37 protein-coding genes (1 of these 37 only partly in view) are annotated in these 45,389 nt (G+C 57.5%); 20 read left to right on the top strand and 17 right to left on the bottom strand.

What is annotated here, in order from left to right; genetic code table 11:
• The first annotated feature begins 171 nt into the window (after positions 1 to 171).
• Positions 172 to 1,275, top strand: coding sequence for a VPLPA-CTERM-specific exosortase XrtD (gene xrtD, locus AB9K37_RS12325; protein ID WP_369839102.1), 1,104 nt, complete (start codon positions 172 to 174; stop codon positions 1,273 to 1,275).
• 3 nt (positions 1,276 to 1,278) lie between these two features.
• Here the strand turns inward: xrtD and AB9K37_RS12320 are convergent, their stop codons facing one another.
• Together AB9K37_RS12320 and AB9K37_RS12315 are read right to left on the bottom strand one after the other, a co-directional pair.
• Positions 1,279 to 2,445: a nucleotide sugar dehydrogenase gene (locus tag AB9K37_RS12320; RefSeq protein ID WP_369839099.1), complete on the bottom strand. Its 1,167-nt coding sequence runs from the start codon at positions 2,443 to 2,445 to the stop codon at positions 1,279 to 1,281.
• A gap of 192 nt (positions 2,446 to 2,637) precedes the next feature.
• Positions 2,638 to 2,952, bottom strand: coding sequence for a hypothetical protein (locus AB9K37_RS12315; protein WP_369839096.1), 315 nt, complete (start codon positions 2,950 to 2,952; stop codon positions 2,638 to 2,640).
• 296 nt (positions 2,953 to 3,248) lie between these two features.
• Between AB9K37_RS12315 and AB9K37_RS12310 the strand changes: the two genes are divergently transcribed.
• From AB9K37_RS12310 to AB9K37_RS12280, 7 genes are all read left to right on the top strand, one after another.
• Positions 3,249 to 4,106: an NAD(P)-dependent oxidoreductase gene (locus tag AB9K37_RS12310; RefSeq protein WP_369839093.1), complete on the top strand. Its 858-nt coding sequence runs from the start codon at positions 3,249 to 3,251 to the stop codon at positions 4,104 to 4,106.
• Positions 4,107 to 4,569: 463 nt separating this feature from the next.
• A complete protein-coding gene (locus AB9K37_RS12305) occupies positions 4,570 to 9,969 on the top strand; it encodes an alpha-2-macroglobulin family protein (protein ID WP_369839090.1) in 5,400 nt (1,799 codons plus the stop codon).
• The gene (gene pbpC, locus AB9K37_RS12300) at positions 9,966 to 12,014 is read left to right on the top strand and encodes a penicillin-binding protein 1C (protein ID WP_369839088.1); all 2,049 of its coding nucleotides are present in this window, start codon (positions 9,966 to 9,968) and stop codon (positions 12,012 to 12,014) included. The genes AB9K37_RS12305 and pbpC overlap by 4 nt, the downstream gene beginning before the upstream one ends.
• A gap of 148 nt (positions 12,015 to 12,162) precedes the next feature.
• The gene (locus AB9K37_RS12295) at positions 12,163 to 12,660 is read left to right on the top strand and encodes a DUF4405 domain-containing protein (protein ID WP_369839085.1); all 498 of its coding nucleotides are present in this window, start codon (positions 12,163 to 12,165) and stop codon (positions 12,658 to 12,660) included.
• 282 nt (positions 12,661 to 12,942) lie between these two features.
• A complete protein-coding gene (locus AB9K37_RS12290) occupies positions 12,943 to 13,914 on the top strand; it encodes a phosphoribosyltransferase family protein (RefSeq protein WP_369839082.1) in 972 nt (323 codons plus the stop codon).
• Between the two features lie 197 nt (positions 13,915 to 14,111).
• Positions 14,112 to 14,786, top strand: a complete 675-nt coding sequence (locus tag AB9K37_RS12285; RefSeq protein ID WP_369839080.1) for a phosphatidylserine decarboxylase — start codon at positions 14,112 to 14,114, stop codon at positions 14,784 to 14,786.
• Positions 14,787 to 14,790: 4 nt separating this feature from the next.
• Positions 14,791 to 15,549: a phosphatidylcholine/phosphatidylserine synthase gene (locus AB9K37_RS12280; protein ID WP_369839078.1), complete on the top strand. Its 759-nt coding sequence runs from the start codon at positions 14,791 to 14,793 to the stop codon at positions 15,547 to 15,549.
• 4 nt (positions 15,550 to 15,553) lie between these two features.
• On the opposite strand, the gene AB9K37_RS12275 is transcribed toward AB9K37_RS12280, so the two are convergent.
• From AB9K37_RS12275 to AB9K37_RS12265, 3 genes are all read right to left on the bottom strand, one after another.
• Positions 15,554 to 15,922, bottom strand: a complete 369-nt coding sequence (locus AB9K37_RS12275) for a hypothetical protein (protein WP_369839075.1) — start codon at positions 15,920 to 15,922, stop codon at positions 15,554 to 15,556.
• A gap of 92 nt (positions 15,923 to 16,014) precedes the next feature.
• Positions 16,015 to 17,166 carry an iron-containing alcohol dehydrogenase gene (locus tag AB9K37_RS12270; RefSeq protein ID WP_369839072.1) on the bottom strand — a complete coding sequence of 384 codons (1,152 nt, stop codon included), beginning with the start codon at positions 17,164 to 17,166 and terminating at the stop codon, positions 16,015 to 16,017.
• Between the two features lie 218 nt (positions 17,167 to 17,384).
• Positions 17,385 to 19,055, bottom strand: coding sequence for a methyl-accepting chemotaxis protein (locus AB9K37_RS12265; RefSeq protein WP_369839069.1), 1,671 nt, complete (start codon positions 19,053 to 19,055; stop codon positions 17,385 to 17,387).
• Positions 19,056 to 19,391: 336 nt separating this feature from the next.
• Between AB9K37_RS12265 and AB9K37_RS12260 the strand changes: the two genes are divergently transcribed.
• The 9 genes from AB9K37_RS12260 to dhaL all read left to right on the top strand — a co-directional run bounded on the left by AB9K37_RS12260 (position 19,392) and on the right by dhaL (position 30,781).
• Positions 19,392 to 20,213, top strand: a complete 822-nt coding sequence (locus AB9K37_RS12260) for a UDP-2,3-diacylglucosamine diphosphatase (protein WP_369839066.1) — start codon at positions 19,392 to 19,394, stop codon at positions 20,211 to 20,213.
• On the top strand, positions 20,210 to 21,334 hold the full coding sequence (locus AB9K37_RS12255) for a ceramide glucosyltransferase (protein WP_369839063.1): 1,125 nt from the start codon (positions 20,210 to 20,212) through the stop codon (positions 21,332 to 21,334). Before AB9K37_RS12260 ends, AB9K37_RS12255 begins: the two co-directional genes overlap by 4 nt.
• Positions 21,331 to 21,903, top strand: coding sequence for a DedA family protein (locus AB9K37_RS12250; protein WP_369839060.1), 573 nt, complete (start codon positions 21,331 to 21,333; stop codon positions 21,901 to 21,903). The genes AB9K37_RS12255 and AB9K37_RS12250 overlap by 4 nt, the downstream gene beginning before the upstream one ends.
• Entirely contained in the window at positions 21,900 to 22,592 is a 693-nt protein-coding gene (locus AB9K37_RS12245; RefSeq protein WP_369839058.1) for a glycosyltransferase family 2 protein, read from the top strand. Before AB9K37_RS12250 ends, AB9K37_RS12245 begins: the two co-directional genes overlap by 4 nt.
• Positions 22,593 to 22,645: 53 nt before the next feature.
• The gene (locus AB9K37_RS12240; RefSeq protein WP_369839055.1) at positions 22,646 to 23,638 is read left to right on the top strand and encodes a LysR family transcriptional regulator; all 993 of its coding nucleotides are present in this window, start codon (positions 22,646 to 22,648) and stop codon (positions 23,636 to 23,638) included.
• A gap of 108 nt (positions 23,639 to 23,746) precedes the next feature.
• The gene (locus tag AB9K37_RS12235; protein ID WP_369839052.1) at positions 23,747 to 25,915 is read left to right on the top strand and encodes an esterase-like activity of phytase family protein; all 2,169 of its coding nucleotides are present in this window, start codon (positions 23,747 to 23,749) and stop codon (positions 25,913 to 25,915) included.
• Between the two features lie 483 nt (positions 25,916 to 26,398).
• A complete protein-coding gene (locus tag AB9K37_RS12230) occupies positions 26,399 to 27,985 on the top strand; it encodes a Hint domain-containing protein (protein ID WP_369839049.1) in 1,587 nt (528 codons plus the stop codon).
• Positions 27,986 to 28,196: 211 nt separating this feature from the next.
• Complete coding sequence (locus tag AB9K37_RS12225) at positions 28,197 to 29,012, top strand: sugar phosphate isomerase/epimerase family protein (protein ID WP_369839047.1); 816 nt, start codon at positions 28,197 to 28,199, stop codon at positions 29,010 to 29,012.
• 14 nt (positions 29,013 to 29,026) lie between these two features.
• A complete protein-coding gene (gene dhaL, locus AB9K37_RS12220) occupies positions 29,027 to 30,781 on the top strand; it encodes a dihydroxyacetone kinase subunit DhaL (RefSeq protein WP_369839044.1) in 1,755 nt (584 codons plus the stop codon).
• On the opposite strand, the gene AB9K37_RS12215 is transcribed toward dhaL, so the two are convergent.
• Entirely contained in the window at positions 30,778 to 31,431 is a 654-nt protein-coding gene (locus tag AB9K37_RS12215) for a nucleoside/nucleotide kinase family protein (protein WP_369839041.1), read from the bottom strand. The genes dhaL and AB9K37_RS12215 overlap by 4 nt on opposite strands.
• A gap of 163 nt (positions 31,432 to 31,594) precedes the next feature.
• On the opposite strand from AB9K37_RS12215, the gene AB9K37_RS12210 reads away from it, so the two are divergent.
• Positions 31,595 to 32,551, top strand: coding sequence for a calcium-binding protein (locus AB9K37_RS12210; RefSeq protein ID WP_369839039.1), 957 nt, complete (start codon positions 31,595 to 31,597; stop codon positions 32,549 to 32,551).
• 176 nt (positions 32,552 to 32,727) lie between these two features.
• Entirely contained in the window at positions 32,728 to 33,762 is a 1,035-nt protein-coding gene (locus AB9K37_RS12205) for a calcium-binding protein (RefSeq protein ID WP_369839036.1), read from the top strand.
• A gap of 40 nt (positions 33,763 to 33,802) precedes the next feature.
• Here AB9K37_RS12205 and ggpS read toward each other — a convergent pair whose 3' ends face one another.
• Genes ggpS through AB9K37_RS12190 form a run of 3 tightly spaced genes read right to left on the bottom strand, consistent with a single transcriptional unit; the run spans position 33,803 to position 37,229 of the window.
• Positions 33,803 to 35,311 (bottom strand): glucosylglycerol-phosphate synthase, encoded by a 1,509-nt coding sequence (gene ggpS / locus AB9K37_RS12200; RefSeq protein ID WP_369839033.1) that lies wholly within the window; start codon positions 35,309 to 35,311, stop codon positions 33,803 to 33,805.
• Between the two features lie 38 nt (positions 35,312 to 35,349).
• Complete coding sequence (locus AB9K37_RS12195; protein ID WP_369839030.1) at positions 35,350 to 36,129, bottom strand: HAD family hydrolase; 780 nt, start codon at positions 36,127 to 36,129, stop codon at positions 35,350 to 35,352.
• On the bottom strand, positions 36,126 to 37,229 hold the full coding sequence (locus tag AB9K37_RS12190) for an NAD(P)H-dependent glycerol-3-phosphate dehydrogenase (RefSeq protein WP_369839028.1): 1,104 nt from the start codon (positions 37,227 to 37,229) through the stop codon (positions 36,126 to 36,128). The genes AB9K37_RS12195 and AB9K37_RS12190 overlap by 4 nt, the downstream gene beginning before the upstream one ends.
• A 439-nt stretch (positions 37,230 to 37,668) precedes the next feature.
• Between AB9K37_RS12190 and AB9K37_RS12185 the strand changes: the two genes are divergently transcribed.
• Positions 37,669 to 38,124, top strand: a complete 456-nt coding sequence (locus tag AB9K37_RS12185; protein ID WP_369839025.1) for a MarR family winged helix-turn-helix transcriptional regulator — start codon at positions 37,669 to 37,671, stop codon at positions 38,122 to 38,124.
• Positions 38,125 to 38,137: 13 nt separating this feature from the next.
• Here AB9K37_RS12185 and AB9K37_RS12180 read toward each other — a convergent pair whose 3' ends face one another.
• The 8 genes from AB9K37_RS12180 to AB9K37_RS12145 all read right to left on the bottom strand — a co-directional run.
• Complete coding sequence (locus AB9K37_RS12180; RefSeq protein WP_369839022.1) at positions 38,138 to 38,554, bottom strand: NUDIX hydrolase; 417 nt, start codon at positions 38,552 to 38,554, stop codon at positions 38,138 to 38,140.
• 179 nt (positions 38,555 to 38,733) lie between these two features.
• Positions 38,734 to 39,486, bottom strand: a complete 753-nt coding sequence (locus tag AB9K37_RS12175) for an SDR family NAD(P)-dependent oxidoreductase (RefSeq protein ID WP_369839019.1) — start codon at positions 39,484 to 39,486, stop codon at positions 38,734 to 38,736.
• A gap of 143 nt (positions 39,487 to 39,629) precedes the next feature.
• Positions 39,630 to 40,853 (bottom strand): NADH:ubiquinone reductase (Na(+)-transporting) subunit F, encoded by a 1,224-nt coding sequence (nqrF, locus tag AB9K37_RS12170; RefSeq protein ID WP_369839016.1) that lies wholly within the window; start codon positions 40,851 to 40,853, stop codon positions 39,630 to 39,632.
• A gap of 14 nt (positions 40,854 to 40,867) precedes the next feature.
• Positions 40,868 to 41,476, bottom strand: coding sequence for an NADH:ubiquinone reductase (Na(+)-transporting) subunit E (gene nqrE / locus AB9K37_RS12165; protein WP_369839013.1), 609 nt, complete (start codon positions 41,474 to 41,476; stop codon positions 40,868 to 40,870).
• Entirely contained in the window at positions 41,476 to 42,129 is a 654-nt protein-coding gene (locus AB9K37_RS12160; protein ID WP_369839010.1) for an NADH:ubiquinone reductase (Na(+)-transporting) subunit D, read from the bottom strand. The genes nqrE and AB9K37_RS12160 overlap by 1 nt, the downstream gene beginning before the upstream one ends.
• Positions 42,129 to 42,974, bottom strand: a complete 846-nt coding sequence (locus AB9K37_RS12155) for a Na(+)-translocating NADH-quinone reductase subunit C (RefSeq protein WP_369839007.1) — start codon at positions 42,972 to 42,974, stop codon at positions 42,129 to 42,131. Before AB9K37_RS12155 ends, AB9K37_RS12160 begins: the two co-directional genes overlap by 1 nt.
• Positions 42,967 to 44,166: an NADH:ubiquinone reductase (Na(+)-transporting) subunit B gene (locus AB9K37_RS12150; protein WP_369839004.1), complete on the bottom strand. Its 1,200-nt coding sequence runs from the start codon at positions 44,164 to 44,166 to the stop codon at positions 42,967 to 42,969. The genes AB9K37_RS12155 and AB9K37_RS12150 overlap by 8 nt, the downstream gene beginning before the upstream one ends.
• A 3-nt stretch (positions 44,167 to 44,169) precedes the next feature.
• Positions 44,170 to 45,389: the 3' portion of a Na(+)-translocating NADH-quinone reductase subunit A gene (locus AB9K37_RS12145; protein WP_369839109.1), read on the bottom strand. The gene runs 124 nt beyond the window's last position; the window shows 1,220 of its 1,344 coding nt (coding positions 125-1,344); its start codon lies off the right edge, out of view; it ends in the stop codon at positions 44,170 to 44,172.

The following is a 45,389-nucleotide window of genomic DNA, read 5'->3' as shown; positions in this document are numbered from 1 at the left end:
GCACCTTCAAATACAAGTCCACGGTGTATATCCCCAAGCCCTCCCGAAATCCGAAAGGGCAAAAGTGGACGACTTTTACGCCGCCCGCGACAACACTATGCCGTCGCTACCGTGGCCGAGTATTGCTCCGCCGTTCACATAACCACTTTTCTTCAGGGCATCAGTTCGGAGATGGGCGTCGCGATTGTCAGGGCATTCGGTGTGCCTGTTTACCTTGAAGGGAATATTATTGATCTCGGCGTATACAAGCTTCAAGTCGCCGAGGCGTGTTCAGGCCTGCGTTATCTTTTCCCGATCCTCAGCTTTTCTTATCTGTTCGCGATCCTTTACCGAGGGCCTCTCTGGCACAAAGCAATCTTGCTCTTGTCGGCGGCGCCCCTGACGGTCGCAATGAATGCCGTCCGGATCGGTGTCATCGGCGTGCTTGTGAACAGCTATGGCATCGAACAGGCCGAAGGGTTTTTGCATTTCTTCGAAGGTTGGGTGATCTTCTTAACATGTATCGGCATTCTTTTCGCGCTCGCTTGGGGCTTGCAGCGCACCGAACCCGTGCCGCGCAGTTTGCCCGATGCGCTCGACCTTGATGGCAGTGATTTATGGCCGATCCTGTCCGGCTTCCGTCAGGTCCACGGCCCCCGTGCACTGATGATCGCAACAATTCTGACGCTTGGCCTCGGTGCCGGCTGGATGATGATACCGGACGCAAAGAACCACGAGATCGCCAGAGACAGCTTCGTACTCTTCCCGCGGCAACTCGGACCTTGGCGTGGATCAATGTCGACCCTCGATCCCGAAATCGAAGAGGTTCTAGCTGCGGACGACTACTTGAACGCGACGTTTATAACACCCGAGTCGGGCCACTCTGCCAATATGTTCGTGGCCTACTACACCCGCCAGACAGAGGGCCAAGGGATTCACTCGCCCGAGGTCTGCCTGCCATCTTCAGGGTGGGAGATTTACGAAATCGCCCCCTATACACTTCGGACGACTGGCGCCTACGGCACATTCGACGTCAATCGAGCGATCATTCAGAACGGGACCGAACAGCAACTTGTTTACTACTGGTTTGAACAGCGCGGGAAACGGCTCACCAACGACTTCAAGGCCAAGCTCACCGTCTTGCAGGACGGGATCACCCAAGGGCGCACCGATGGTGCTTTGGTCCGCTACGTTACGCCGATCCAACCCAAAGAGACGCTGTCCGACGCCGACGCACGGCTGACGGATATTGTCGAACGAAGCCTGACCCGCTTGCCAAGCTTCGTCCCATTCTAACTCTCAGTCTGACCCGAACAGATCGCGGCTAAAGACCTTGTCGGCCACGTCGGCGATATCATCCGTGATACGGTTCGCGACGATCACGTCGGCCTCTGCCTTAAACGCATCGAGGTCGTTCACAACCCGCGAGCGGAAGAATTCGTCTTCTTCCAGAACGGGTTCATACACGATCACTTCGATCCCTTTTGCCTTCACCCGTTTCATGATGCCCTGGATAGAACTCTGGCGGAAATTGTCAGAGCCGGCCTTCATCACCAGACGGTAAATACCCACGATCTTGGGGCGCCGCGCGACGATCGCATCAGACAGAAAGTCTTTGCGCGTGCGGTTGGCATCGACGATAGCCCGGATGATGTTTTGGGGCACTTCCGAGTAATTTGCGAGCAACTGCTTGGTATCCTTGGGCAAACAGTAGCCGCCATAGCCAAAGCTCGGGTTGTTGTAATGGGCGCCGATTCGGGGGTCCAGACCCACGCCCTGGATGATCTGACGGCTATCGAGCCCCAAAGCCATGGCGTAGCTATCCAGTTCGTTGAAGTAAGCGACCCGCATGGCAAGGTAGGTGTTCGCGAAGAGTTTGATCGCCTCGGCTTCGGTCGAACCGGTAAACAGCACCGAGACATCTTTCTTGATCGCGCCTTCCAGCAGAGCCTCAGCGAACTTGTGCGCCCGCGGGCTGTCTTCGCCCACGACAATCCGGCTCGGGTGCAGGTTGTCATACAGCGCTTTGCCTTCGCGCAGAAACTCTGGGCTAAAGATCACCTGATCCGTATCCAGATCGTGGGCCAGACGTTCGGTGTACCCTACAGGGATCGTTGATTTGATGATCAAGGTTGCCTTTGGGTTCACCGCAGTCACCGCTTTGATCACAGTCTCGACGCTGCTCGTGTCGAAGTAATTGGTGATCGGATCATAGTTGGTCGGCGTTGCGACGATCACGTAATCCGCGTCAACTGCGGCCTCTGCCAGATCCGTCGTTGCGGTTAGATTCAGCTCTTTGTTGGCCAGATACTCTTCGAGTTCGGCATCAACAATCGGGCTCTGTCTGGCGTTGACGGCATCCACACGCTCCTGCGAGATGTCGACCGCCACCACAGGATTGTTCTGTGCCAAGAGCACCGCGTTCGATAGGCCAACATATCCAATGCCAGCGACCACAAATTTCATGTTACACGTCCTGTCTTACCATTCGGGCCAGCGTCCAAGAGACGCCTACCGTTGGGACAGGTTTATCAGCAACTCGACCTTTAGGAAAAGGCCGGTATTTCAGGGAACTGACTGAAAATACCGGAGAGCCTGCCGCGAACGGCAAACCCTCCGGCGAGCGGCTAATACGTAACAGGAGCGAAGCGCAACCGATTATTCGGAGTGCGTGCGTTCCTGCAATTCAAGAACAGGCTCGCCCTTGCGGCGTCCCGAAAATATCAAGGAGAAGATAAAGGCTGTCGCCGCCAGAATAACGGAAATGATCACGCCTGCGCCAAGTGACAGTCCAGCAGTCCAGAGCGCAAAAGCGCTCCCGTATCCAACAAAAATTCCAAAAAAAATACCACCTAACATGCTCAACCCAAGCAAAAACCCGTATCGGGAAGAAAACAACCAACCTAAGAACGCCTCAATGTTCCGGCGCGTTCGGGGCGAAAATGCGGCAGAAAGTGGGCAGACTTCAAGCATTATAGAAGAGCTTACAATTCAGAAAACTGGAAGCACGTCCGCAGGCGTAACCTAGTGATATTAGGGAACTATTCTATTCTCAAAATTATGGCAGAACCGCTTTAATTCAACAATTAAGTAGTTGTGACGTCAGTTCACTTTGCGAGTCCGGGCCACACAAACAAACGTCAGATTTTTTATTGAATAGAACTCTGAAAAGTTTGACAGTTTTCAAGCCACACTCATTTCTGGATCACCGAGCGCAGCAAGATGCACCCGACTCTTCCCACCCCCGCCCGGCACACGAGGCAATTCAATTGATCCTGGTTGTTGGTCAATCTGGCCAGGTCGCAACCGAGCTCGGGCGCTACCTGCCTGACGCGCTTTTCCTAGACAGTGCGGCCTGCGATCTGAGCAAGCCCACAGAGTGCATTGACGCCATCCTTCACGTGCGGCCAAGGGCGGTCATCAACGCAGCGGGTTATTCGGACCTCAACGGGGCAGAGGAAAATGAAGCTCTGTCCATACTCATGAACGCAGAGGCGCCAGCCGCGATGGCGCGAACTTGCGAGGAATTGAAAATTCCCTTCGTACATCTCTCGTCCGACCAGGTCTTTAGCGGCACAGGCGTTGCCCCGCACCTTCCTTCAGACCCCGCTCAACCGGTGAACACCCTTGGCCGGAGCAAGCTGCTCGGGGAACAGGGCATTCACGCGAGTGCCTGTGTTCATGCCATTGTGCGGACATCTTGGATCTTTGCCTCGCATGGGGACGACTTTCTAAAAGACATGCTGCAAATCGGAAAGACTCGCACCATGGTCAACGTGGTCTCGGATCAGATCGCCGGCCCTACCCCGGCGCGAGACCTCGCCTATGCGCTCATGGCGATGACCGAGGCGCTAATCGTCGACCCTACCAGAACGGGCACCTATCATTTCGCTGGCGCGCCGGATGTCTCTCGCTCTGGGTTTGCAAAGGAGATTTTTCGCCAAACCGGGCAAGATGTCATAGTAAACGAAATCCCTGCGTCGCAATTCCCGATGCGCGCACGCCTCCCGCTCAATTGTCGGTTGGATTGCCTGAACCTGCGGACTTTCACGCTGCAGCGCCCAGATTGGCGTGCTGGACTTACGACAGCTCTGCAAGAGTTAGATGCCCTGCCCTCTGAACAGTGAGCTGGCGCCACTTGGTCCACACCAAATCATCGATCAAAAATTGGCCAGCCTACCACAAGTCATTGTTGTCGCCAAAGTGGCAACGGATTTGTGAGACTCCATCAACCATAACTGCGATTCGATACTTAGGGCGACTTGTCGAGCCTCGCTCGACCAATGTGCTTGGCTTTGGGTTCCGCGTTCGCAAAAGCCGCGGGCAAGCCACAAGATTGCTCATCGTGACCCCAATTAAGTGAAATTTTGCAAATGCCAATCAACGCCCGAAATCTCAGCGCGCACATGCCGTGCCACGTCACTTATTAGGTGTACTAACGAACTAGTTTCTGAAGCGTGCAGAACTTGGACCATCTATTGGAACGTCAAGAAAATAAAGAGGATTGAGACCTTCGTGTCTTCATGACTTGCTCTACCAAAATCCTCTATGAGAGGCTTTGACAGAGGCTGACACAACAAAGGTAAAATAATGTTCAGGTGTTTCTTTCTATTGATTGCTTTACTTTTGCCCGTTGCAGCAATGGCCGAAACCCTACCCGAAAGACGCCTGAATGTTGCACGAAATGTCGATTTTTACGGTGGCGACCTACAGGCCGTTTTCGATACCGATTTCGACTCGTGTCAACGCGCCTGTTTGGCGAACCCTCAGTGCACTGCCCTGACGTTCAATACTCGATCCGGCGCGTGCTTTCCCAAGACCGGTGTCACCCAAGAAAGCGCTTATGACGGCGCCTTGTCCGCGCGCGTTGTTGTGACCCCGGCATCAACCTTGATTGCTGCCGAAAGCGCCCACGCCGATCTTGGTTTTCTGAACGACTCTATGTTCTCGAACGCTCTAGATTTGGCGCTGGATATCGGCGTCCGCTATGCGCCCGGCAACTTCACGGTCGAGGATTACACACGCTCCGCAGCTCAACGCGAACAAAACGGTGAGATCGCTGTTGCTATGTCGTTTATCGGTTCGGCTATCGCCCTCACTGATCGCGCCGGGCTCTGGACCGAGTATGCGCGCCTCGCTCTGATCGCTGCAGAGAAAGAGCGTAGCAGAGGCGCATCCCTGCGCACCGACGCACTGAGTGCATCGATCAACGGATACCTCTACGGCTCGGACGCAGGCACCCGCGCGAGCGCGCTCTATCAAATGGCGCTAGCCCTCGAAGGCATGTACGAGGGGCGCCGTATGATCCCCGCTCTGCGACTGGCGCAGAGTGCGCAGCCGCGGGACGAGGCAGCTGACCTGCTGGAGCACGCGATCAACCGCTATGGGTTTCGCATTACCGACAACACTGTGGAAAGCGACCTCGCTGAACCTCGGATTTGTGCTGAGTTTTCCGAAGAGCTGGTGGATGGCGGCGTCGACTATGCCAGTTTCGTCCGCAGCGCGACCCAAGGTCTTGCTGCAGATGCCAGTGGAAACAAGCTCTGCATCACCGGCGTCACCCATGGTTCGCGCTACAAGATCACCCTGCGCGAAGGCCTTCCTGCAGCAAGCGGCGAAACCCTGCAACGGGACGTCGATCTGACCATGTATGTGCGTGATCGCAGCCCGTCTTTGGCCTTTACCGGACGCGCTTATGTGCTGCCGCGCGGGTCAGACCCAGCAATCCCGATCACAACCGTGAACACGGAAAAAGTCGATCTGACCCTATACCATGTCAGCAACCGCAATCTTATGCCCGCCATTCTGGATCGCATCTTTGGGCGGCCCTTGAACGGCTATGAAGAGCAGCGCTTGTCTGATGGCATCGGCGCGCGCATCTGGGAAGGTACAGCCGAGGTGGGCATGGAGCTGAACCAGAGTGTGCTGACCCGCCTACCCATGGCCCGCGCCCTGTCAACCCAACCCACCGGTGTCTATGCGTTGCAGGCCAGCATTGACGGAGAGCCCGACGCCGCTGCGACCCAGTGGTTTGTCCTGTCCGATTTGGGCATGACCAGCATGAGCGGTGTGGATGGGCTGCATGTGTTTGCCCGTGGCCTGTCAGATGGCGCGCCGCGAGAGCGCGTCCGTATGACACTGATCTCCCGCTCCAACGCGGTTCTTGGGACAGCACAAACCGATGAACGCGGGTACGCACGTTTCGCCAGCGGCTTGATGCGCGGCAAAGACGGGGCCGAGCCAGCGCTGGTGATCGCCCGGCGCAACGCAGATATCGCTTTCTTGTCTCTGTTGGACCCTGAATTCGATCTATCTGATCGCGGTGTTGCGGGCCGTCCGCCTTCGGGGCCAGTGGATTTGTTTCTGGCCACAGATCGCGGGGCATACCGCGCCGGCGATCGTATCCACGCAACGGCCCTTGCGCGTGATGAAGACGCTAATGTGATCTGGAACCTCCCCCTGACCGCTGTATTGCGCCGCCCGGATGGGGTCGAATACAGCCGTACACTTTCTGGTGTGGGCGTCGCGGGCGGTCATGTTTTTGAACTGCCGATCAGCGACACCGCACCTCGGGGCACTTGGGAGTTGCAGGCCTATGGCGATCCCGAAGCGCCGATGCTCGCAAGCACGAAAATCCTCGTCGAAGATTTTCTGCCAGAAAGGTTCGACTTTGGCCTGAATCTTCCCCCCATCCTGCGGGGCGGCGAGATGACGAGCCTTGATATTGACGCGGCCTATCTGTTCGGCGCGCCTGCGTCAGGTCTGCCTATCAGTGGCATGATGCGTGTGTCAGCCCGCGAAGGCCTAGAAGAGTTCCCGGGATACCGGTTTGGACGGCATGATGAACCGCTGTCACCCGCGTTCTCGGCGCTGCCCACCGGCACGATGACCGACACCGAGGGCATGGCCTCTTTGCCCGTGACGATTCCTGCTGTGCCCACAGCCGATCGCCCACTCCAACTGACGGTGACAGCGCAGATGACCGAAGGGTCGGGGCGTCCCGTCGAGCGGCAGATCACCAGAAACCTTGCGCCCTCCACAGCTTTGATCGGGGTGAAACCCTTGTTTGAGGGCACTCTTTCAGAGAACACCGAGGCGGCCTTCGACCTGATCGCCCTAGACCCTAGCGGCCAACCCATGGATATGCCGGTCGCCTGGACGCTCAATCGGGTCGAGACAACGTATCAGTGGTACCAGCTCTACGGTGACTGGAACTGGGAACCAATCACAACCCGCACACGCATCTCTGCGGGCAAGGCGACACTAGGTCAGGAACCCGTCGAGATATCCAGTCAGGTTGAATGGGGCGAGTATGAACTCGTCGTTACGCGCGATGATGGTCAGCGGTACCTAGAGACCTCTGTATCCTTTGACGCCGGATGGTATGCCGCCGCCGACGCCGTTAGCACCCCCGATACGCTCGAACTTTCGCTCGACACACACATCTATTCAGCAGGAGACACGGCCAAGCTGCGCCTTGTCCCGCGATATGCAGGCACCGCGCTGATCACAGTCCTCGGCGAGGGCCTGATCGATATGAAGACCGTCAAGGTCAAAGAAGGCGAGAACATCATCTCTTTGCCCGTGACGGCCGGATGGGGCACCGGCGCCTATGTTTCGGCAAGTGTCGTGCGTCCAATGGACGTCGATAACACTCTCATGCCCTCTAGATCGCTCGGGATCGCTTTTGGCAGGGTTTTCCCTGCGGAACGGGATTTGGATGTTCAGCTGTCTTTGCCAGAAACGGCACGCCCGCGCGGCCCGCTAACCGTCGACATTTCCGTGGCCAACGTTATGAACAAACCTCTCTATGCGACAATCGCGGCGGTGGATGTCGGCATTTTAAACCTGACGGGCTATATGCCGCCTGACCCCGAAGCACACTTCTTTGGTCAGCGCAGGCTTGGCGTTGGGATTCGCGACATCTATGGCCGCCTGATCGATAGCCTGAACGGTCAGACAGGGACTGTCCGCAGTGGTGGGGACGCAGGCGGCGCCATGTCCATGCAAAGCCCGCCCCCGACCGAAGACCTCGTGACCTTCTTCTCCGGCCCCATCGAACTGGACGAAGAGGGCAAGGCGCAGGTGACCTTTGATGTGCCCGCCTTTGACGGCAAAATGCGGATCATGGCCGTCGCGTGGGGCTCTCAAGGCGTGGGAGGTGCCGCAGAAGAAGTCACGTTCCGCGATCCTGTTGTTCTAAGTGCCAGCCTTCCCCGCTTCCTTGCTCCCGGCGATCAGAGTCAACTTTTGCTCGACCTGACCCACATCGAAGGAGCCTCTGGCGAGATGTCTCTTGCGCTGAACGCAGGTGATGGCCTGACTTTGGGGGACTACCCAGACACCATTGTCGTTAACGCGCAGGATAGCGCCTCTCTGGCTATTCCCCTTACCGGCTCTGCAGTCGGCGATCCAGAAATCACGGTGGCACTCAGCACGCCCGATGGCACGCGCATCGAGCGCATACTTCGGATGCCCATAAGATCAAACGATCCAGAAGTAGCCACGACCCGCCGCTTCGATCTGGCGGGCGGTGACACCTTCACACTGAGCGAGGATGTGTTTGCCGAGATGCAGGACGGCACTGGCCGCGCGATCCTCTCGGCCGGTCCGCTGGCGACATTCGACGTGCCGGGACTGCTGGCGAGTCTGGATCGCTATCCCTATGGCTGCACCGAGCAAATCACCTCGGCGGCCATGCCGCTGCTGTACTTTGATCAGGTCGCTGACGCTTTGGGCCAAACACAGGGTCAGGATTTGGCCGCGCGGATCAAAGAGGCAACAACCGAAATCCTGACGCGTCAGTCCAGCAACGGCAGCTTTGGCCTTTGGTACGCGGATAGCGGGGATTTCTGGTTAGATGCCTATGTCACTGACTTCCTGACCCGTGCAGATCAAGCGGGCTATGACGTGCCCGATCGCGCCCTGCGCTCTGCTTTGGACAATCTGCGCAATCAGGTGAATTATGCCACGGATTTCGACGAAGGCGGTCAGGACATCGCGTATGCGCTGATGGTGCTGGCCCGCGCTGGCGCAGCAAACATGGGCGATCTACGGTATTACGCCGATGTCAAAGCCGAGGACTTTGCGACCCCTCTCGCCGCTGCGCAACTCGGAGCAGCGCTTGCGGCCTATGGTGACCAGACCCGCGCGGATCAAATGTTCTCCCAGTCTTCACGAATGATCGGGACCGCTGCGATCAGCACCGCTGTGCGCAGTGACTACGGTACGACCTTGCGCGACACGGCAGCTCTTCTGGCTCTGGCGACCGAAGCAGGCAGTGACGCCATCGACAAAGGCGCCCTGACTAACGCTGTCGTCCGAACAAGCCGGTCACGCTCGACCCAAGAAGCTGCGTGGACCTTGCTTGCGGCCCGCGCTCTGGTCGATGATCCGTCGACAAACGCGCTTGAAATCAACGGCGAGCCGTCGACAGCTCCTTTGGTCCAGATACTCGAGGATGAAACATCGGAACCAATCGAGATCAGAAACACTGGCAGCGATACAAACCTGACCCTCACGACGATGGGTGTTCCCTCTGTTCCCGCCGAGGCCGGAGGGTACGGTTACCAGATCGCGCGCCATATCTTTGATCTGGAGGGCAACGAGGTGAACACAGGCGAGTTCACTTCTGGGGCGCGCTACGCCGTGGTCCTCGAAATCACGCCTACCGAAAACCACGAGGCCCGCTTGATCGTGGACGACCCTTTGCCTGCTGGCCTGGAAATCGACAACCCCAGTCTGATCCGCTCTGGAGATGTGAGCAGCCTGTCCTGGATCGAGACGATAGACACGCGGATGACCCAGTTCCGCAGCGACCGCTTTGTCGCCGCAGTGGACTGGACCCGCCCCGAGCGCTTCCGGCTGGCCTACATCGTACGCGCAGTGACCGCAGGCACGTACCACGCGCCCGCCGCCAAGGTGCAAGACATGTACCGCCCACGTTACCAAGCGGTGTCTGAAACGGGCACGATCACCGTGCGGCCATGAGGTATGCGCTGTTTGTCATAGCGGCCACGCTCACCATTTTTGCGGGTGCGCGTGACCGCTTTGACGCATGGATCGAGGCAACGATCCTGCCCCCGCTGGTCCAAGAAACTTCGGTCGAAGTTCTGGATCGGACCGGCAAGCTCTTGCGGGCTTACACGGTCGAGGGCGGACGCTGGCGGCTTGATGCCAGCGTGGGAACTGTAGACCCAACCTATCTGGCCATGCTGGTCGCCTACGAAGACGGGCGTTTTTATCGGCACAATGGCGTCGATCTCGTGGCCCTGACACGCGCTGTGGCGCAGGCCGTTTGGTACGGTCGCGTCGTTTCTGGGGGATCAAGCCTGACCATGCAGGTTGCCCGCTTGATCGAGGATAGCGGCACCGGTCGTATTCAAGGCAAGCTGAGACAGATGCGGGTGGCTTGGGCGCTGGAACGCAAGCTCTCAAAACAGCAGATATTGGATCTTTATCTGACCCGCGCGCCGTTTGGCGGCAATATCGAAGGCGTCGCGGCCGCCACGCGCCTGTATTTCGGCAAGCCGCCCAAGCGGCTAACGCCTTCCGAATCCGCCTTGTTGGTCGCACTGCCGCAATCGCCAGAGACGCGCCGTCCAGACCGCTTTTACGAGTCCGCGTTCGACGCGCGAAATCGGGTCATCATGCGTATGGGACAAAAGGGTGTTCTACCGCCCGAAGCCCTCTCCGTTGCACGCACCGCCCCCCTCCCCCAACGTCGCGCCAAGATGCCAATGCTGGCCGCGCATCTGGCAGATCTTGCGATCGCAGATCAACCCGCCGCCCAAATTCATAGGACGACTTTGGATGGCGGCTTGCAGTCTAACCTACAGGAGCTGGCCAAAAACGCGATCCGGGGCCACCATGCGGGCCTTTCTGTCGCGATACTGGTCGCGGACCATCGCACGGGCGAAGTCTTGGCGAGCGTTGGCTCTGCTGGATATCGCGAAGGGCGCGGCGGGGCCGCCTATTTGGATATGACGCGCGCTGTGCGATCTCCCGGATCGACGCTAAAGCCCTTGATCTACGGATTGGCTTTTGATCAGGGGCTCGCACATCCCGAAACCATTTTCGACGACCGTCCTATGCGTTTCGGCGATTACGCACCGCAGAACTTCGACGGCAGTTTTCGTGGTCCACTCCCGCTGCGCGAGGCACTGCAACAGTCGCTCAACATTCCCGCGGTGGCTCTGACAGACGCGCTTGGGCCAGCCAAGCTAATGTCCGCCCTACGCAAAGCAGGCGCGACGCCGGTCCTGCCAAGTGGACGGGCTGGACTGGCTGTTGCCCTTGGCGGCGTTGGACTAACGCTCGAAGATCTGGTCACCCTCTACGGAGGTCTTGCGCGGCTGGGTCGCCCGGTGGCGCTGCATTGGCGGGCAGGTCCGCAAGAGCAGACAGAACACCGCTTGATGGCGCCACGCGCCGCGTGGCAGGTCGCCGATATTCTGGGGGATCTGACTCCGCCCGCTGGCGCTCCGAGCGGGACACTTGCCTATAAAACAGGCACAAGTTACGGCCACCGGGATGCATGGGCGATCGGCTTTGATGGCGCGCTGGTGGTCGGGGTGTGGATGGGGCGCCCTGATGGCACTCCTGTTCCTGGTGCCTTTGGCGGCGATCTCGCTGCACCGATCCTGTTTGCAGCCTATCAAAGAGCGACAAACAGACCCGTCCCATTGCCTCCGGCACCCGCCAATACGTTGCGCGTGGCAGGCAACAGCCTTCCTCCGAACTTGCAGACTTTTATTCCGCGAGACGGAAGTGTTTTGCCTGATCCGGACGCGCCAAAGCTCGTCTTCCCCCCGAGCGGCGCCAAGCTGACATCCATGCCTGAAGGGTTCTTTGCCAAGCTCCAGGACGGCACGCCGCCCTTTACATGGCTCGCGAATGGCGCACCAGTTCCTGCAAACCCCAGATCGCGGCAGATTATCCTACCACAGATGGGCGAAGGCTTCAGCAGGCTCACCGTCATTGATGCCAAGGGCCGAAGCGCGAGCACTGACTTCCAGATCACGCTGAGACCCTAAAGCTCTATTTTCAATGCATAAATTCTAAATTTTTTCTTTGCATGACCCGAAACCCTCGACGGATTTCAGGCCGAACCGCGTTTCATTTGACGTATGCCAACGCACAGCTCCGCCTGAGCCATTTCCCGTTCTGACAAGGAATTTTCGAATGCAATCTGTCCTTCTTCGCTACGCCACTCCCTTTATCACTGGCTTGTTTCTGGTCTCCTTGATTTCGGGGATCGCGCTATTCTTTCATATCGGTCCACGCGGCTTTCACGGTATGCACGAATGGCTGAGCATCGTGCTCATACTTCCCTTTGCCCTACATCTTTGGAAGAACTGGCGACCAATGTCCGCCTACTTCAAACGCGCCTCCTTTGCTATCGCCATGGTTGTATCATTTATCGCTGCCGCGGCCTTTCTCGTTCCCGCAGAAGGCGAGTCAGGACGGCCTCCGGTCTTTGGTTTTTCAACCCTGATTCTTGGTGGCAGCCTGTCGGAAGTTGCCGCAGTAATTGATATAGAACCCTCGGATCTCATCGCATCTCTGGAAGCTGCTGGTTTCACGGTTGGCTCGCCGGATGAAAGTTTAAGCACCATCGCTGCAAATTCCGGAAAACCGGACATGCAGATCATGGCAAGCCTTGTATCATTGAGTGAATAAAAGCCTCGCAAGCCAAGAAATCAGCTATTCGATAAGGGTTTACGCCAAATTCAGACAGGCGCGCCGCCCCCGTGACGGCGCGCATTCCCTGTAACACAAGTGTCCTGTTAGGCACATCCTGCAACTAAGTAAGGCAGTCTGAACAGCAGCCCTTATCGCAAGGATATCCTTTGCTGCACACGCAACGGGATCCTTAGTCCAAAATGGAATTGCATTCACCACAGACACCACCTACGGTTTAGTTGTTATTTTGGCGTGCTTCGATTGTATTGGGAGCAATTTATGCAATTTATTAATATTCAGGACATGTCGGCTGCGATTATAGCAAATCGCAAAAAGCTGCCGTCCAAAATTGACCTTATCGTTGGCATCCCTCGTTCTGGTATGTTGCCGGCGACAATGCTCGCAACACAGCTAAACCTTCCCCTGACAGATCTGGATGGCCTGATCTCGGGCAAGGTGTTCGGCTATGGCGCGACCAAAGACGCACCCGACGTGGACAAGGCGATGTCGGATGCACGAACAGTTCTGGTGATTGACGATACCGTGGGATCGGGCCGTGCCTTTAAAAAAGCGCGTGCCGCTCTTGAGGGCGTGCCCGGCAATATCGTGTTTTGCTCAGTTTATTCGCAAATTGCCAAGCATCCGGACGTGGATGTTGTTCTGGAGACGAACTCGCTCTCGCCAATTTGCCAGTGGAACATGATGCACCATGCCGTGCTGAAGAACGCTTGCGTGGATATTGACGGCGTCCTGTGCCGCAACCCCGAAGCCCACGAGGATGACAACGGCAAGGCCTACCGCAAATTCTTGCAGACGGCTGAAAAGCTGCATGCAACCTCTGGCGAGATTGGCTGGCTGGTGACCAGCCGCCGCGAAACCTATCGCGCCGAGACCGAGGCTTGGATGCGCGACAATGGCGTGCGCTACGGCAAGCTGATCATGACGCAGACCGACGAAGAACACGCCAATTCGCCCGCCTTCAAGGCACGCATCTACCAAGAAACAGGCGCGGACATTTTTATCGAAAGCGAAGCCGCCGACGCCGCCGAAATTCAGCGCATTTCAGAGCGGCCTGTCCTCTGCGTTGCCACGCAGAGCATGATCTACGATGGCACCGCGCCTTTGGCATTCCGCCACGCACAAAAGGCAACAGGTGCCTCTGCCACTTTGGCCAAGCTGAAGCTGCAAGCTCGCCGCCTTGCAGGTGACAAAGTGTACTACGCGGTCAAATCGCTCGCCGGTCGGGGATAAAGACTCAGCTCAGACAAATCCTAGGCGGCTCCTGTGATCGGAGCCGCCGATTAAGCCTTCGCTTTACGCTGTGATGAACCATCTCGGCGCTGAAGCAATTGCATGCAAATCGGATCTGCCTCATTCTGTGCAAGCGCACTAACATCCCGACGCGTTTTGCGTTAGGACGCCGCAAATCAGCTGCACCAGAGGCCCCGATGTCTGTTTCCATGCTTTCGACCTTTGTCAAACCGATGCACCCCGAAGGACGCAAGTTCGTCGCGATTGCCGCCGCGATCACTGTCGTCCTTTTTCTGATCTGCGAGCCGCTTGGCTGGATCGGCGTCGGCCTGACCGTCTGGGTCTACTACTTTTTCCGTGATCCGGAGCGCGTCACCCCCACCGAACCCGGCCTGATGATTTCACCGGCAGACGGGATCATCTCCTTGTTGGAGCCCGCCGTTCCCCCGGCAGAGCTTGGCTTGGGGGACCAGCCTATGACCCGCATCTCGGTCTTCATGTCGGTCTTCAACTGCCACGTGAACCGTTTGCCCGCAGAAGGCACTCTGGAAAAAGTGGCGTACCGTCCGGGCAAGTTCCTGAACGCCTCGCTCGACAAAGCGTCAGAGGATAACGAGCGTAACGGCCTGACTGTCGTTCTGGAGGACGGTCGCCGATATGGCGTCGTGCAGATCGCCGGCCTTGTCGCGCGCCGCATCCTGTGCTGGTCAAAAGAGGGCCAAAAGCTGGCGACGGGAGAACGTTTTGGCCTGATCCGTTTCGGTTCGCGTCTGGACATCTACTTGCCCGAAGGCGTCGAGCCAAAGGTGCAAATCGGTCAGACCATGATCGCGGGCGAGACCGTTCTCGCGGATCTGAACGCAAAGTCCTGACCCGATGACAGATCAAACGCCGCCCCCTCCGGTCCAGTCTGAGAAAGTCCCCTTTCTGCTCCTCGTGCCGAACATGGTCACGCTGGCGGGAATGTGCTTTGGCCTGACCTCGATCCGCTTTTCGATGGACGAAAATTACATGGGCGCGGTGGGCCTGATCCTGCTGGCATCTTTAATGGATGGCCTGGATGGATTGTTGGCGCGGCGTTTGAATGCCACCTCGAAAATGGGGGCCGAGCTCGACTCCCTGTCGGACTTCCTTTGCTTTGGCGTCGCCCCCGGGGTCCTCTTGTATCAGGCGATCCTGAACCAGCTAGGGACGTTCGGGTGGGTGTTTGTTCTGATTTTTGCAGCGGCCACTTGTCTGCGCCTGGCCCGTTTTAACGTCATGAAGGGTCAAGCGCTCGAGGACGAGAAATCCAGCAATCACTTCATTGGCGTCCCCGCTCCGGGTGGCGCATACTTGGCCCTGCTACCGCTGTTCCTTTGGCTGGGTGACGTGCTCGACATGCACGCTGTCCCCTTTGTGGTTGCGATCTGGCTGGCTTTTGTGGCGCTTCTCATGATCTCGACGCTCAAGACACTCGCGCCCAAGGGCCTGCGTGTGCCGCGTCCCTTGATCGTGATTTTCATGTTCGCAGTGGTCGTCGGAATCGGTGTGCTGTTCACACGGCCGTTCCTACTGCTGATCGTTCTGGACTCGCTGTACCTGTTATTGCTGGTGAAATGCGTCATAGACGCCCGTGGTCGGTTCTTTAGCTAGGGCTTCAGAAGAAGACGAACTTGCGGCTGCTTTTGCAGTCAGCAATCAGGGTCATCTCTTTTGACGCAGGAAATTCGGTTCCGAAAAATTCGACACCTTTGTAATTTGGGTCGAATTCCAACCGCACACGATTTCGCTCTGTCGTTTTGAGCACCGCGTGGCGACCGTAAAAGCGTGCGAAATCGCCAGTGTCCTGATCCCGGACCACGAACACGGAATCCCGAAACTCGCAGCGATTGTCCAAGGTGATCTCAGCAGCAATCTCGTGCCGATTGAAATGCAGGACATCCCCTATTTCGTAGCGAAAATTATAAGCGGTGAGAGAGAAAATCGCCGCACTGAACACACCAACCACAACCTTGCCAGCATCCATAGGTCCGTTCCGCTGTCTTGTGATGATGGCTGATTGTTCAATGATCTGTGCGCAAGGTCAATCGGGGGCCTTTCGGCCCCCGAGATCGGATCTTAGGCAGAGCGTTCCAGAATATCCATGTAGTCCCGCTGGGTCGCATTCCGCGGGTTGGTTGCATGGCAATGATCCTTGAGTGCTTCGTGAGAAACCTTTTCCATCATCTCGCGTGTCACACCCATTTCTTCAAGGCCGATGGGCAGCCCCAGGCGCCGGTTCAGGCGTTCGCAGGCCTCTGCGGGATCGCCGCCCATGCGTTTGGACAGCTCGTGCCACTTTTCGCCAATCGCAGGTCTGTTAAAGCGCAACACTTCGGGCATCAGCACTGCATTCAGCGTGCCGTGATGCAAGTTCAATTCCCGGATCGCCCCAAGCGGATGAGTCAACGCGTGAACGGCACCGAGACCCTTTTGAAAGGCCATAGCGCCCTCTAGAGCGCAGATCATCATGTCACGACGTGCTGTGCGGTCAGTACCATTGGCTGTCGCGGATTCAATCGCGCGCAAGCCACACTCCAGACCATGCAAGGCGATCGCCTCGGCCGGTGGGTTGAAGGCAGGCGCCATATAGGTCTCGAGACAATGGGAAATCGCGTCCATACCTGTTGCTGCCGTCAACCGAGAGGGCAAACCATAGGTCAATTCGGGATCACACAGAGCAATCGAAGGCAGGTTATAGGGGGACAAAATCCCCAACTTGCGCCCGTCAGCGGTGATGATCACGGCGCCGCGCCCGACTTCGGACCCCGTGCCGGATGTGGTCGGCACCGCAATCAGGGGGCGGATTTTGCCATGAATGCGCGTCACGCCGCCATTTACCGCCGCATATTGTCCCAAGGGCGGCGGGTGGCCCGTCAGAATGCGGACACCTTTGGCCAGATCCAACGAAGACCCCCCACCGATGCCGACGATCCCATCACACTCTTCTGTGCGGTACACATCCCACGCATCCATCACCGCCTCTTCGGTCGGGTTGGCTGGCGTTCCATCGTAAATCGCGTAGTCCTTGATGCCGTCGCAGGCGCGTGTGATCAAACCTGTCGCTGCAAGTCCTTGGTCTGTACAGATCAGCGGCTTGGTTATGCCAAGCTCGTGCAGCAAAGAGGGCAACTTCTGAATTGCACCCTCTCCGAATTCAATGCGCGTCAGATAAGAAATCACGCCAGAGACAGTGTCATGTCCTGCCCCGAGCGTTGTTTGAATATTCATAAATTCCTCCGGTCCCCAAACACCCCAGCCCGACCACGCTCCTCCTCGTGATCCAGCTGCGAACTGAACGCCACAGTGGGCACTTGGCCCAGAACAGTCAACGCAAGAGAGAGAGAGACCCCTGCATTTATTACCCTAAGCGAGAGATTTTTGTTCCACCGTGAAACAAACAGGCCAGTAGATCGGAGCGAAATTTAGACTGCGATTGAACCGCACTTTTAGCGTGCCGCCATCATCTGACGGATCTGAGCCATCATCTCGGGTGTTAGGTTCGACAGATCAGGCATTTGGGCGGTGGCGGACTTTGGAGCTTCGCGTAGGGTAAAATACTGCACCTTGTCCAGCATTGTGCGCGTCGCGCCCTGCATCTGCAAAGCTGCCGCGTTCAACTCGTCTGCCTGGTTCGTAATACGCCCACCCGCAACCGACAATTCAGACAGCGCCTGCGAGATCTGCTGTGTCCCGCGGGTTTGATCCAGACTGCCATCCTGCACGCGGCGCGCTTCGATCTCGATCTCCTGAATGTTCTCGGAAATCTCGGTAAAGGCCGCGCGGGTATCGGTCGCGAGTTCAACGCCAGAGTTCACTTTGGCCGTCGAATCCTCAATCAGTTCAGCGGTTTCTTTGGCTGCCTTGGCCGAACGTCCGGCGAGGTTGCGCACCTCTTGGGCCACAACAGCAAAGCCACGTCCATGGGTCCCAGCGCGTGCTGCTTCGACAGCGGCGTTCAGCGCCAGCAGGTTGGTCTGGAAGGCGATGTCGTCGATCACCTTGATAATCCGACTGATATCGTCAGAGGATTTGCGAATATCTTCCATAGCCGAGACCATCTCGGTCACGCGGCCCTCACCCGAGGTGATGATCGACAGCGTCGCGCCGACGGAGGTCGCTGCTTTTTTGGAAGCTTCTGCATTGCTGCGCACCATTGCATCTGTTTGCTCGACCGTCGCCGAGATTTCTTCCAGCGCGGTTCCCTGAGCCTGAGCGTTGTCATTCAAGGACCCAGCAGAGCGGGTGACCTGACCGATTGCATCAGAGACCTGTCCCACCTCTTCTTTCACCGCATAAAGCGTGGTGTTCAGCGCCGCAAAAGAGCGTTCGAAATTCTCGATGATCTTGCGATAGGCGCCGTCGTAGCTTGCCGGATCAACGGTGCGTGCCAAATCGCCATCTACTAGGGCATTGGATAGCGAATTGATTTCGGAAATCACCCGCGAGAAGGCGCCGCGCACACGCTCGATCGCATCAGAGATCAGGTGTCCCTCGCCCGGGAGGCTGGGGAAAGGATGATCGAATTCACCTGACGCAAACGCCTCGATCGTGGCAAGAATTGCCTCTTTGATCTGTCCATGCCCGTCCAGCATTTGGTTGGTCGCGGTGGCCAGATCAGCATATTCCCCTTCGAGCGCACCAAGAACAATACGCTCGCTGTGTTTGCCCGCTGCATGTGCCTCGGTCAGTTTTTTTACACCGTTCAGGATCGTTTTGGTCTGGGTCTGTGCGCGCTCGATCTCAGTGCGGTCACTCCATTCCACATAGAAGCCGCGGGTGTTTCCCTTGTCGTCGAACTGGGGCGTTGCCTTGAAGGCAAGCGATTTACCCCCCACCTTGAAGCCGCCGCTGTGTGTCTTTTTCAGACCGGCAAGCACCTTGCGCTGATTGGCGGGCACTTTGTGAAACAGGTCGATCGAGCGGCCGATGATGTCACTGGTGTCAAAGGCGGGCAGATCCTTGCGCAGGTCCGGTTCGATCTGGCGAAACATGTCAAAGGCCGACTTGTTTACAAAACGGATGATCAGGTCGGCGTCAGAAATCATGACCGGATAGGACAATAAGTCCAGCGCAGCGGACACGTCTTTGCTAACGAGAACATCGTTTGCCGTGGACATCGTTGATCTTCCTTCGTTTGGTATGCGTCGCACCGGGCCGACAGAGCGGGTCATTCCTTTCAACGGCCGCATGGCCACGAGTTTAGACACCTACCCGTCTGCGCCAGCCCGACAGGTTGCCGATAGTTTGCAATCTCTGTGCCAAAATATGCCCTGCCTCGCCTGCGCTTCCGCATAGCAGCAGCGTCACTTAATTCTGCAGGCGCAAAGGCGGCCGCTCTTGGCTGGCATGTGACAGTTTCATGAACATAGAACGTCACATTCCCGATACAACTCAGAGGGATAAGGGGCCCAAGAGACGAACTTTCCCTGTACGAGCCAAGCGATCCGACGCCAATGCTACCGTTCAAAGAAGTAAATCCCGACACCCAGATTTGCTGCCGCAGCATTTTTCTGTCCGACTGGCACCTAGGCGCGCGTGCAGCCAATCCCGGCGCAATTCTTGCCGCTCTGCGCAGCTTGAAAGCCGAGCGGATTTTTCTGGTTGGCGATATTCTGGATATTTGGCACGGCGGCCGCGTCCATTGGACGACCGAGGTTGATGAAATTCTGGCAGAGCTGCGCCGAAAAGCACACGGCGGGACCGAAATCACCTATCTTCCGGGCAACCACGATGCCGCTCTGCGCAATGGGACCGAAGCGCCGGATGGTGGCTGGGAAATTCAAAATGAACTGGTGCACGAAGCCGCCGATGGGCGCAAATACCTCGTGATACATGGCGATCAATGCGACAACCGTCTATTTCGACAGCATTTCATGACCCGCCTAGGCAGCCGTCTGGATTGCATGCTGCGCTGGCTGGACGGACTGTATCGCAAAGGTTTCTCCTTGCCCCGCGATCAGCGCACCCCCGTCGAGTGGGTCATCGCGACCTCGAACAAGCTCATGAGCACTGGCTACATCTTTGACCACAAGGCGCTGGCTCTGGCCGAAGACGCCGGTGCAGACGGGGTGATCTGCGGACATTCCCACAAACCAGCGATGCGCGACTGGAATGGCAAGACCTTTGCCAATTGCGGTGACTGGATTGATGGCATGACCGCCGTGATCGAAACCTTCGACGGCACCCTTGAACTGCTGGACTATTCGCCTGTGGCACATGCCATCTGGGCCGAAACCTTTGGCGGCGAAGAAACACTGGCCGGAGCCACTGGATGACCCTCTTTTTTATGATCCTTCTGGGGGCGGCGATGGCGCTGCACCTTGCAACCGTGGTGTTGTCGGGCCTGCGCTACCTAAGTGCGCCTAAACTACCCGCTTCCTCGGATGAATTGCCCGCGCTGACCTTGTTACGTCCTGTCTGCGGTCTGGATGCCTTTGACGAAGACACCCTGCGCAGCTCTTTTCATCTGGATTATCCGGACTACCGGATCATCTTTTGCGCCGCACAAGAGAACGATCCCGCTTGCGCTCTGGTCCGGCGCCTGATTGCAGAAAATCCGCAAGTGCCTGCGCGTTTGATGGTCGGCGAGACACCCCTGACCGGCAACCCCAAGATCAACAACATGCACAAAGGCTACATAGCCGCCGAAACGGATCACATCGTGATGGCAGACAGCAACTTGATGCTGCCCCGCGATTATCTGCGTCAGTTGGTGGCCTGCTGGGATGACGATAGAGTCGGGCTGATCACATCACCCGCTGCCGGAAACCGTGCCGACGATCTGTGGTCCGCTGTGGAATGCGCGTTTTTGAACACGCATCAGGGGCGCTGGCAACTGGCCGCGGACGCGGTCGGTCTGGGATATGCCCAAGGCAAGACCCTTTATGGCAAGCGGTCCATTATTGATGCAGGGGGCGGTCTACAAGCGTTGGGCCGCGATCTGGCTGAAGACGTCGCAATGACGAAACTCATCCGCGGGCAAGACAAAACGGTACGGCTTACCAAGCAGTTGTTCTATCAACCCATCGGTAAAAAAAGTTTCGCTCAGGTTTGGGCGCGGCAGTTGCGCTGGTCGCTGATCCGCCGCCAAGGCTTTCTGCACCTGTTCCTGCTGGAAATGGTCCAAGGGCCGGTGCTTCCCTTGCTGATCTGCCTAGGCTTTATCGCAGCTGGAGCATTGCCCGGATGGACAGCCTTTGCCTATCTTGCGCTGTGGTACGGCTCCGAATGGGCGCTTGCGCGGATCGCCGGTTGGCCCGCAAGCCTGCGTGATGTCGCCGCATTTGTCTTGCGTGACGCACTGATCCCCGTCATCTGGGCCGTCACTTGGACTCAAAAAGGCCTTGTCTGGCGTGGCAACACCGTCAGCCATCCCGCAAAACCGAGCCGCGCATGATCGACCTGCCCACAATCCAAACCCTGATCTCAACCCATGGTCTGTGGGTGGTTGCGCCGATCGCGGTGCTCGAAGGGCCGATTGTGACAGTGATTGCCTCTTGGTTTGCGCAGCGTGGCCTCTTCGACCTGCCCCAATTGATCCTCGTGCTCATTCTGTCCGATCTGGTGGGTGATGCAGTACTGTATGCGCTTGGTCGCTGGGGCCTGCACCGCTTGCCGCCCCATTGGCTGCGCCGCGTGGGCCTGCGCGAAGGGCGCGTGCGCCTGATGTCCCGCAGGTTTGACCACCAGGGCGGGCGGATCCTGGCCTTTGGCAAGCTCACGCACGCCGCCGGTGCAGCCGTCTTGGTGGCGGCTGGATTGGCGCGGATGCCCTTTGGATCATTCATCTTTTTAAATACCCTAGCGACGATCCCCAAAACCTTGGCCTTTGTCGCTTTGGGGTACCTGATCGGTCATACATACCACCTGATCTATTTCTGGCTGTCCAATGCCTCGCTTGCCATTCTGGCCATTCTGGCCATCGGCGCCGCCGCTTGGATGCTCCGCCTAAGGGTCTGTAAATGAGCATTTCCTGCATCATCCCCGCCTATAACGAAGCCGATCGGATCGCCCATGTCCTGCGCGTGGCTCTAACTCATCCGGATATCACAGAGGTGATCGTGGTCGATGACGGGTCTGCTGATGGAACCCCAGAGATTGCCGAAGCCACAGCTGCGGGCCATCCTGTGTTCCAACTGATCCGGCAACCCCGTAACGGAGGCAAGTCACGTGCGATCGCCACGGGGATCAAAGCGGCCACAGGTCGCCACCTCTTGTTTCTGGACAGTGATCTGGTGGGGGTCAGCCAAACGGACCTAAGCGACCTGATCGCGCCCGTACTAGAAGGGGAGTCCGATGTCGCTCTGTCCTTGCGTCGCAACGCACCGCGCCTGTGGCATTGGATCGGGCTGGACTACATTTCCGGCGAGCGGATCATGCCCCGTGCTCTACTGGCGGATCATACGGACCGGATTGCTAACCTGCGCAGCTTCGGGCTGGAAGTCTTCTTGAACCGCCTCTGGATCGCCGAAGGGATGACCGTCACAGTCGTCCACTGGCCCTCGGTCGAAAGCCCTCTAAAGGCCCAGAAATACGGGTTATGGGCCGGCATTCTGGCCGATGTGCGGATGCTATCGGATATGTTCCGCACCGTCTCGCCTGCGACGGCCTTGCGCCAGATTCTCGCCCTGCGGGGGATGCGCGTCCCGCAATAGGGTCTGCCATCGCCCAACGATCCATGCCATAAGCCGCCCATCCGGAGGGCGCTATGGGTCATGATCTAAACCTCAATGCCATGAACTATTTTGAAGCCGTCGCCCGCTTGGGCGGGGTGTCGAAGGCTGCCGAAGAGCTTGGCGTTTCAGCATCAGCGGTCAGTCAGCAGATCCGGCAGTTGGAACAACAGTTCGGCGTGCGACTGTTCCGCCGTGAAAAGCGCCGGCTGATCCTGACACTGGACGGCGAGCGCCTGTTCCAGACAACCACGCAGGCCTTTCGCATGATGCGCGACGTGCGCAGCGCCATCGTCCGCCAGCGGGAAAACCGCCATTTCATCATGCGCGTCAGCCCCAGTTTCGGCGTGCGCTGGCTGGCCCCAAGGCTCAAGGGGTTTCTGGATGCCAACCCCGGTTGGGATTTGCGCGTAGACGGAGCGCCAGACTTTTCGGACTTCGAAACCGAGATTGTCGATCTTGACCTGCGCTACGGCGCTGGCGACTGGTCGGGTCTGCACCAAGAGGCGGTGGTTCATGATTTCGTTCTACCCATGTGCTCGCCCTCTTATCTCGAGGAACTCAAAGAGCAGTCGGGCGATCCCATCGGCCAGCTGCTGAAGGCGCGTCTGATCGACTCGGTCAAAACCCATTTTCGCTGGGATTTCTGGCTGGCGCGGCATGGGGCGATGGGGGGCCGCATGGTCTATCCCTTGCGCTTTGATCGTTCGACCATGGCCATTCAAGTCGCCGCAGATGGTGCGGGCGTTGTGCTGGAAAGCGCAACGCTGGCCAGCAAAGAACTGGAGCGCGGCGATCTGCTCCCCCTGTCCCGCGCGTTTGAGGTGATCAAGGTGCCGACCTATTGGCTGGTCTGCCCGTCGCGACACACAAACCGCCGAATTGTCAGGCTTTTCTCGGACTGGATGCGCAAAGAGGGCAGCGCTCATGATGCTAAAACCGCTGACATGTTGCGCGGCCTCGGCTGTACGATCAAAGAAGAAGAAAGCACACTTCTGAGCAGAGACATTGACGACGCGCGCCAGTAAAAACACGGCACGCCAAGATCGTCACATATTCTTCACAAATCCTTAATTCTGACGATACCCCCGACCTTCATGGACTTTGCGATTACAAGTCCAAACGGGGATAGTCCTATGAACCGCACACGCGTCTGTCTGACCGCTGCGATTGCGCTCTTCGCGCATGAAGCTGCTGCAGAAATGAACTTCAACCGCATCGCAAGCTTTGCCACGCCGCTGAACATGGCCGAAGGCGAAGACAAAGCCCGCGAAACCTCGGCCGAGATCATTTCGGCAACCGAGGACGGCATGACTCTGGTCTACACCGACAGCCCCTTGGGCGTTGTAGGCCGTATCGACATCACCGACCCCAAAGCGCCCAAGCCCCTTGGCAACGTGGACATGACCGGCGAGCCGACCTCGGTCGTCGTTGCAGGACAAACTGCGCTGATCGGCGTGAACACCTCCGAAAGCTACACACAGCCCTCGGGCAAACTGGTGACAATGGATGTCGCCTCGGGCGAGATCATTTCGGAATGTGATCTGGGGGGCCAGCCTGACTCGATCGCAAAATCGGCGGACAACTCCTTTGTGACTCTCGCCATCGAAAACGAACGCGACGAAGATCTGGGTGACGGCCGTGTTGGTCAGGAACCCGCGGGCTTCATGGTCAAGCTGCCGCTGGAAAACAACGCGGCTGTTTGTGATGGCCTACAAAAGATTGACGTCACCGGCCTGACCGAGATTGCACCCAACGACCCCGAGCCCGAATTCGCGGACGTGAACGGTCTGGGTGAAATCGCAGTGACCCTGCAAGAAAACAACGCTATCGTCATCATTGGTGCGGACGGCTCTGTCGTGAACAGCTTCTCGGCAGGCGCAGTTGACCTGACCGAAATCGACGCCACCGACGAGCGCGGCGCGCTGATCTTCACCGAAGAGCAGATGGGCCGCCTGCGCGAGCCCGATGGCCTGGGTTGGATCGACGATGACCACTTTATCATCGCGAACGAAGGCGACATGGACGGCGGCGCGCGCGGTGTGACCGTATTCCACAAGGACGGCACCGTCGTCTGGGAAAGCGGCAACACCATGGAGCACGCCGTGATCCATACCGGCCACTACCCTGACAAACGCTCTGACTCCAAAGGCGCAGAGCCCGAGGGCATGGAAGTCGCAACCTTTGGCGACACCACCTATGCCTTTGTCCTGATCGAGCGTGCGTCGCTGGCTGCGGTTTATGACGTTACCGATCCTGCGAACCCTGTGCTGAAGCAAATGCTGCCCTCGGGCATCAGCCCCGAAGGTGCGGTCGCGATCCCCGAGCGGGGCATCTTGGCCACCGCGAACGAGGCGGACCTGATCGAGGACGGGGGGGCCCGCGCCCACGTGACCATCTTTGAATACCAAGACGCCCCTGCGGCCTACCCGACCCTGACCTCGGCTGGTGCAGACGAGCTGATCGGCTGGGGCGCGCTGTCCGGCATGACCTACGCCGACGGCAAGGTTTACGCGGTCAACGACAGCTTCTACGGCTACCAGCCCACCATCTTCCAGATCGACGCGACCCAAACCCCCGCGAAAATCGAGAAAGCCATCCGCGTGACCCGCGCGGGCCAGCCTGCCCAGAAACTGGACATGGAAGGCATCACTTCGGACGGTAATGGCGGCTTCTGGATTGCGAGTGAAGGCCGCACCGATCGCGTCATTCCCCACGCGCTTTATCACGTGAACGCGGCAGGCGAGATCGAGGACGAAATTGGCCTGCCCGCAGAACTGATGGCAGTCGAGAAGCGCTTTGGCTTCGAAGGTCTGACTCTGATTGGCGACACTCTGTGGATGGCCGTCCAGCGCGAATGGAACGACGACCCCAAAAACATGGCGAAACTGGTCTCCTACAACCTCGAGACCGAGGAATGGGGCGCTGTCCACTACCCCAAAGAAGCCGCTGAAACCGGCTGGGTTGGTCTGTCGGAAATCACGTTGCATGGCGACGCCGTCTACCTGATCGAGCGTGACAACCAGATCGGTGCCGACGCCAAGATCAAGCAAGTCACCCGTGTTGCTGTCGCTGACCTGCAGCCCGCGCCGCTGGGTGGTGAACTGCCCGTTGTCACCAAAGAGATCGTCCACGATCTGATCCCCGATCTGCAGGCCCCTGCTGGCTATGTGGTTGATAAAGTCGAGGGCCTGACCTTTGACGGCGAAGGCAACATGCTGGTCGTTACGGACAATGACGGCGTGGATGACAGCTCGGGCGAGACGTTCTTCCTGAACCTCGGTCCGGTCAAAGCGCTGAACTAAGCCGAGCGGCCTAATCACCGAAACAATCCAAACGGCGCGCATCCCCGATGCGCGCCGTTTTCCGTTGCATGGACATCCATCGTGTCAGCCTTGATATCGAGAGATACAGAACACTGGGTTAAGAGTGGCCTGCATTTTTGCACTGACGCAAAATCGTTTTGGCACGCAGATGCATTGCGTATTTGTTGGGCCTGCGATGGGTGCTCAAATGCGGAAATTGAGCATCTACCTATGCGAGAAACGCAATGATGCACCCAGCGAAAAATCTCTTTAAATCACTAAAACAAACAACAATAAGCTGAATATAATATGGTAATTCGCGCGATTCGAGATCTACCTATACGCGCTCTTCCCCCTCCAACCTATCCCTTCGAATAAATACACAGACCAATTACCATGCCACTTTTCTGCAAAACTATCGAAACTATCGCGATGGAGTAGCCGTTAGTACTACATAACAAATCGAAAGAGCGGGCTGTCACTATGGCACAGTATCTCCTGAACGGTTTGTATGAGTATTCTGGTTCTTTAGCGTCTCTCGGTCTTGATGGAAGCGGTATTGTTTCCACAAACACATCCTTGCTGAATGGGTTTGACGACCCTCTTACCGGCTCGATTTCAGACGATGACGGCACTCTGACATCATCCGATACCGGGAACACCTTCACGTTTGAGGGTGGTGTCGAACAATCAGTGACATATTTGGGCGGCGGCCAAATGGCGCTTCTCGCAATCACTCTGCCGATCATTGGCACCACGGTGCTGGTAGATCCCGTGGATGTAGCCATCTTAGAGATCGACGGCAAAATTTACTTCTATGCGCCTGAGGGGCCCTCCTTTCTCAACTCTGTGGCTTTCTCGCTTGATGTGAGCGCCGATGCAGATTTCACGCTGGGGGCACCCTCTGACGGCATCGTCAACGGGGACAATACCGGCGAGGATATGGACGTCGGGTACATTGATGGCGATGGCGACGTCATCACCAACGATGCAGACACGATCAATGGCAACGATGGCAACGACACGATTACCGCCGGCGGCGGTGATGATGTCGTGGACGGCGGCAACGATAATGACGTTATCGACGGCGGGACGGGCAATGACTCGATTGATGGTGGCTCTGGCAACGACACCCTGACAGGCGGCGATGGGGACGACACGTTTGTCTACTCCGCCGGAGATGGCGACGATACGATCACCGACTTCGGCAACGACACTGGCGATGCGCTGGATGGTGATGACACCAACAACGACTTTGTCGACCTCACCGCCTTCTACAACGCAGCGACACTTTCAAACGTCAATTCCGCCGCAGCCGGTAACGGCGCGCGAACGTTCACAACCGAACTCGGCATGTTGAAGGCCGACCAAGCCGACGGGTTTTTGGACGGACAAATTGATGGCCAAGATTACAGTGGCATCATTTCAGGCATCAACCTGCGCCTCGAGCTTGACGGTGCGGCTGTCGCGGCGGCTGACCTGACCGCTGAAACCACCGGCGTTATCTGTTTTGGTGCAGGCACATTGATCACCACCAAGCGCGGTTCCATCCCTATCGAGTACCTTTTGCCCGGCGACAAGATCCTGACCATGGACAACGGATACAAATCCGTGCGCTGGCTTGGCAACCGTACCGTACGAGCAACAGGCAAGAACGCTCCGATCCACATTCCCGCTGGCGCCTTGGGCAATCAGCGCGACCTTGTGGTGTCGCCCAACCACCGCATGTGGATGCGCAGCGCCGAGGCCGAACTGATGCTTGGCGATCATGAAGTCTTGGTCCCAGCCAAATTTCTGGTCGGCCACAACGGCATCACCCAGCAGCGGGGCGGGCTGATCGGCTATCACCATATGCTGTTCGACCAGCACGAGATTGTCTTTGCCGAAGGCTGTCCGAGCGAAAGTTTTCACCCCGGGATGCAAGCCATGGACACGCTCGAGCAAGCCGCTCAGGACGAAATCCTCGAACTGTTCCCGGAGCTGGAGAAGCTTGATGGCGAAGCAATGCGCGCCTCTGCCCTAGCGCGTCAGTCGGTCAAAGCACACGAAGCGCCGCTCCTACTTATGTAATCGCACCCCCGGCGATTACCGGCCGCAAGGCCTGTTAGACGTCCTGCCAACCGCCATGGCAGGGCGTCTTTCCGCCTCAAACGCGCCCCAACTTAACAGACCTTTTAGAATTTCTTAAAATAAGGCCCGTTTCCCCCGTTACGTCCACACGATAACACTCTGCGACGACGAAAGCGCGGCATTTTCCCGTGCGACGAGGAGGAGAGTACCAATGAAATTGGGTTTGGGCAGCTATGCCTATCGCTGGTCTATCGGAATCAAGGACCAACAGCCTGCCGCGCCGCTGAACGCATTCGATCTCTTGGATCGTGCCGAGGCACTGGGGCTCGAGGTCGTGCAATATGCCGACAATATGCCGCTGGATAAATACTCCGAAGCGGACCATCATAAACTGTACGAAGTCGCGCAGTCCAAAGGGATCGCGCTCGAGCTCGGCACACAGTGTTTCGACGCAGATGAAGTCGAGCGCTACCTGACCATCGGCCAGCGTTTGCACGCAAAGATCATGCGCGTCGCGCTGGACGAAGCCGATGGCCACATGTCTGTGTCCGATCTGGCGGACCAGCTGCGTCCCTTGCTGGACAAGGCCCGCAATGCTGGCATGCGCATCGCGATCGAGAACCACTTCAACTACCCCTCGCCGCGGATGGTCGAACTGCTCGACACCATCAATGACGAGACGCTGGGGGTGTGTCTGGACGTTGCGAACTCGATCTGTGCGAACGAATGGCCTGAAGAGACCATCAAGATGCTCGCGCCCTACACGATCAACCTGCATCTGAAGGATTATGAGATCACACCTGATCCCTATGGCGTTGGTTTCCGCATCCACGGCACCCCGCTGGGTCAGGGCCGCGCGCCGATCCCGTGGATTCTGGACCAGCTGACCCACTGCCCCGCAGACATGAGCGTCCTGTTAGAGCATTGGCTACCAATTGGCGCCGGTCTGGAAGAGGCACGCGCACAAGAGCAGCCTTGGATCGAACAAACCGTTGCTGCTGCAAAAGAATTCGTCAAAGGCCGCTAAGAGGAGAACGACCAATGACCGAAGATATCCGTACCAAAAAACTGATTAACGCCCCCGAGAACATTATCTCGGAGATGGTCGCAGGCATGGTTTCCGCGCACCCCGATATCCTGACTGTCGAAGGCCCCACGGGCCGCGCGGTCGTGGCTGTGGACGGCCCTCGGGACGGCAAAGTCGGCATCGTGATCGGCGGCGGCTCGGGCCACGAGCCTGCATTCGCTGGCTACGTAGGCCGCGGCTTGGCGGACGCAGCTGCAGTAGGCAACGTGTTCGCCTCCCCCTCGCCCGAGCAGATCATGGATGCGGCACGCGCCGTAGACGGCGGCGCTGGCGTGATGTTCCTGTATGGCAACTACACCGGCGACGTTCTGAACTTCGACATGGCTGCCGAAGAGTGCGAAGGCATGGGCATCCCCACCAAGTCGGTTCAGGTGATCGACGACGTGGCCTCTGCCCCCAAAGAGCGCCAGAACGAGCGTCGCGGTATCGCGGGCGACTTCTTTGTCTTCAAGATCGCAGGCGCAGCCGCCGAACATGGCCGTGACCTAGAGGCGTGCTATGCCGCCGCTCAGGCCGCAAACGCAAACACCCGCAGCATGGGCGTGGCGCTGACCGCGTGCTCCATGCCCCAGACCGGCAAGCTGAACTTCGAGATCGGCCATGACGAGATGGAAATCGGCATGGGCGTGCACGGCGAACCCGGTATCCGCCGCGGCAAGCTGGAAAACGCAGACTCGGTGACGGACGAGCTGATGCAGCCGATCTTAGACGATATGGGTCTGAAATCGGGTGATAAGGTTGCGGTTTTGGTCAATGGTCTCGGCGCGACTGGCCAGCTGGAACTCTACATCATCCACCGCCGCGTGGCTGAAATCCTTGGCGAAAAGGGTATCGACATCCACCACAGCTGGGTTGGCGAATATGTCAGCTCACTGGAGATGGCAGGCGCATCGATTACTCTGCTGAAGCTGGACGATGACCTGCAGACCCTGCTGGACACCCCGTGCCGCACCCCTGGCCTGACCGTCGCCGGCTCGCTAGAGCCCAAGGGCACCCGCACCCGCCGCCACGCGGATGTCGCCAAAGAAGAAGAGACGATCGACACCAGCAAACTGAACGCGGACGGCCCGATCACACCGTCAATGTTCAAAGACATGATGCTGGCTGCTGGGGCCGCCATTCACGAAAAGCGCGACTGGCTGTCCGAGCTGGATGGCGTGATCGGGGACGGCGACCACGGCGTGACCATGGACATCGGCTGGACCGCCGTGCGTGGCAAGCTAGTGACCGACGACAGCGAGAAAACCATCAGCCAAACCTGCGAGATCATGGCGAAAGCGTTCCTTGATGCGGTCGGTGCATCGTCGGGCCCGCTCTATGCCTCGGCCTTCCGCAAGGCGGGTGAAAGCGTCTCGGATCGTCTGAATCTCGATGCTGGCGCGATGGTCGCGTGGGTTGATGGGCTGTGCGCAGGTATTTTGGCCCGTGGCGGCGCTCAGGTCGGTGACAAAACCATGATCGACGCGTGGGTTCCTGCTGTTGCCAAGGCAAAAGAGGCTCTGGCCGACAATGCTGACGCGATCGGCTGTCTGGCCGCCGCAACCGAAGGCGCCAAGTCCGGCCGCGACTACACCGCCGAAATCGAAAGCCGCCGTGGCCGTTCGGCCAAACTTGGCGAGCGCTCGATCGGTCACGTCGATCCCGGTGCGGCCTCGGCCCACGTTATGCTCGAAGCAATCACCGCAGCCGCCAAAAAGGCGCTCGGCTAAAGGCTCCCCTCGTCCTGCCGGTAGAGAATATCGGCAGGACGGCTCCCTTGGATCACCTCGCGCCCGTTGGGCAGGTCATTCCCGTCCAGCTTGTGCGCGATCTGATCCTCGGTGAGCCCGAAATGCTCCCATCGTGCCCGTAGCCGCCGGCGGAGCTCTTCTTCGGGCACGTCTATCATGACTGTCAAATCAAACATCTGGTCCAGCGCGTTCCACGGGGCGCGGTCCAGAAGGATGTAATTTCCCTCGACCAAAATGAGCTTTACGTCATCAGGGATGATCCGCGCACTGCCACGCGAAATCTCAAGGTCACGGTCAAAAACCGGCACTGTGACGCCCGTTTCGGAAGGGTCTTTCAGCCGTTTCAATACCGACACCAATCCACCAACGTCAAAGGTATCTGGCGCGCCCTTCCACGGGTGGCGGCCCATCTGGTGCAGCACAGCGTCGTCATAGTGGAACCCGTCCATTGGCAGGATCGCGACCTGACCGGGATGCTTGGCATTCAACGCATCAAACAATCGGTCAACCGTTGTGCTCTTCCCAGAGCCCGGCGCACCGGCAATCCCCACAAACTGACGGGATGGCATCTCTCGTAGCGCGCTTACAGACGCAACCAAATCCGAGAAACCCAATGCGCTCTCTGTCATGGCTCACTCCTCTTCCCTCGGAGGCGCAAGCTAGATGAAATCCCGCGAAAATCTACAGAGAATTGTTGAGCCTGGCCGTTCAACCACCCCATTTCAGGGTAGTTTTAAAAATTTCAAATAGCGAATAATACAATCTCACTATAACGATTTTTAGGGTCAATTCATGTCGACTATCAACATCTTGGACACCGCGTCTGCCGTCATCGTCACCAACGGATACAACATCACCGCTGATGAATTTGTCCCGTTCCCAAGCAACTTCGCGAGCAGCGGCGGCCCCTACATCTACGGCGCCGGTTCAACCAACGATGTCTACACCATTTACGGTCAGGACTACCGCATCATCTACAACTGGCAAGAAGCATTGTACTACGCGAGCGGGTATGAGTACCTCGACGTCACCGGCGAAAATATGACCGATGCCAGCGTAACCAACGGCTCCGTAAATTCGTTCCGCGGCGGCGATGGCGAAAACCTCATGATGTTTGCGACATCAAACCCTGTTAGCGAAGCCGAAATCCTTGATCATCTGAATTACGGCACCTCGATCACCCAAAGCGTGCTGAGCGGTGACGATATGATCGCAATCACTGGCGCGGGGGTCCAAGTCGATAGCTTTGCGGGCAATGACTACGTGCATGGCGGCTCTGATGCCGACACGATCAATGGCGGATTGGGACATGATAGCCTGATCGGCAGCGGCGGGAGCGATGTGATGAGCGGTGGCGCCGGTCGGGACAAATTGACCGGCGGCGCGGGCAACGATCGTCTTGCAGGCAATGGCGGCAATGACAAGCTGCTCGGCGGCGCGGGCAGCGACGTACTCAAAGGACATGGCGGTCGCGACCGCTTGATCGGTGCCAAGGGCGACGACACGATGACCGGTGGCGCAGGCGCTGATAAATTCATCTTTGTCCGCAAGGCAGGGAGCGACGTCATCACAGATTTCGATGTCGAGTTAGACCAGATCATCCTGCGCAAGGTCGGCACCCAATCGATTGATGGGCTAGAGATCACGGCTCAAGGCGATGATGTCCTCATCGATTATGGCAAAGGTGACATCACTCTGACTGACATTTCAGTCGAAGAGGTTCTGACGGCCCACTTTATCTTTGGTTGATCCAGCAACAGAAACAAGGCCGCCCTGCGCGGCCTTCGTTTTTTTGTCTTGAAGCCCGAGAAAGGGCGGATTTCCACACCCTTAGATTGCAAATTGTGATTTGCCATACGTATTTCGTGTAAGTAAGTGCATTAATAAAATCAAATTCTTTTGCTTAATTTTTCCGGAGACCCCAGATGTCTACAGTCAATGTGCTTGATCAGTTTGCAACGGTTTTAGTAGCCGGAAATGTGGACGTGACAGCTACGGAGTTTCTGCCGATGCTGCCCGATCTGGATGACTACAGCGATCCAGTGTATTACGAGGGCGGCACCGAAACAGACACTTTCGAGTTCGGCGGGACCACCTACTCCGTCGATATTGTCGTCGACGAAGTTCAAGCTTACGAAACCGAACAAGGCGTCCTAGGCCTTGCTGGTTTTGACCTGTCGGATACCAATCCTGCCAACGGAACCGTCACCGCGGTGATCTACGTCTGGGAAGATGACTTTACATTTGACTTCGAAGCTCTGGTGTTCGTTACCAGCACCCCGATTTCCGAAGCGGATATCATGGCGCATCTCAATTCCGGTCTCGCGCTGTCGGAAGTTCTGCTCGCGGGGAATGACTTGATCGCGGCTGAGGAGGATTCCGGTCCCAGCAAGCTCTATGGTTTCGGCGGAAATGACACGATGTACGCATCTGGCGGCAATATCTCTTTGTTTGGCGGATCAGGCAACGACGTGCTGATCGGTTCGGCCAAACGCAACAAGCTGGTTGGCGGCACTGGAGCTGATGTCATTGACGGCATGGCCGGAAACGATCGTATTTTTGGCGGCGCCGACAATGACGTTCTGCGGGGCGGCAGAGGCCGTGACCGCGTGAACGGCAATAAGGGGAACGATCACCTCGAGGGTGGCGCAGGCAAAGACCGGCTCAAAGGCGGCGCAGGAAACGACACCCTCTTTGGAGATGCAGGGCGTGATACGCTGGTGGGCGGTGCAGGCTCAGATAGCTTTGTCTTTGCAGACAATTCGGGCAAAGACACAATCCGCGATTTCAATGTGATGCAAGACACTCTCGACTTTTCATCAAGTTATGTCTCTAGCCTGGATGATCTAAATATCTTCCAAAAGGGCGACGATGTGATTGTCAAATACGATGGCGGCAAGATTACATTGCTCGGCGTCGAAGTCGAGGATGTGCTCGGCTCCGACATCGCGTTTGTCTAGGTCACGAAAAAGGGGGCTGATGGAGCAGCCCCCTTTTGGATCATGCCGCGTCTAGGCCCGCGTCAGGCAGCGACCTCTTGACCCGAGACATCTGGCGGCCGAACTCTTCGCCCCACTCTGCGATATCATATTTATCGACCACGCGGCGCAGCTCTTTCATGCGAACACGGCGCTCTTCTTCGGGCATCTGAAGGGCCATGTAAATCGCCTCGTCCATCGCACGGTTCGAGAAGGGATTGACCAGTACAGCGCTGCTGAGCTCTACCGCAGCGCCGGCAAATTCTGACAGGACCAGAGCACCATCACCGTCGAGGCGCGATGCCGCAAACTCTTTCGCAACAAGGTTCATGCCGTCGGCCAGAGGTGTGATCCACGCTACGTCCGCTGCCTGATAATACCCGATGAGGCGATCAAATGGGATCGCGCGCGATACCAGAGTGACCGGCGTCCAATCAAAGGTCCCGAAACGACCGTTGATGCGGCCTACGGTTTCCTCGATCTCCGATTGGATCTCTTGGTAAACAGTCATCGCGCGGTTCGCCATAACCGACACATGCAAGAGGCGCACCTCGCCGCGCAGCTCCGGATGCTGTTCGAGCAACCGTTCGAAGCTGTTTAGCTGTTGAACACCGCCCTTGGTATAGTCGGTGCGGCCCACAGACAGCACTAGCTTGCAGTCGCCCAATTCTTCGCGGATTTCTGCTTTTTTCTTGGCTGCATCATCGGACCCAGCGATCTGCTGGATATAGTCCATATCAATGCCCACAGGTGCGACGCCCACAATCACTTCGCGGTCTTCGATAGACAGCTTGGTCGCTACGGCGCGTTCGGTGAGTGCGGTTCCCTCAGAGATCAGATCCTCTTCCACGCGGACGCGTTCAGTGACGTCGGCATCGGTCAGGCTCTGCACCACGGAGACAAAATTCGCGGCGTAGCGCGGGATATGGAAGCCGACGACATCGCAATGCAGCAGGCTTTCGACGATCTCTTTGCGCCACGGCAGAATGTTGAACACGTCTGCGCTGGGGAACGGGGTGTGATGGAAGAACGCGATTTTCACGTCCGGACGCATCTGACGAAGGTAGCCGGGCACGAGCCACAGATTGTAGTCGTGCACCCAAACCAAGGCACCGGGCGCGGCTTCGGCGGCGGCAGCTTCAGCAAAACGCCAGTTCACTTCGCGGAAGTTAGGCCAGTCCACAGGGTCATAGTCATAGCGCTCTTTGAAAGAGTGCAGGATCGGCCAGAACGCCTCTTTGGAGGTGACGTGGTAGAACTGGCGCACCTGCTCTGCGGACAGGGGCAAACGCGTGACATTGTATTTGCCGTATTTGTCCTCAATTTCGACCACGGGTTCGAAATCAGGGTTCGAAGTGTCTTCGGCAAGCTTCCAAGCGACCCAAGAGCCCTTGTCCACGTTGCCAAAGAAGCTCTTCAGCGTGGGGACAATGCCATTGGGGCTTTTGTTTTCCTTAAAGACGATTTCACCGTTTTCCTCGACTTCTTCGTAGGGTTGGCGGTGATAGACGATCACGAGATCGGATTGCATTTGGCGTCCTTTCCTCTGTTCCGTAAGGTCGGCGGGTCTTAGGCCGCAGGGTGCATATTCATTTCGCGAATGGCTTCGCGAATGCCAGCCGCGCCGATCGCGGTGGCTTGATAAACGCTCTCAATGTCTTTGACGGCCTCGAGCAGACCCTTTTCAGAGCCGCCAACAGCTACGGCGGGCAAGCCAGTTTTCAGCATCGACAGGTCGTTAAAGGTATCGCCAGCCACGAGCGTCTTGCGCTGTTCGATCCCAAGATGCTCCAGCAGGCGAAGGATCGACGGTCCCTTGCTGACGCCCTTGGGCAGCACGTCAAAGAACTGCTCGGCGCTGATCAGGTGATCCAGTCCCAGTTGGTCGACAATCTCGAACGCGAGCGGATCGAACTTCAGCGGGTCGTAGTCAAAGCTCATCCGATAGCGGAACTTGGTAGGCTGCAATTTGAGCCCCATGATCGGGTCAAGGCCCATGCGCACGCGTGTTGCGGTGTCTTCACCCCACGCAGCGGCGATTTCCTCTTCCAACTCCGGGATCGGTGAAATCCGGCCGTCGTCCGTCACCTCGGCAATCGTCGTGCCCACATCGCCCACGACATATTCAGGGCGCGGAACGCCTTGGGTTTCGCAAAGTTCGAAGATGAACTCGGGATCGCGGCCAGTGACAAAGATCAGACCAACGGTGTCGCGGTTGTCCTCGATCCAGTCATACAGGGCAGAGCGATCCGACTGCTCACCCCCCAGAAACGTTCCATCCAGATCGGTTGCCAGAACAAAATCTTTCTCTGCGATCTTCGGGCGGTCCAGTGTCAGGGTGTCAGTCATGAAATCCTCTCGGCTAAATTGGCAATTGCGGCGGGGTTTGCGGGATGGTCGAACAATACGTCCATCGCACGCGGCTCCGCCTCGATCGGGCGCGACCACAATTCGGCAAAGGTCTGCCCCAGCGGGGCGCCCTCGTGCAGAATGGCGTTCACAGCCCTACAGATCGGCAGGTCCAGACCCAGCTTGTCGGCCAGTTGGGCGACAGAGCGGGCGTTGACTTCGCCTTCGACCACCACGGGGCGGCCCTCAAAACATTCCCCGCGGGGAATCCCCTGCCCCAACTGCGTCCCCAGCGACATGTTGCGCGAGGTCGGGCTAGAGCAGGTCAGTGTCAGATCGCCCGCACCGGACAGACCGGTCACGGTCTCGCGGCGGCCGCCAAGGGCATCGGCGATCGTTTTCATTTCATCCATGCCGCGCGTGATCAGTGCGGCGCGGGTGTTTTCTGCAAAACCAGCGCCGGTCATCATCCCGCAGGCGACGGCGACGACATTTTTCACGGCACCGCCAATTTCAACGCCGACAACATCATCGCTGACATAGGCGCGGAAGGCTTCGGTCGACAGGGACACAGCAAAGCGCGCAGCGACGCTTTCGTTCGGGTTTTCGCGGTCTGCCTTGGTAAAGGGGAAGGCAACGGTTGCTGCGGTCGGATTATTCAGCGCGGTTTCATGCGCGAATGTCGGACCAGAGATGACACCGACAGGACGATCGCCAAGCTCTTGGGCCGCGACTTGGGTCATGAGAAGGCCGGTCTCGGCTTCGATCCCTTTGGCACAGACAGCGACGGGGACGTCGGGCGCGATATGTTGGGCCACTTGCGCACAAACACTGCGAAGCACGCGCGAAGGGACAACGATCATCACAGCCTCGGCTCCGGCAAGAGCGGAGCCCATGTCGGCATCGGCCTGTAGTGAATTCGGTAGAGGGATGTCGGGCAAGTAGCGGGTGTTCATCCCCTGCTCGCGGATCGCAGATAAAACCTGCGGATCTCTGCCCCAAATGGTGGTGTGGGCGCCTGCCCTAGCGGCTACGGCAGCTAGGGCAGTTCCCCAGGCGCCGGATCCGATGACGGTGATGGCCTCGAAGCGGCGGGCCATTAAAGGAGTTGATGGGTCTTCGCTCGATGTTTGTGGCATGTTCCTTGATCAAATTAGGACGGTTTAAATGCGACATGTCGTGGCCAAGAGGCGACGGACCACACCACCTTAATGCGAAGTGCCCGAAAAAGTTCCGCTGCAGGTGCAAAATACCTAGAAGACGTTTGCACCTGCAGCATTGCTGCCTATATTTTAGGTCATCACAGGTGAACATTCGTCGCTTGCGCCCCCGAAATGCTCTCGCAATTCTTGAGTCAATCTTGGCGCTTGTGTCATCAGAGATTGATTATGCGTCATTTGCAAATTCGTCGAAGGCAGATCATCAACAATTTGTTTTGAAAGCTGTGATGTATGTAAAACCGTAGTTGCGTTATCATGCAGCGCTGCCTAAACGGATAGGCGTTACCAGTTCGAAGACCATGTAGGGATAGTTTTAAAAATGTTGATGCAAGAGTCCGACGACGTCGACTTTGATATTCGCGAGTTCACACCTTACATGCTGAACGTAGCTGCCGAAGCGACCAGTGAAGGGTTTTCGCGGCACTATCGTGAAAAATACGGAATGACCCGGACGGAATGGCGCGTGCTGTTCCACCTTGGCCGCTACGGCAACATGAGCGCCAAAGAACTCGGCCAACAGTCCAAGTTACATAAAACCAAAATCTCTCGTGCGGTTGCAGGTTTGGAAGAGAAGGGATTTCTGACGCGTGAACAGCGCCAAGAGGACCGCCGGAGTGAAACGCTCATTCTGCTGGAAGCTGGCAGTGACGCTTACAACCAGCTGATCAGCTACGCCGAGGAGTTCGAGGCTCAGTTGGCACGAAGCCTTGGCGTACGTGACGCTCGTGCTCTGAAGCGTGCTCTGGCAAAGCTTGTTCTTTCCGGCCGCCGTTAAGCGAGAGTTGTCTTCAAGACAATGATTTCAGCAGTTTGGTCAGGCTCGTTTCATCCACCTGCTTTGCCGCTTTGGATGCGGTCATCCATTTGCGCTTACGCTCGCCAGATTCTGGAAATTTACGCTCCAGTTTCTTGAAGCGAACCTGATAGACAGCGACGTCTAGCGCGAGCGTTTCGCCCTTCTCGAGGCGCTTGTTATAAGAGTAGTGTCCGACCAGTTTGGGCGTTTCCTTGGCTGCGACGATTCCTGCCTCTTCCCAGCCTTCTTCCAGTGCAGACACTTCAGGCGTTTTACCACTTTTGACCCAGCCCTTAGGCAATACCCAGCGACCAGTATCCCGCGAGGTCACCAAAAGGTATTCTCTGTCACTGATTTTCCCGCGGTAGCACAGCAATGCAACTTGGGGCGTAGAAGGCGATTTTGGCATTTTCCGCTGTCCTAATAAGCCTGTCGAATCTGTTGGAGATACTGGGAGATGGTCCTTCGACCTATTTGATCGCACTCATTATGATAGGATCAATACCTGCCATCCTGACCACGCCCGACACATCAGATCGACATCTGGCGCACTCTTTTGACAAACCAAGCGCGTCAGAGCACCCCGCCTTAAATCGAGCCCGCTTCGACCATGTAGCTGCTCGCCGAGCACATAGCCGCATCGTCCGACGCCAGGAAAAGCACCATGCGTGCCAGATAAACCGGATCAATCGGATCGGGCAGGCACTGACGCGTTAAATGTGCACTTAGCGCGTCTTCTGTGACCCACAGTTCCTTTTGGCGTTCTGTCATCACCCAGCCCGGGATGACCGCATTCACTCTGATGCGGTGCTCTCCGAGATCCCGTGCCATAGTTCGGGTCAGACCTTGGACCGCTGATTTCGCAGTGGTGTAGGCCGGAAAGCCTCCAGATGCTTCGAACCAACTGTTCGAGCCCATATTGATGATGGAGCCAGACCCTGCCGCGATCATGTCAGGCGCCACGGCCTGAATTGCAAAGAACATGTGGCGAATGTTCGTCGCCTGACGCTCGTCCCAATACTCTGGCGTCACGTCCTGCCAATTGTGACGATCATCCCGCGCAGCGTTGTTCACCAGCACCTCGGCAGCACCGATCCGGTCCTTCAGGTGTCCAAAGGCCTCTCGCAGTGCGTCAATGTTGCGAAGATCGCAAATCTCGTGGGTGACGTTCTCGTACTGGTCGGAAACGGCGGCAGCGCCTGCTGCGTCCAGATCGACAAAGCCAACCTGTGCCCCCTGCTCCGCCATCGCCGCCACGATTTGCGCACCAATTCCGGACGCACCACCGGTGACGTAGACGACCCTGCCCTTCAGGCTCGGGTAAATCGCAAATTCTGACATATTCTCTCTCCCTGACGCTCTGATACGCGCCCATTGGGACAAAGTCCAATGCCAGAGCGTTGAAACGTCGCACCAATCGGTAGGGGCGCTTTCTTATTTAGCAGGAGCAAAAAGAAACCCGCCACAAGGGCGGGTTCCAATGCTTAACCTCCGAAGTCATCGAGCATGATGTCCTCACGATCAACGCCCAACTCAAGGAGCATGTTGATCACCGATTGGTTCATGATCGGCGGACCACACATGTAGTATTCGCAATCTTCGGGATTCGGGTGGTTCTTCAGGTACTCTTCGAAAAGAACGTTGTGGATGAAGCCGGTGTAGCCCTTCCATTCGTCCTCAGGTAGCGCATCGGACAGCGCCACGTGCCATTCGAAGTTCGGGAACTCGGCGGCGAGCTCATCGAAATCCTCGACAAAGAACATCTCGCGCTTCGAACGGGCACCGTACCAGAAGCTGATCTTGCGGTCCTTGTTCTTCAGGCGTTTGAGCTGGTCAAAGATGTGCGAGCGCATTGGTGCCATACCGGCACCACCACCGATAAAGACCATCTCTTTTTCGGTTTCGCGGGCAAAGAACTCGCCGAACGGACCCGAGATGGTGACTTTGTCGCCAGGCTTTAGGTTGAAGATGTAGGATGACATCTTGCCCGGAGGCACGCCTTCGGAGCGCGGCGGCGGGGTCGCGATCCGAACATTGAGCATGATCATGCCCTTTTCGTCCGGATAGTTCGCCATGGAGTACGCGCGCTCGATGGGCTCATCGACCTTGGACTCGTACTGCCAGATGTTAAACTTGTCCCAGTCTTCCCGATACTCTTCCTGAACATCGAAATCGGTGTACTTGGCGTGGTGCGCAGGTGCTTCGATCTGGATATATCCACCGGCACGGAAATTCACATCCTCGCCTTCGGGCAGTTCCAGAACCAACGCTTTGATGAACGTCGCGACGTTCTCGTTGGAGCGGACGGTACACTCCCACTTTTTCACACCAAAGACTTCTTCGGGTACTTCGACCTGCATGTCTTGCTTGACCGCGACCTGGCAGGACAGCCGGTCACCGCAAGCGGCCTCGCGCTTGGTGATGTGGCTTTCTTCGGTGGGCAGGATTGATCCGCCACCTTCGTGCACACGCACGCGGCATTGGGCACAAGTGCCACCACCGCCACATGCCGAAGGCACAAAGAGCTTCTCTGCCGCGAGAGTTTGCAGCAGCTTGCCACCCGCAGGAACAGAGATGGTCCGCTCACCATTGATGGTGATGTTGACGTTGCCGGTCGACACCAGACGCGAGCGCGCCATCAGAATGACCGCAACCAGCGCAACCACGATGAGCGAAAAGAGCAGAACGCCAAGGCTGAAAGTTTCCATTTATCCAGCCTCCTTTACAGCTTTACGCCAGAGAAGGACATGAAGGCCATCGCCATAAGTCCTGCACTGATGAAGGTGATGCCAAGGCCCTGAAGACCGTCGGGAATGTCCGAATACTTCAGCTTCTCGCGGACACCGGCCATCGCGGTGATCGCAAGCGCCCAACCCAGACCCGACGCGACGCCGTAAACCGACGACTCTGCCAAATTGTAGTCACGCTCTACCATAAAGAGCGAGCCGCCCATGATCGCGCAGTTCACAGTGATCAGGGGCAAGAACACGCCAAGCGCGTTGTACAGGGGCGGGAAGTACTTATCGAGGATCATCTCGAGGATCTGAACCATTGCCGCGATCACGCCGATGTACGAGATCAGACCAAGGAAGGTCAGATCGACATCAGGGAAACCGGCCCATGCCAGAGCGCCGGGCTTTAGCAGGTAGGTCAGGATGATGTTGTTGGCCGGAACCGTGATCGCCTGAACCAGCGTCACCGAAATACCAAGGCCGATGGCTGTGCCGATCTTCTTGGACACCGCCAAGAAGGTACACATGCCCAAGAAGAAGGCCAGCGCCATGTTCTCGACGAAGATGGCCTTTACTGCAAGAGAGAGTAGAGCTTCCATTAATGGCTCTCCACGGTTTGAATGCGGTATTCACGTTCTTCGACCTGCTCGGGTTTCCACGAACGGAAAGCCCAGATCAAAAGGCCGATGACAAAGAACGCAGAGGGAGGCAACAGAAGCAGGCCATTGGGCACGTACCAGCCGCCGTTATTCACAGTTTCCAGAATGGTCACGCCAAAGATGCTGCCAGAGCCGAAAAGCTCGCGGATGAAACCGACAAGCATCAGGATCAGGCCGTAGCCCAAGCCATTGCCGACACCGTCAACAAAGCTCGCCACCGGCGGGTTCTTCATTGCGAACGCTTCTGCGCGGCCCATCACGATACAGTTGGTGATGATCAGGCCCACAAAGACCGACAGGGTCTTCGAAATTTCGTAGGCATATGCCTTGAGGACCTGATCCACCACGATCACCAGCGATGCGATAATGATCATCTGAACAATAATACGGATCGAGCTGGGGATCTGGTTGCGGATCACCGAGATAAACATCGACGAAAAGCCGGTCACCAGAGTCACCGCGATCGACATAACCATGGCAACCTGCAGCGAGGACGTCACAGCCAGCGCCGAGCAGATCCCGAGAACCTGCAATGTGATCGGGTTGTTGTCGACCATCGGGTCGACGAGCATGTTCCGATAGGTCTGTGCCATCAGATTTCTCCCGCTTTGACTCGTTCGAGGAAGGGTTCGAAGCCTCGTTCGCTCATCCAGAAGCGTACCAGAGCATCAACGCCGCGCGATGTCAGAGTCGCGCCAGACAGTGCGTCGACAAAATACTCGCGTCCTTGGGGCGGCGGTGTTTTGGCAACCGTGATCGCCAGTTCGCCTTCGCCATCCTCGGTCCGCAGTTTCTTGTCGCGCCACAGAGCCTTCCAACGTGGGTTATCAACCTCTGCCCCCAGACCGGGGGTTTCGGCGTGTTCATAGAACTGCAGGCCGTAGATTGTGTTGCCGTCCTCTTCGATGGCCATGAAGCCATAGAGCGTGGACCACAGACCATAGCCATAAACCGGCAGGATCACCTTATCGAGCGAGCCGTCGTCATTGCGCAGCAAGTAGATCGTCACGTAGTTGGCCTGACGACCGATGCTGGCGGGGTCATCCTCGAGCGGGGCCGACAGTGTCAGGTCCGACGCCGCGGCACGGTCGTCAAACTCGTAGGCGTCAAATTCCTCGGTGAACGTGCCAGTGGCCAATTCCAGAACGTGGGGCTCGAAGTCAGCAAAGGCTTCGGCCACGTCCATTCCGGGCTCATAGCGGCCCGCGACCTGAACAATGTTCACCTGCTTGTCGAGCGCGGCGTTCCGTTCCTGGATCGGGCGCAGCGATACAGCTGCCGCAGATACGACCATCGACGCAACGAGGCACAGCGCGACTGCAACCGTCACAGTTTTAGAGGTGTTGTCCGGCGGCGTATCAAGGAACCGGCGGATCAAGCCATTGTTGGAAGACGCCGCATCGGCGCCCGCGTTGGTTTCTAGATCCTTATCAGACATTGCGACGTGCCCTTCTGCGGATGTTTGCCTGAACGACAAAATAGTCGATCAGCGGGGCGAAGACGTTGCCGAACAGGATGGCAAGCATCATACCCTCGGGGAAGGCGGGGTTGATCACGCGGATCATCACAACCATGAAACCGATCAGAGCGCCGTAGAAGTAGCGGCCCAGATTGGTGTGCGAGCCGGAAACCGGTTCGGTGACCATAAACACCAGACCGAATGCGTAGCCGCCCATCACCAGATGCCAGTACCACGGAGTCGCAAAGGCAGGGTTGGTGTCAGAGCCGATCCAGTTCAGCAGTGACGAGAACGCGATCATGCCAAGAAGACAGCCCACGACCATACGGTAGTTCGCAATGCGCGTGGCCAAAAGGAACGCGAGACCGATCAAACATGCGATGGTCGAGGTTTCGCCGATGCAGCCTTGAATGGTGCCAACGAATGCATCCATCCAAGTGATGCCGTATTCGGGCAGCGCCGCGGCACCTTCGGAGGCAGAAACGGCCAGTGCGGTCGCACCAGAGAAGCCATCGACGGGGGTCCAGATCGTGTCACCTGACATGTATGCCGGATAGGCGAAGTACAGGAACGCACGCCCAACCAATGCTGGGTTCAGGAAGTTTTTACCAGTGCCGCCAAAGACTTCCTTACCGATCACCACGCCAAACGAAATCCCCAGTGCGACTTGCCACAACGGCGTCGAGGCAGGCAGAATCAGGGTGTAGAGCATCGACGTGACGAGGAAGCCCTCGTTCACTTCGTGACGGCGGACGGTTGCAAAAACAACCTCCCAGAAACCACCGGCCACTAGCGTGACGATGTAAATCGGCAAGAAATACAGCAAACCGTGTAGCATGTTGGCCAACGGGTTCGATGCGTTAAAGCCGATCCCCAGACCTTCGATGATCGCCGCGCGCCAGCCGGACGCACCATGCTCAGCAATGGCCAGATTTGTTTGCAGACCCGTGTTATACAGGCCGAACAGAATACACGGAATGGTCGCGATCACGACGTAGGTCATGATGCGCTTCATATCGATGTACGACCGAGCGTGCGGTGCTGCCGTCGTTACAGTTTTCGGCGTAAACAGGAAGCTCTCGACCATTTCATAAAGGGGGAAGTAGCGTTCGTACTTGCCACCCTTTTCGAAACTGGGCTCGATCCTGTCAAAGAAGCTGCGCAGTCCCATGGCTCAGCCCTCTCTTTCGATCTTGGTAAGGCAGTCGCGAAGCGCCATGCCATATTCATATTTGGCCGGGCAGGCAAAACCCACGAGGCCAAGGTCCTCTTCGTCCAGCTCCAGAACCCCGAGGGCCTGAGCTTGATCGGTGTCCATCACCAGCATCGACCGCAGCAACTGGGTCGGCATGAAATCCTGCGGCATCAGCTGCTCGAATGTGCCGATCGGAACCATCGCGCGGCGGCCGCCATTCAGGTTGGTGGTCAGCTTGTATAGCTTGTTCGACAGCGCCGATCCCAAAACAGGCTGGAACGCGTATTTCGACGCCATGGGGCGGATCCAGCCCATGGGAATCTGCTTGTGATCCTCTTCCATCAGGGTGATCTGACGCGCATAGCGACCAACATAGGACTCAACACCCTCGCCCGCACGACCACTGAGGACGGACCCCGAAATCAGGCGAATCGGAAGGTTCTGCGGATTATCACCCTCACAGAGCTCGACCATCGAGGCACCGGGCACGGTATGAACCAAACGAGACTTGTCGGCCAAAGGACCGGTGATCGCGATGACGCGCGACATGTCCAGCTTGCCTGTCAGCATCAGGCGACCGATGGCGATGACATCCTGATAACCGATAGTCCATACAAAACGCTCTGCCGTGGGAGGCGTCAGGAAATGCATATGCGTGCCAGACAAACCAGCGGGGTGCGGCCCCGAGAAAGATGCAGCTGTCACACCAGCGACATCTGATCCAGGTACGTCAGCTCCTGCCTCTTGGCACAGGTAGGTCTCGCCTTCGCTGAGCAATGCGACCGCTTCGAGACCGCGAACAAACGCCTCAGCCTCTGCGCGAATGAACGGCGCGGGATCGGGCGATAGCGGCTCGGTGTCCATTGCGTTTACATAGATCGCGGCAGGACGTTCGGTTACCAGTGGGACCTTACTATAAGGACGCGTACGAAACGACGTCCATAGACCGGACGCACACAAACGCTCGGCGATGCCTTCGGCTGTGATCACATCGCCAACGGCGGAAAAATCTACAGGCTGCGCAGCTGTGTCATCGACTTCGATCTCGATGCTGATCAGTTTGCGACGCGCACCACGGTTGATTGCTGTCACGCGACCAGAGACCGGCGCGGTGATCAAAGCCTCGGGATTGTCCTTGTGGGACAGAATTGGTGCGCCTGCTCCGACCACATCACCTTCTTGGACAGAAAGGCGAGGCT

The organism is Donghicola sp. XS_ASV15 (assembly GCF_041224595.1).
In the GTDB taxonomy this organism is placed as follows: Bacteria; Pseudomonadota; Alphaproteobacteria; order Rhodobacterales; family Rhodobacteraceae; genus Donghicola.
Note: the sequence above shows the minus strand (reverse complement) of the source record. Positions and strands in the feature narration are given on the sequence as shown.

Coding starts and splice junctions, on each gene's coding strand:
- xrtD (WP_369839102.1), top strand. CDS start 172: ATGGGCGTCGCGATTGTCAGGGCATTCGGTGTGCCTGTTTACCTTGAA.
- AB9K37_RS12320 (WP_369839099.1), bottom strand. CDS start 2,445: ATGAAATTTGTGGTCGCTGGCATTGGATATGTTGGCCTATCGAACGCG.
- AB9K37_RS12315 (WP_369839096.1), bottom strand. CDS start 2,952: ATGCTTGAAGTCTGCCCACTTTCTGCCGCATTTTCGCCCCGAACGCGC.
- AB9K37_RS12305 (WP_369839090.1), top strand. CDS start 4,570: ATGTTCAGGTGTTTCTTTCTATTGATTGCTTTACTTTTGCCCGTTGCA.
- pbpC (WP_369839088.1), top strand. CDS start 9,966: ATGAGGTATGCGCTGTTTGTCATAGCGGCCACGCTCACCATTTTTGCG.
- AB9K37_RS12295 (WP_369839085.1), top strand. CDS start 12,163: ATGCAATCTGTCCTTCTTCGCTACGCCACTCCCTTTATCACTGGCTTG.
- AB9K37_RS12290 (WP_369839082.1), top strand. CDS start 12,943: ATGCAATTTATTAATATTCAGGACATGTCGGCTGCGATTATAGCAAAT.
- AB9K37_RS12285 (WP_369839080.1), top strand. CDS start 14,112: ATGTCTGTTTCCATGCTTTCGACCTTTGTCAAACCGATGCACCCCGAA.
- AB9K37_RS12280 (WP_369839078.1), top strand. CDS start 14,791: ATGACAGATCAAACGCCGCCCCCTCCGGTCCAGTCTGAGAAAGTCCCC.
- AB9K37_RS12275 (WP_369839075.1), bottom strand. CDS start 15,922: ATGGATGCTGGCAAGGTTGTGGTTGGTGTGTTCAGTGCGGCGATTTTC.
- AB9K37_RS12270 (WP_369839072.1), bottom strand. CDS start 17,166: ATGAATATTCAAACAACGCTCGGGGCAGGACATGACACTGTCTCTGGC.
- AB9K37_RS12265 (WP_369839069.1), bottom strand. CDS start 19,055: ATGTCCACGGCAAACGATGTTCTCGTTAGCAAAGACGTGTCCGCTGCG.
- AB9K37_RS12260 (WP_369839066.1), top strand. CDS start 19,392: ATGCTACCGTTCAAAGAAGTAAATCCCGACACCCAGATTTGCTGCCGC.
- AB9K37_RS12255 (WP_369839063.1), top strand. CDS start 20,210: ATGACCCTCTTTTTTATGATCCTTCTGGGGGCGGCGATGGCGCTGCAC.
- AB9K37_RS12250 (WP_369839060.1), top strand. CDS start 21,331: ATGATCGACCTGCCCACAATCCAAACCCTGATCTCAACCCATGGTCTG.
- AB9K37_RS12245 (WP_369839058.1), top strand. CDS start 21,900: ATGAGCATTTCCTGCATCATCCCCGCCTATAACGAAGCCGATCGGATC.
- AB9K37_RS12240 (WP_369839055.1), top strand. CDS start 22,646: ATGGGTCATGATCTAAACCTCAATGCCATGAACTATTTTGAAGCCGTC.
- AB9K37_RS12235 (WP_369839052.1), top strand. CDS start 23,747: ATGAACCGCACACGCGTCTGTCTGACCGCTGCGATTGCGCTCTTCGCG.
- AB9K37_RS12230 (WP_369839049.1), top strand. CDS start 26,399: ATGGCACAGTATCTCCTGAACGGTTTGTATGAGTATTCTGGTTCTTTA.
- AB9K37_RS12225 (WP_369839047.1), top strand. CDS start 28,197: ATGAAATTGGGTTTGGGCAGCTATGCCTATCGCTGGTCTATCGGAATC.
- dhaL (WP_369839044.1), top strand. CDS start 29,027: ATGACCGAAGATATCCGTACCAAAAAACTGATTAACGCCCCCGAGAAC.
- AB9K37_RS12215 (WP_369839041.1), bottom strand. CDS start 31,431: ATGACAGAGAGCGCATTGGGTTTCTCGGATTTGGTTGCGTCTGTAAGC.
- AB9K37_RS12210 (WP_369839039.1), top strand. CDS start 31,595: ATGTCGACTATCAACATCTTGGACACCGCGTCTGCCGTCATCGTCACC.
- AB9K37_RS12205 (WP_369839036.1), top strand. CDS start 32,728: ATGTCTACAGTCAATGTGCTTGATCAGTTTGCAACGGTTTTAGTAGCC.
- ggpS (WP_369839033.1), bottom strand. CDS start 35,311: ATGCAATCCGATCTCGTGATCGTCTATCACCGCCAACCCTACGAAGAA.
- AB9K37_RS12195 (WP_369839030.1), bottom strand. CDS start 36,129: ATGACTGACACCCTGACACTGGACCGCCCGAAGATCGCAGAGAAAGAT.
- AB9K37_RS12190 (WP_369839028.1), bottom strand. CDS start 37,229: ATGGCCCGCCGCTTCGAGGCCATCACCGTCATCGGATCCGGCGCCTGG.
- AB9K37_RS12185 (WP_369839025.1), top strand. CDS start 37,669: ATGTTGATGCAAGAGTCCGACGACGTCGACTTTGATATTCGCGAGTTC.
- AB9K37_RS12180 (WP_369839022.1), bottom strand. CDS start 38,554: ATGCCAAAATCGCCTTCTACGCCCCAAGTTGCATTGCTGTGCTACCGC.
- AB9K37_RS12175 (WP_369839019.1), bottom strand. CDS start 39,486: ATGTCAGAATTTGCGATTTACCCGAGCCTGAAGGGCAGGGTCGTCTAC.
- nqrF (WP_369839016.1), bottom strand. CDS start 40,853: ATGGAAACTTTCAGCCTTGGCGTTCTGCTCTTTTCGCTCATCGTGGTT.
- nqrE (WP_369839013.1), bottom strand. CDS start 41,476: ATGGAAGCTCTACTCTCTCTTGCAGTAAAGGCCATCTTCGTCGAGAAC.
- AB9K37_RS12160 (WP_369839010.1), bottom strand. CDS start 42,129: ATGGCACAGACCTATCGGAACATGCTCGTCGACCCGATGGTCGACAAC.
- AB9K37_RS12155 (WP_369839007.1), bottom strand. CDS start 42,974: ATGTCTGATAAGGATCTAGAAACCAACGCGGGCGCCGATGCGGCGTCT.
- AB9K37_RS12150 (WP_369839004.1), bottom strand. CDS start 44,166: ATGGGACTGCGCAGCTTCTTTGACAGGATCGAGCCCAGTTTCGAAAAG.